Source organism: Enterococcus sp. DIV0800, from assembly GCF_050559735.1.
In the GTDB taxonomy this organism is placed as follows: Bacteria; Bacillota; Bacilli; order Lactobacillales; family Enterococcaceae; genus Enterococcus_A; species Enterococcus_A devriesei.
The window spans coordinates 346,029-403,699 of the sequence record NZ_CP187899.1; the positions used below are offsets into that span (position 1 = coordinate 346,029).

Consider the following 57,671-nt stretch of genomic DNA (forward strand, 5'->3'; position numbering starts at 1 on the left):
TTTAAGTATTCTATAGAAAAAAGCAGTGCTCGTTTTACACGGGCATTGCTTTTTCTGGTTCCATTGATAAAGTTAAACGGAAAATACTGCCTTTTCCAAAGTCACTCTCTACTTCTAAATGGCCATTTAATTGTTCCGCCAAATTTTTGCTGATATATAGTCCTAAACCAGAGCCTCCTGTTTCGGGATTACGGGATTTTTCTACCCGATAAAGACGGTCGAAGATTTTGGTTTGATCTTCTGGACGAATTCCGCTGCCCTCATCCGTGACAGAAAAAATGACTCGGTCAGCTACAGCGGTGATTTTCAAATAAATCGTTGTCTGCTCCCCAGAATACTTACTGGCATTTTCAATTAAATTGGTCAAGATTCGGTTTAATTTTCCCTCATCCGTGATCAACGTCGTTACCTTTGCATCAATTTCTAGCTTAAGTTGCTGCTTTTTCTTTTTTAATATGTATTCAAAGCTAGCTAAAAGGGTCAACAAAAACTGGTCCAACCAAATTTTCTGCTCCTTATTCTGAGGGCCTTTTGGGGAATTTTTTTCCATGATCGAGACTTCCATCAATTGCTTAGTCAAGGCGGTCAAACGTTCAATTTGATACGCCATCTGATTTAAGGTTTGATCAATTTCTGATTTGGCGATGATGCCATCTTGGATCGCTTCGATTTGATTTTTGATAGCGGTAATCGGTGTTTTGATGTCATGGCCTAACTGTGCCACTAGATTACTCTTATCCTGTTCACTTTTTTCTAAGGCGGTAAAACTGTCGGCTAGCGCGGTGACCATTTCATTGAAATCCTCCGCCAGCGTCTGTAATTCCTTAGGGGCGTGCTGCAAATGAATCTTGGTGAATTGATTTTCTTTGATGACTTTGGTTTGCTTACTTAATTTATTTAACGAATGGAAGGTATTTCGCAATAAGAAAAGCCCCAACGCCGCACCTAAAATATTCGCCAAAATGGTAATCGCAATGATCAAGTAACCATCTTGGTCGGTCAGATACATCTTACGGATACTAAACCAAACAATCACGATGACCACTAAGCTGGAAGACAGAAAGGACAGAATCATCATATCTCTTAACTTCATGCTTACTCCTCCATTTTATAGCCTAAGCCCCAGACCGTTTGGATATGCGGGTAAGGCAATCCATCGGCGGTCGTCGCTAATTTATCTCTTAAACTATGAATATGAACATTTAAGGTATTGGCATCATCAAAATATTCCGATTGCCAAATTTTTTCATACAACTCAGACTTTGGAAATACTTTACCTATATCGCGTAAGAATAATAACAGCAATTGAAACTCCTTAATAGATAAATCTAAGGAATGATCGTATAGTGTCGCTTGAAATTTATCTTCATCTATTTTAAACGGCCCTGCTTCAATCGGATTTTCTTTACGCTCTTCTTGACTGCCGACCCGACGCAAAATATTCTTCACTCTTAAGGTCAATTCTCTCGGACTAAAAGGTTTTGTGATAAAATCATCCGCCCCCAAAGTCAAAGAAAAGATTTTGTCTTTCTCTTGATCTTTAGCACTGACAAAAATAAAGGGCGTATCATCAGCCTTTTCCAGTACCTTTTCAATGAAGTCATAACCGTCCATCTCAGGCATCATGATATCGGTAATAATCAAGTCTAATGTTTCCTTTTCAAAGAACGCTAACGCCTCTTTACCATTATTAGCAGCGAAAACTTTGTAGCCTTCTCGTGCTAAATAACGGGAAACGATTTCTAGGATCGCTTTTTCATCGTCTACAACTAATATTTTTTGCATTGCTTACACCTCACGCCCTATACTAATCCAGACGTTCAAAAAAAGCACTCAATTAACTCATAATTTAGCTTAAAATAAGTCTTAACTGATCCTTAACTAACTTCCTAAAAATACTTAACTGAAAAGATCTAGCAAATAAAAAACGACTCATTTCCAATTCAATTATCCAAGATTATTTTGTTTGTTTTTGATCAAAAATAACTATAATCACTCGTTTGCCGAATTTTTTTATTTGATTTTTCACTAGTTAGGTTTTACTTAAGAAACAGCTGCTTTGTTTTTTTATGTTCTCTGACGTACATTTATACCCGTTAAGAGCAACCAATCAAAAAAAAGGAGTCTTTACTATGAACGCAAGAAAATTTGGAACCGTGGCAGTCGTAACTGCCTTGAGCAGCATCGCATTAGGAGGATTAATTAATACGAACTCAACCACCGCTCACGCTGCCGCAAACTTTACTGCAGGCGCCAAAGAAACCCGCAATCCAATGGGCGCAGCGCTTGGCAGCACGATGGCAAAGAAATACAATATCTCAATGCCTGAAGCAAATAAAGGTTATTTTTCAGGTGGTTCAACCTACATCGGACCTCGGGTTGGAACCAGTGCCGCTGGCGCTACCTCAACGATTCAAGTAAAAGTTTCGAAAACTTCAAAAGGAACGACCTTTGAATTAGAACCTGCCAAAGCTGGCGAACAACCTGAAAAAGCAACGTTACGTTTAGATGGTGTACCAAACATCGCCTTCAGTGGTACTAAGAAGGAAGATATAAAAAAAAGCAATGTGACCTTAATGGCTGACAGTTATAAAGTCGAAAAAGGTACCAGCGCTGAAAAAATGGCCTTTGACGGCAATCAAGATGGGCTAGTCGAAATCAATGACAAAACAATGAGCGATAAAAGCATGGGCTGGTCACTATTTGCAGCCATTACCCCACTGACCGATAAAGCTGGCGACACATTAGATGCAACTTTGAATCTAAAATTGATGGGCGATAACGGCGTCGCTGGCACTTCTACTAGTCTAAGTAGCATGAACGGTGAAGCTAAATCTGTCTTAATGGCTGCTAAAGACACGGGCTTAGATACGACAAAAGTTATGGTGGATCAAAAAGGAACAACCTTGACCATCAATAAAAATGAAAATATTCAAGCAGGTGTTTACCAAGCCAATGTTGTTTGGACATTAGCCAACAATGCAAACGCGCAAGCAAACATGGCCAACGCTAACGCCAACCGTGGTGCAAGTAATAATCAATAATCAATTAACGAAACAAAAAAACTTGATGCGCTCCAAAAAAAGTCTGTCTCAAAAGCGAGACAGACTTTTTTTATTATCGATCGCTTAAAATCTTACGGAAAACAGGCGTATCGTTACTTTTACCATAATCAAAATCACTGCTTAACGCTTTTAGCTGCGCCATGTCTTCAGTTGAAATCACGAAATCAACTTCGGCATTCGCCTGCATGTGTTCTCGGTTCTCCGTTTTCGGTAGCGGCAAAAGGTTTAATTGCAGACAGTAGCGAATGGCTAATTGAGGGATCGAGACGTTGTATTTCTCCGCTAAAGTCGTAATCGTCTGACTCTTCAGCATTGCTCCGTGAGCAATCGGCGAATAGGCCTCCACTAATACGTCGTGCTTTTGCGAATACTCGATCACCTCAAAAGGCGTTTGGCCAATGTGGGCTAAGACTTGATTGACCATTGGCGGAATCGTTGAATGAGTGAAAAGATTTTCAAGATCTACCACTTCAAAATTAGAAACACCGATCGCCCGCAACTTGCCTGCTTGGTACGCTTCTTCTAATGCCCGCCACGCGGCAATATTTCCTTCAAAATAATGATTCGTCCCTTGAAAATCCGCCCACGGCTTCGGACTATGAATAATCATCAAATCAAGATATTCTAAGTTCATTTTTTCCAGCGATTCATCGATCGCGTTGACTGCCTGCTGATAATCTTTTATCTCCGCCGCCAACTTGGTCGTAATGAACAGTTCTTCCCGCGGAATCTTCGTCGCCTGAAGTGCCGCTCCTACACCTGCTTCATTGCCATAAGCCTGGGCCGTATCAATATGGCGATAACCTAGCTCGATGGCTTCCAACACTTTTTCAGTCGCTTGCTTGTTCTCAATCATCCAAGTACCGTAACCGATCTTAGGAATTTTTACGCCGTTTTTCAATGTATAATTTTCTTTTAACATGATTCATCCTCACTTTCGTTTCTTTCAACTGTTACTTGCGCTGTGCCTAACTGGTCAGACAATTCTTTGGTCAACTCTAACCGGCCGATTCGGGTGTAGCGATACTCCGTTTCAAAGCTGTGATAAAAAATCACCAGTGTTTGATTGACGTACAATAAAACATCCCCTGCTTCAACTTTGCCTACTGACTCTTCAGCTGTCGGAAGCGGTGTTGGCAACCGGTAGTATTTTTCATTTTGATGCAGGTCTTCCATGCTAAATTTCGTTGGTAAAATCCGCTGTAATTCTTGCGATGATGCATTTCCCTCTAAAAGGATGCGATGCTTGTAACCATTTAATAATAAAGCTATTTCTTTCATTTTTACCTGTGGATTTTCCGATGAATGGTGAGTACAAGCTGTCAAATTAAAACTAATACCACACAAAGCAATTAATAAAAAGGACGCTACTCGTTTCATTTAATGAACCTCAAATCGTAAACCTACTATTATAGTACTTGTCCCAACGCATTTTCTTTCACGCTTGATTTAATTTCTTTAATCACCTTGGCGGGAGAGCCTGCGACGATTACATTGTCCGGAACATCTTTGGTCACAGTAGAATCGGCGGCCACGATTGCGTTTTGGCCTATCGTCACACCGGGTAAAACCGTGACATTGGCACCTAACCACGCATTTTCTTTAATTTTTACTGTCGCAACCGACAGTCCTCGGCGCTTTTGAGGATCTGCCAAATGATTCACGGAAATAATTCGACACATGGGACCAATCAAAACGTGGTCTTCAATCACGATCCCGCCTAAATCGACAAAGGTGACATTCTGATTGATAAAAATATCCTTACCAAAGGAAATATGCTTGCCAAAATCTGTGTAGAACGGCTGTGCAATTTTAACTGAGGCATCAATTTTTCTGTCTGTGATTTTAGCTAAATAAGTTAACACCTCTTTATTGGTATGGTATTTCCCGTTCATTTCCATCACCAACTCTTCGTTGTCGCCTTTTAATTCATGGATCTGATCGAAAAGTGCGGAGCCGGGTAAAATCTCACGGTCTTGAAGTTGAGCTATTAATTCCTGTTTACTCATCTTTAGTCCCTCCTTCATTGCTGTCTTTAGTATACTTGGTTATACTAACAATGAATAATACTTATATAGAATAGATAGATATCGTTTTTTGTTATAGGAGGAAACTTTATGGATTTACGTGTTCTAAATTATTTTTTGACGGTGGCACAAGAAAAAACCATCAGTAAAGCCGCAACTGTGCTACATCTTTCCCAGCCCACACTGTCAAAACAATTAAAAGACTTGGAAGAAGAATTAGGTGTGCAGCTGTTTACTCGAGGCAATCGTGAAATCACGCTAACTGAAGATGGCGTTTATTTGCAAAATCGAGGAAAGGAAATTTTTTCATTAGTGGACACCACCACCGCTAACTTACAAAAAAATGAAGTAATTGGCGGTGATATCATGATCGGTGGCGGTGAGACGTTAGCCTTTCAATTCCTTTCCACGATCCTAAATGACTTGATGCAAGATTACGCCGATCTCAACGTCCATCTTTACAGCGGCAACGCGGATGACGTAAAGGCTAAAATCGACAAAGGGCTGTTAGATTTCGGGCTAGTGATCGATCCGGTAGATAAATTAAAATACGAATACTTTCCTTTGCCGATTTCTGATCACTGGGGTGTTCTAATCAATGAAACCCATCCCTTAGCGAATCGTAAAACCATTACACCCGCGGCCTTAAAAGATCAGCCCCTTTTGATTTCCAATCAATCCTTAGTAAACAATCAGCTGTCTGAATGGTTAGGAGGAAACCTAAGTAATTTCAACATAATCGGCAGTTATAATCTACTCTACAACGCTTCTTTGCTAGTCAAAGAAGGAACCAGCGTTGCTCTATGTATTGACGGAATTGTTAATACTAAAGACAGCGGCCTACTGTTTCTTCCTCTTGAACCGATGCTGACTTCTCGAATCAGTGTCATTTGGAAGAGAAAACAGATATTTTCTAATGCGGCCAAGCTATTCTTAGAACATCTGTTGGCAACAACCAAATAAGCAATTCCCTCTATCTCATTAACCACTGTCCGGGAAGGGCTTTCAAATTCAAGACAAATTCTTCGTACTTTTGATTACTTCGCTGTACAATAAATGTATTAAATTCAAAGGAGTGTCACCTATGACAAGTTATGAAAAACGAACCGATGATCATTTACTTTCTCCAGAGAATACCGTATTGACGGTAATTGATTATCAACCAACCCAAATCAATTCCATCAATTCCATGAACCGTTCTGAGCTGATCCGCAACACTGAGATCGTGATTGAGCTAGCCAAACTCTACAATATCCCGATCGTGCTCTCTACAGTAAATGTCGAAAAAGGTTGGAACACCGATACTATCCCCGTCTTGAAAAAAGCAGTCGGCGAAGACGCACCTTCTTATGATCGCAGCTCCATCAATGCTTGGGAAGATAAAGAATACAACGAAGCGATTAAAGCAACTGGACGGAAGAAAATTTTGATCCTGGCTTTATGGACTGAAGCCTGCTTAACCTTCCCAACTTTGGATGCATTAAAAGAAGGCTACGAAGTTTATCCCATCGTCGATGCTGTTGGTGGTACTTCAACTATTGCTCACGAAACGGCCTTACGTCGGGTCGAACAAGCCGGCGCGCAATTAACTTCAATCGCCCAACTCGCTTGCGAATTACAACGCGATTGGAACCGCGAAGAAACTGTCCCAGGCTTTGACGAATTATTGACCAAGTTTGGCGCGTTTTCAAATTTGAGATAATTAAAAAATCCTCTTACTATCAATTAGTAGGAGGATTTTTTTAGTCAATTCAATTTTGAAACGTTTGTAGCCTATCAATCACCCTCTCGGACTGAACAGTTATCCAAACAAGAGCAGCAATCATCTGAAATGAAATAGCTCGTCGATTTATTTTCATTATTATAAAAAAAACTGACAAATCTCCCTTCATTCAGGAAAATCCATCAGCTTATTTACTTATTCAACCACTAGCCATTGATCAACACAGTGGCTTGGTCAACAGGTGTTGCTGTCTCTTTCAAGACAGCGTTTAATTCCTCGATATTTTTGCGGCCTTGTGTATTCATCCATTCGATGGTGGCTTCTTGGCCTTTGGTGATGAAGCTCTCGACACCATCAGCCCACGTTGCCCGTCCACAAAGAACACCGTTAAAGGTTGAGCCGGCGTTTTTAGCGAAACGTAGGGTTTCTTGGAACAAATCTGCTTTAACTCCAGCACTCAAGAAAATAAATGGCAGATTGGTTGCTTCAGCTTGTTCTTTGAAGTAGTTGGCAGCTTCGGCTTTGGTGCAGACCGTTTCCCCTGTGCCATAGCCTTCCACGTAATTCATATTGACTGGCACTTCAACTTTCAGTACATCCACTCCGTAACGAGGGTCAGAAAATTCTTTCATCATATCAATAACTTTATGGGGCTTGATTTTCGCGTATTCTTTTGAAGTCGCGTCGGAAATATTGGCATCATAGGAAACTAATTCTAAGAAGAATGGCAGTTCTTCGGCTTGACATTCAGAGCCGATGCGTTCAATAAAGGCGTGCTTTTGATCATTGATTTCTTTGGCTTCGTCAATGTCGTAATAAAGTAGGAATTTGCAAGCATCGGCGCCCGCTTCTTTCAAGCGTTTAACCGACCAGATCGATAATAAATCGGGTAAACGACCTGGTGTTGACGCATCATAACCCGTTTTTTCGTAAGCCAATAACAGTCCGGCATTGTCCGCCCGAACATTAGCGGCTGGTAAGCCATACTCTGGGTCCAATAGGATTGATGAGGCATACTGGGTAAGTTGAGCGGACACGATTTTTTTGAACTCAATAATTTCGGCTTCAGTCGCGTCAGATCCTTTAAAATTCGTAATCATTTTCTTCAATGCGCCCCGTTGGTCGATCGCCAAAGCTCCGATTACACCATCTTCGTTACATAATTGCTTCATATACTTGTTTTTTTCTGTAGACATTTCCATATTAACCGCCCCTTATTCATTTTAGGTATTGTTTTAGACACTCGTTACGTTGATTTGTTCGACGAGATTTTGATAATTAGCCAATTGGACAAAGCCGGTCGTTGCTTCCTGCGCATTCAGCATGCCCATGGCGTTTCCATACTTTAAGATTTCTTCTGGTGAAAGACCTTTGGCAATAGCATCGGTCAAGCCCGCCACAGTCGCATCGCCAGAACCAACCGGATTAACGACTTCGATCTTAGGAATTGTCACTTGATAAAAAGTCTCGTTGTATTTGGCAAAAGCACCACCAGCGCCTAGTGAAACCACGATCCATTCGATTCCCGCAAATAACGGATCTGACAAAGCTTCCTTTAATTCAACTGGATCTTTACCGATTGGTTTCCCCAATAGATCAGACAACTCTTCATTGTTCGGCTTGATCAGCAAAGGCTTAGCCTTACCTTGCAAGACCTGCCGTAAGGCTGTACCAGAGCAATCTAAGACGACTGGCTTCGGTTGGCAAAGCTGGATCATTTGACTATAAAAATCCGTGGGCAAGCCTTCAGGCAGGCTGCCGGAAAAGGATAAAATCTCTGCAGTTGCTGCTAGTTTTTTAAAATGCTGCAAGAACGCCGCGGCTTCTGTGGGCTCAACGACTGGGCCGCTTTCCAAGATTTCCGTTTGTTGACCTTCATGTAAGACGGCAATACAATTGCGAGTCTCGCCTTTAATAGAAGAAAAAGCATGTTTGATCTCGGTCTGATCCAAGTCCTGTTTAATCGCTTCACCTAGTACGCCGCCGATCAAACCACTGGCAGTCACATCCGCCTCCAATTGTTTCAAGACACGGGTCACATTCAAGCCTTTACCACCAGCCGTTTTGCGAACATTTTTGACTCGATTGACCGTATCCAATGTAAAGTTTTCTAGGGGATACGAGATATCAATTGATGGGTTCATAGTAATCGTTACAATCATTGTCTGTACTCCTTTAGAATGATCGCTTAATCGTGGTATTCACCACGATCCCATTTTTCGATGAACTCGTCGAAGAAATGAGGATCAGACTGATCTGCACTAGCTTTTTCCACATGGTCAATTTTAGCGATCAATTTTTTGTTGGGTTCGGTTTCTTTATATTCTGCTTTAATGAAAGCTTCGAGAATGTCACAAATCAGAAATTCTCCAGTGATTCGTGCGCCAAAGCCGATCACGTTGGCATCCAATTCTTCTTTAGCATAGATTGCGGTGGTCATATCCCGCACCAACGCACTGCGGACGCCAGGAACTTTATTGACCGCATTGTTGATGCCGACACCGGTTCCACATAGACACACACCTAAATCGGCTTCGCCGCTGGTTACTGCTTCACCGACTTTTTTACCATAAATCGGATAATGAGTCCGCGTAAAATCGTAGGTTCCCATGTCTAAAACCTCATAGCCTTTCGCTTTCAAGAAATCTGATACTGCCATTTTTGTATCTGTGACAATGTGGTCACAGCCGATTGCGATTTTCATTTCATTCATCCTCTCTTATTTTGCTTACGCCATTTTATTTAACATATCGACACGTACTTGATGACGGCCGCCATCATAGTTTGCTTGTAAGAATTCCCGGACGATATTCAGCGCTAATTCGTCCCCAACAATTTTTGAACCTAACGTAATCATGCGAGAATTATTATGCTCTCTCGTCATATACGCACTACGTTCATCAGAAACTTCCGCCGCTACCATCCCTTTAACTTTGACTGCTGTAATAAAGCTGCCGGCACCATAACCATCAAAAGCCACTCCTAAACTGCCTTCATTTTCATTCAAGTCATTCGCAATCGCTAAAGTCGATTCCACAAAATCCTCAGAAGCGGTTTCACTTTTATCGACAACAGTAAATCCCTTATCGATCAAATCTTCCTTGATTATTTCCTTTAGTCTCATGCCGTCACTGTCTGAACCAATTACTACACGCATTTTTTGTTTCCTCCTATATTCTTTTTTCTTATTAATACCTCATCCTCTTAAACTTATTGGATGACGTTGGTATATTGCTGATAAAAACTCTTCAGCTCGGCTGAAAGAGTAGCATCCGTAAACAAACTGTCGATTTTTCTCAGATCATAGAAGGTATAAAAATCACTATGATCGAATTTATTTGCGTCAGAAACCAAACATTTTTCTGCCGCATTGTCTAAGACGATTTTCTGTAAAGTGCCCTCTTCAATGCTGAAATTAGAGACTTCAGGACCCTTCAGTCCATTCACTCCGACAAAGGCTTTCTTGATGCCGATTTTCTGCACCGCCTCGTTAGCGATTGATCCGACAAAGGCCCCCGTCTTTTCGCGATACAAGCCGCCGATCAAGTAAAGCTCATGTTTTTTTGTCTCGCTCAATAGGTTAAACACCGGCAGACTATTGGTGACGATTCGTAAAGAAGACTGTTTGATATATTGGGTCATCAACTCGATAGTCGTTCCCGATCCAAGAAAGATCGTATCGTCTTCTTCATTAATATGAGCTGCCGCGTTCTTCGCAATGTATTCCTTCTCAATCGTATGCAGCTTTTTCTTTTCAGAATGAGAAAGCTCATTTGCTTCTATAGTAGAAAAAGAAGAACTGATTTCTTTTTGAGGACTCATTTTTTGTGCCCCACCATGGACTCGCAGGAGTTTTTTCTTACGAGCAAGCTCTTCTAAATCACGGCGAATCGTCATGTCCGAAACCGCTAATGTCTCTTGAATGAATTTGACCGTAATCGTTCCATAGCGATCACACATCGCTAAAATCGATTGTTGTCGTTCAGTTTTCAGCATAAGTTGTACCTCCACGACACTATGATAAAACATTATCAAACATTTATCAACAGTTTTATGTTTATTATTTTTCGTTTTTGTGTTGGCAAAGTTTATGTAAGCGATTATACTCAACTTATCAACAACGAACGAACATTAACGAACTTAGAAAGGAGCGGTTTTGTTTGAAAAACTTTTTTTTCAAAGATACCACTTATGTTTCTGACAAGTTGACTCAGTCAGAGGTATTTGAAGAAATTTATTTAGATCTCTTAAATAAACAATTAGTAACAGAAGCTTTTTTGGAGAATCTCTTGGAACGAGAAGAAAACTATCCGACAGGTTTAGATCTATCACCTGTATCTGAAATATTGCCGGATATCGCGATCCCTCATACTGAGAGCGAATTCGTACGAACGACACGAATTGTTCCAATCAAGCTAAAAAATGAAATCCCTTTCCATAACATGATTTCACCTAGCGATCAAGTTTCGGCTCACTTCTTATTTATGATCTTGAATCAAAATGGTGAAGCACAAGCCGGAATGTTAGCAGACATTATGGACTTCATCAATTCAGTCGATCAAGAAGTACTATGTAATTTTTTCAAGTTGGAAAGTCCTGAAGCAATTTATCAGTTTTTAGAAGAACATTTTAATGTGGAGGTTTCTGCATAATCTGCAGGATAAAAAATAAATTAAAATCGAGGAGCGAATACAAATGATTAGAATTTTAGCAGCATGTGGCGCAGGAGTTAATTCAAGTCATCAAATCAAAAGTGCACTAGAAGGTGAACTAGGCAAGCGAGGCTATCAAGTCTCTTGTGACGCAGTCATGATCAAAGACATCAATGAAGAAATGCTGTCTCATTACGACATCTTTGCCCAAATTGCTAACACTGATTTAGGTTTCAACGTAAATATCCCAGTAATCGATGCGGGTGCGATTCTTTACCGTATTCCAGCTATGGCAGAACCTGTTTATCAAGAAATGGAATCAGCAATCCAATCAATCCAGTAATTAACGTTCAGCTTCACGAGTGAGACAAAATCCTCTTCGTGAAGCTGAATAAGGAGACGATTACCCAAAAAATACAATAGTGGGAAACCTACTTTCCACTCGTATCAGGAAAGGATAAGACAATGAGTACAATTATCGATATCGCCAATACAGTCTTTACCCCACTTATCAATCTTGGGGCGGCACCTTTAATGACCATCGTATTAACTGTTATCGCATTATTTTTTAAAGTAAAACCGACTCGGGCCCTAGAAGGCGGGATTAAACTAGGGATCGCCTTAACCGGTATCGGAGCAATTATTGGTATTTTAACAACCGCTTTTTCAGGTGCTATGACCGCTTTTGTTGAACGAACAGGAATTTCATTAAACATTACGGATGTCGGCTGGGCACCTTTAGCGACTATCACTTGGGGCTCACCCTATACACTTTACTTCTTATTGATCATGGTGATTGTAAACATCGTGATGTTGGCAATGAAAAAAACCAACACCTTAGACGTCGATATTTTTGATATTTGGCATTTAGCGATCGTTGGCCTATTCGCGATCTTCTGTGGCGCGAACTTATTTATCGCTACTGCACTAGTAATTTTCATCGGTGTTCTTAAAATCTGGAACTCCGACTTAATGAAACCAACCTTTAACGATTTATTGAATGCGCCAGAAAGTAACCCAATGACGACGACCCATATGAACTATATGATGAATCCCGTGATCATGGTTTTCGACAAAATTTTTGATAAACTATTCCCATGGTTAGATAAATACGATTTCGATGCTGCTAAATTGAATAGCAAGATCGGCTTCTGGGGATCAAAATTTGCTATCGGTATTTATTTAGGAATTTTCGTAGGCTTATTAGCTGGCCAAACACCAACACAGATTTTCTCACTAGCCTTTACAGCTGCTGTCTGTTTAGAATTGTTTTCTTTGATTGGTGCCTGGTTCATCGCGGCTGTAGAACCGTTATCACAAGGGATCACCGACTTTGCTAACAAACGTTTAAAAGGACGTACAATCAATATCGGTTTAGACTGGCCCTTCCTTGCCGGCCGTGCTGAAATCTGGGCAGCCGCAAACGTATTAGCGCCCATCATGTTATTAGAAGCAATCATCTTACCAGGAAATAAATTATTGCCACTTGGCGGAATCATCGCCATGGGTGTGACTCCAGCCTTGTTAGTCGTTACTCGCGGTAAATTGATCCGTATGATCGTGATCGGTGCCATCGAGTTGCCACTATTCCTATGGTCAGGTACATTGATCGCACCATTCGTTACTCAAACAGCCAAAGCCGTCGGGGCCTTCCCTTCAGGACTAAGCGCATCAGCTCAAATCTCTCATACTACTATGGAAGGACCAATCGAAAAATTCTTAGGTTACTTAGTTGGTAACGCGTCACAAGGACAAATCGAATTCGTTCTTTACGCCGGCTTAGCATTGGCTGCTTACCTATTAATCTTCATCTGGTATGCACGCCAAATGAAGAAACGTAACGCCGCTTATGCTGCAGAAAAAGAACAAAAGGCTGCACCATCAGTTGCTAACGGCAACGTTGCTTACGCTGAAGCAAAATAAAACAAACAAAGCGACGATCAAAAATTTTATCGTCGCTTTTATTTTCATTTGTATTAAATTCAAAAATCACACCACATATTTCTCTTCTTTTTCAATCTTTTCATAATGTCCCGCTTCATCTCTATCCGTAATAACTGCCGTCACATCCGCCAAATTATAATAGACCGAGAAATCCTTTTTTCCAATCTTCGAACTATCGATCAATAAAAAGCGTTCTATAGAATTATTCAAGGCAATCTGTTGGGTTTGCCCTTCCTCAAAGGTAGAGGTCATGATTTTCTGCTCATTCAAGGCATTACAGCTAAAGAATGCCTTGTGAAAATTCATGTCCTGCAAGGATTTGTTGGTGATTTCTCCTACAAAACACTGCGTCGTCTCCCGCATTTCGCCGCCTAGTAAATAAATTTTCCGATCGTCTTTGTGCTTGTTTAGCTCTTCAAAAACCGGCCAGCAATTCGTAACGATTCGTAGCCCTTCACCGCGAATAATTTTCGCTAATAATTCCATTGTTGTTCCTGGACCTAAAAAAATCGTATCCCCATCATGAATCAGCTCACTCGCCTTTTCCACGATCCGCTGTTTCTCTTCCTGCAAAAGAATTTGTTTTTCCGTATGTGAAAGTTCTTCATGACGATAAAAATCATTCAGCTTCGCCCCACCGTGGACCCTTTCTAAAAGCCCCTGCCGCTCTAATTCATCTAAGTCGCGCCGCACCGTCATATCTGATACCGATAGCTTTTCCATAATATCACTCACGCGAATGGTTCCATTTATTTCTAACAAAGACATGATTGCTTGAAATCGATCCGTTTTTAACATTTCATCGCCTCTCTTCAATGATAGAGTATCAAATTTTGTTGAAATGTTCTAGCTTTAGTTTCGTTATTCGGTCTTTAATCAACAAAAACAAAAAAACTTGAACAAGAAAATCTACGAGATTTTCTTGTTCAAGTAACTTAGTTAACTTTAATCACCGCCGGCAAAAATTTCTTCCCGGTTATAAAGCGGCGTATGGTCTTTTAAATCTTCGATCGTACCGATTTGTTTTCCTTTTGAATAGTAGCCGTCTAGCAGACCCAATGATTGGAAAACCGTTTGTTTATAGGCAATTTCAGCATTCCATTCTGTTGTATCAAGAATCTGTAATGCCTTATGAATCGCTTCGATTCCTGTTTCACCAGGAGCACTGATCAAGACCCCATGACTATTTAATAGTAACATATTTGGAATTGCTAACTGCTCTTTTTCCATATAAGTAGAAACCAATTCAGCTAATTCCGTCGAACAATTTGGTTCAAAATCAAGCACTGGCACATAGCCAATTTTTTGAGTCGCTTCCGTTAAGTTGGGCATATCCAATCCAGAAGTTGCCCAAAACATCGCGTTTGGGGCATGGGCATGTAGCACCGCTTTAATTTCTGGGTTTGTATCATAAACTGCTTCGTGCAAATTAATTTCCCGTGTTAATTGTCCTACTCCATCGATCACTTTGCGAGTGTGTGGTTCTACTACTAAAATCTGCGCTGGCGAGACCTCACCTAGATAAGCCTCTGACATCATTGTAGGGGTCATAATAATATATTCTTTTCCATAATCATCTGTTGTTTTAAAAGAAAAGTTTCCTCCCGCAACATTCGTATTCTTTCGTGCGAAGATCAACTTCACAATTCGTGCTAAATCTTCTCTTTCTCTCTCAAAAATCATCCGTCCGTCTGACATAGTCGAGACCACCTTTTCTATTTTTTGAAAATTCTTTTACTAGTAATCGCAGTTTGAGCCGCATTTCTGACTTCCATCGCTTCTTTGTACTTTCGCTTTCTGCGGTCATCGTATTCTTTAAATAAGATCGGATTGCCATACTTGTATACACAGATTGCCAAAATAATGGCGATAAAATTAAAGATCAGCTGCTGGGTCATGAAGGCTAAGAGAAAACTAATAATCGCAAGAAAGAGAACCAATAGCCATTTCGTTTTTTCTTTATTTTCTTTATTGTTAGTCATTCGTTTTCCCTACCCTTCAATGGTTTGAATTAACCAGCGACTTTCACGCCACTGACTTTTTTATCTACTGTTGCTTCGTATCTTTGGCTTGGAACCTTGGCTTTATTCATGTATTTGTACAACCAAACAAACATGGCAATAAAGGCGATCGCACCAACGATTCCTAAAATATTTCCTTTAAAAGCTTCAGCAAATAAAATTCGAAACTCTGGCCCTTCAATTGATGACCACGTGATTTGCTGGCCCTTTTTAATTCCTTCTACCGCTCCGGTTTTATCTGCTAAACCAGTTAAAATCGGAGTTAAATAAGTTGCTGCGTATAGATAGATTGGCATTGAAATAACGCCCATGATCAGCATTCTGACAAGATTACCACCAGTTAATAACAGCCCACCGACTGCGATAGAATAGTTAATAATCCCAGCTAGTGGTAAAACTGCGTTGCCTGGCAAAATAATTGCGTAGCCAATAAAGACGGGTACTAAAAGAATCGCTGTTACCCAAATTTCTGAACGACCAGCTAATACGGGCCAGTCCAAACCAATATAGACTTCGCGATCTTTGAAACGTTTCTTCATCATTTCAGACATCGCATCTGCTAATGGGGAAAGTGATTGCATGAACATTTTAGAGATCATTGGGAACAATGCCATCGCTGTAGCGATTTGAATAGCCAAGTTCAATGAACCTGATACACCGTATGCCGCAGCTAATCCTAAGCCCAGTCCGATGATGAAGCCCATTACTGAGTTTTCTGAGAAAATCCCGATTTTTTTCTTTAAAGCTTTAGTATCCGCCTGTTTGTTAAAGAAAGGAATTTTATCCATAATGATATTGATTGGCAACAAAAGGACTGCTGAAATATTCATTAAGTGAGTAACCGTTACCAATGGAATACCTGTTAAATCTTCAATATGGCGTTGGAACATATCCCCCATCTTCAATTCTAAAATCACTTGCGCGATTGCTGTAGCAAAACCAGCTAATAAACTGCCGCTGATAAAATACACTAGATATGCCGTCAAAGCTTTGCCCCAAACGTTCCACATATCAACGTTGAGCGTCTTCGTCCAGTTCAAAATCAACATGACGAAGTTAACTCCTAAGACAACTGCGAAAAAGACAAATGCGTAAGACCATGACCAAGTAATGCTCGCCGCTCCAGTCCAGCCCAAATCCAGCGCTGGAAGATTCAACCCGGTATTTTTAGCTAACGCTTCTGAAGCCGGGCTAACTGCGTTGGACATGAAACCGATGACCATCGACATTCCGGTAAAGGCGATCCCTAAAGTAATCGCTGACATAAATGCTTTCTTTAATTTCATTCCAGCAACTAAGCCTAAAATCAAGATAATCAATGGGACAAAGATCGCCGAACCCAACCCTAAGATGTAATTAATAATGTCTTGAAATATTTGCACTTTTTCCACTTCTTTCTATAGTAAGTTTTTTTATTCGACTAACGCTTTGATATCATCATAAATCTGCTCTGAGCCCATCCCCGTCAAGAAAGGAATTCCTGGGAAAACCTTAACACCAAGTTCATCAGCTTTTTCTAAGACTTCATCATCTGGCTGCGCAACATATACATAAATACCAGTTGAGGGTAATTCGGTTTGAATCGATTTATAATCCACCGCATCAACCGGGAAATCAATTCCGTCATCTTCTAACAAACTAGCGATCTTACTCGCGATTGTTTGGCTTGTTGCTACGCCGCTTCCACATGCTACAATCAGTCTTCTTTTCATCATAAATTCCTCCTAAACTTCTCTCTTAAATATTGTTAGTAAACAATTGATAGATTTTATTGATATCTTTTTCGTTAATAAATTCAGTGACAAACTCTTCTTTCATGAATAATTCCATAAACGCTTGCAGTAAACCAACTTGACCTTTCGGATCTTTAATACCCAAGAAAAATAAATTTTTCACCTTCATTTCTTGACTATCGCCCATTTGCTTAACTTTCACCTCATCTTTAAGGCGAGCAATGTATACAAATGGCTTCTCAACATACTCTGGATCAGAATGCGGTAGTGCAATATTGACATGCTGGGTGATCAATCCGGTAGGAAATTTTTCTTCCCTAGTGATAATCCCGTTTAAGTAACCCTCGTTTACAAAGCCGAGCTCCGTTAAGTGTTTAGCAACCTGTTGAAAAACTTCGACCTCATTTTCTCCCTTTAACTCAAGGCTAATCAGTTCTTGATCGAACATCTCCTTGTAATCCATCATTTCGCTCCTTTCTAATAAACGTTGAAACGTTTTGTTAATCTTTGTTAAGATTTGTTTTACAATGTAAATATAAACCGTTGATTTTCATTTGTCAACGCTTTCTTTTATTTTTTTATCAAAAATGCACATTTAATTTCAAGCATATCCCAATTTATTTAACAAACATTAACATAACTTAACAGTTTTCACTTGCTTTTTTTCTTTTCTAATGCTATTAATTGTATATAAGAATTCTAGCTTGACTGATTATTTTGTAAGAGCTTACTTATTAAGGAGTGTTTTCTATGTTGAAAAAGGAGCGGCAAGAAAAAATTTTAGCTTTGCTGCATAAGAACGATTACTTATCAATTCCAGAAATATCGACAAACTTAAATGTTTCAGATATGACGATCAGAAGAGATATCAATGAACTGGCGGAGCAATCATTATTAGTAAAAATTTATGGCGGGGCTCAAAAGCTAGAGAAGATTGAACAAGAATTATCGACCCAAGAAAAAATCGATACGAATGTGACCGAAAAACAATTTATCGGTAAAGTAATGAATAGCATTATTTCAGATAATGATACGATTTATATTGGAGCTGGAACAACTATGCTCCACGCCCTGCCCGAAATCAAAAAAGCAAACTTATTTGTCATCACAAATAGTTTGCTGGCCTTTAATTATTTAATTCATAACACGGATTATCGTGTCTTACTGACCGGCGGAGAGTTTTCTCGAACAACGGAGGAATTTTATGGTGAAATCGCTGAAAAAAGCTTCGATAACATCAACATTGATCGAGCATTTGCTGCTACTAATGGTGTTTTTGACAATAATGTAACCACTGCTAATCCTATTGAAGGTTCGATTCAACGTGTTGCTTTTAAACACGCTAGGAAGAAATATGTCGTGGCTGATAGTTCAAAATTCAATCGGTCCGATGTCTATACCTTCTATTCGTTGTCAGATATCGATTGTTTGATTACAGATGATAAGTTAACCGATACAACTCGTGATTATTACAATACCTTTACTAAGATTTTGAAGGAGGAGCAGGCATGATTTTGACAATTACTCTAAACCCATCGATGGATTATAATTACTTAGTTTCTTCGCTTACGCTAGATCAAGTCAATCGTGTAGAAAATCCTCATACTTCCATTGGCGGTAAAGGGATTAATGCTGGTCGAGTCATTGCACAGTCAGGTGAGAAAGTCATCTTAACTGGCATCCTTGGCGGCCCAGTTGGTCAAAATATCCTAGATACCTTGATAGGAGAAGATCGATATCAACTAGAGTTTTTAACCGTTGATGGCAACTCTCGTAACGCAATCACTATCATGCACGATGATGATATTCATACAGAGTTAGTAGAGCGTGGTCTTTATTTATCAAAAAAAGATGAAGTAAGGTTCTTCCAACATCTTGCTCTGCTCTTAAACAAATACCCCATCAATGTGATTTGTGTTTCCGGTTCCGTCAATTCCGACGATCCCAATTTTCACGGCAAATTATTGCAGTTTCTACGGGAACATTTAGGCAATGAATTCCCGATATTGATGGATATCTCCGGTGAACAATTGGAAAATTGTTTAGCAAATCCTGCTATTCGACCTAGCTTTATTAAACCTAATACGCACGAATTAAGTGAATTGATTGGAAAAGAGATCGATTCACTAGAAGAAATCATCACCATCTTAGAAACGGATCTTTTTGCCGAAATTGAGACGATCATGATTTCCTGCGGTGGTGACGGCGCCATCGTCAAACATAATGAAACCATTTACAACGTTCGGATTCCTGAGGTTCCAATCGTTAATACGACAGGTTGCGGGGATTCTACGGTTGGTGGTATGGCTTATGCCATTAGTCAGAACTTTTCAATTGAAGATGCCATTAAATATGCTATGGCCTGTGGTATTTCCAACGCTCAATTCGAAACAAACGGTACGATTGATAAGGAACAATTAAAGACTTTTATTCCTGACATTCGTTTGGAAAAAATTGCGGCTGTAAGTTCAAAAAATTAAATACGAACATTATAAAAAGACTAGGCAGACCCATGAATCTTGGAATCTGCCTAGTCTTTTAATTATTTGCGTTTGGTCTATCTACAAACTATGCTCCGTCCGCTCAATAATATCATCTTGGGTCGCCTTCGATAATACATTGAAGAACGCCGAATAACCAGCCACACGAACAATTAAATCGCGATGCTTTTCGGGGTGTTCTTGCGCATCGATCAAGGTTTCTCTTGAGACAACATTGTATTGGATATGATACCCATGCAGCTTATTGAAGAAAGCCCGCAGCAGCATGATCAATTTTTGTTTGTCTTCTTCTTTGGCAAGTGTTTGAGGGTTAACCTTTTGATTCAGTAGCACACCGCCAAGAATATCTTCGGTCCGCAACTTCGACACGGATTTCAAGACAGCTGTTGGGCCGTTTTTATCCATGTTATGAGAAGGTGAACAGCCTTCTGCCAGCGGTACCCACGCATTTCGGCCGTCCGGCGTGGCCATGGTGGCTTTCCCTTGGCCGACATTCGCTGAGATCGATGAAGTTCCGGAATAGCGGATTCCACCGATTGGCCCCCGTCCATAGCGCGTATTAGGGTATTTGGCGATCTCATCGATGTAGCTGTCATAGGCTGCTGTAATTAATTGATCGACACGATCGTCATCGTTTCCGTATTTCGGTACATCATTTAAGATCATTTGCTGGATTTCTTGACCGCGCTCACTTGCATAATCTGTCATCAAGGCTTCCCACAATTCATTTGGCGTGACTTTTTCTTCATCAAAGACCAGCTGCTTAATGGCCGCTAATGAATCCGCCATATTGGCAATTCCAACTTGCAATCCAGAAATAAAATCATAGACCGCGCCGCCTTCTTTCAAGGTCTTGCCGCGACCGATACAGTCTTCGGTTAATGCCGAGCATAAAATATCAGGTACATCCCGTTCTAATCCTAAATCAATCGCATTTTCTACGATCACACTCATGCGCGTCAGCTCACGCACCGTTTTGTCCCAAGCCGTTTGAAGTTCCTCATAGGAATGCATCTCTTTGAAATGTCCATAGCCTTGAACAAACCGTTTCCCTGAAACAGGATCGATCCCGTCGTTCATAGCGATCATCAAAATTTTCGGGAAATTCATATAGCTCATACCAGTACAACGATAGCCCCATTTCCCTGGAACCGCCGTTTCCACACAACCGATCGCACTATAATCATACGCATCCGCTTCCGTCACCCCTACCTTCATAAAGGAGGGAATAATGATCTCATCATTGTTGAAAGCTGGCATGCCAAAACCTAGCTTCATCACTTCGATACACTCACTCATGAAACGATTGTCTAACCCCGCGTGATAACGCACGGTCAAATTCGGTTGCGGCAATTTGGTTTGGGCAACACTACGTAAAACTAAGTACGATAACGGATTAACTGCATCTTTTTTATCGCGGGTTTGCCCGCCGATCGTAACATTTTGATAAAGCGGGCTACCGGCACTACTGAACGTATGGGCTTGGCTACGGACCTTATTGACTGTTAAAGTTTTGATCCAAAGGTTCGTCAAAAGCTCCACCGCTTGATCTTCCGTAATCGCCCCTTTTTCCAAATCTGTTTTTAAATAAGGATAAATGTATTGGTCGAAACGCCCATAAGATAAGGAATGACCATTTGATTCGATTTGTAAAAGTAATTGAATGAACCATGTCGCTTGAACCGCTTCTTGAAACGTTTCCGCTGGTTCATAAGGAACCTTTCCACAGATCCGGCTAATTTCTAATAATTCTGCGCGCCGTTTAGGATTCGCAGTTTCCGCCTTTTCTTTGGCTAACGCTGAGAAGCGTTCCGCAAAAGTCTTCACTGCGTCAATCATAATCAAAACTGCTTTGTAAAACTGATACTTATCCAAACTTTCTGGAATCGTCAAATCTAATGCGGCTTTTTCCTTTTTCGTTCGTTCTTCATAACCCTTCAACCCCACTCGCAGCATTTGTCCATAATCTACCGCCAAATGAGCATCGCCAGAGTTCAGTTTACCTTCCATCCCGAAAAAGCCGGTCTCCATAAAGACACTGACTTCATCTGGTAACAGTGCCCAGCCCTTCGCACGCAAGTTATTGTTTTCCCAAAACGGTGCGATGGAACGCAAATCTTCTTTCGTTTTTTCCGTAATATAGAAAACATCGCCATCACGCTTTTCAAACAGATCCAATTCATTCAGCACAAATTCCATCGTATATTCAGGAAAAATTGGCGCATCCCGATTAGAAGAAGCCTGATTGCCTACGATTAACGTCTCTTCTTCAATAAAGATCGTCATTTTTTCTAAAATATTCTGCAACATCAGCGCCCGTTTCACTGTACTCGGCTGATTTTGATGCTGTTGATAGGCCTCCGTCGCAAGCAACGCCCGCTCAGCATCAATGTACGGTTTTTTCGTCAGAACAGATTCCCGAAAACGATTCATACGATTCGTTAACTGACCAAAATACGGCGCATTCAGTTCTTTGGTTTGGATACTCATGATTAGCCCCCCCTTTTTTCATTCGTAACTTATTTAATCTTCTTTCGTAAATATAGTAGCATGTGAATAGAAATACAGTCAAGCGGATTTAAAACGATTCCAAAACAAAAAAAGATACTGCACCAATGTGCAATATCTTAAAAAATCTGAGCGCTTATTACGTTTACTAACAACCCCCGTGAACGAGAAATTAATTTTTTTACAGCTATCTCCAAGGATTCCACCAACTTTATACTGTATACACATCAATCTCCTGCTTTTTCATAAATTCCAACGCTGCTTGATCAATTCGCTGATCGGTAAACACCTTACTGATCTCACTAAAAGCAAACTCGGAAACAACACCGTTTTGGGAAAACTTGCTAGAATCGGTCAAAACAATCGTTTGATTGGCAGCCGTCGCTAACGTTCGAGTAGTATCGCAACGTGTAATATCGCTACCGGTAAAGCCGCGGCGTTGGTCAAACCCGTCAATGCCGACAAATAATTTATCGACGTAAAATTCACTAATCACTTGCTTGACCAACGGCCCCACGTTAACTTGTGATTCTTTTTGATATTCCCCACCGATCAAGATCACCTTGACCGATTCAGCCTTGCGGATGTAAGACGCGATAAAGCAGGAATTCGTAATGATGGTGATGTCGTTACGATTAAAAGCCAACTCTTCTGCTAAAAGGGCGCAAGTCGAGCCGGACTCGATCATAATCACCTCGCCGTCATTGACGATTTTACTAGCTTCCAACGCGATTTTATGTTTTAGATCATAGTTTTGCGCCAAGCGGTAATTGATGTCGTCCATATTGTTTAACAACGCATAACCATGCTGGCGATGCAAAAGACCACGGGCTTCTAATTTGTCTAAATCTTTGCGAATCGTTACTTTCGAAACATTCAACAACTCCGAAAGCTCATTCACTTCGATTTTCTTTTTTTGACTGACGATTGCCAAAATCTCTTCTTCTCTTGACATACGCTCTTCTCCATTCACTTCTGTCATTGGCTTTAGCCTATCATAATTTTCTCTTTCGAACAACTTTCTGCTTATTTTATGTTTCGAACGTAACAAATTATATTTACGTTAATAAATATTTGTGATACACTCAACTTGACTAAAAGGAGGACTTCTTATGATTGATCAGGCATGCATTTTCAATATCCAAAAATTTAGTATTCACGACGGGCCTGGTATTCGGACCGTGGTCTTTTTCAAAGGTTGCCCTTTACGTTGCTACTGGTGTTCCAATCCCGAGTCCCAAGCCGGAAAGCCGGAAAAAATGTGGGACGCTCAAAAGAAGGCGCCGACGATCGTGGGTGAGTATAAAACAATCGACGAGATCATCGAAGAAGTTATGAAAGATGAAGTCTTTTACGAAGAATCTGGTGGCGGCGTCACTCTTTCCGGTGGCGAAGTCTTGTATCAAGCAGAATTTGCCACCGAATTGCTGCGGCAATTAAAAGCAAAAGGGATTCATACTGCCAGTGAAACCACTGGCTTTGCTAAAGCAGAAGTGTTCAAAAACTATCTCGAGCAAGTGGACCTACTTTATTTTGATGTGAAACATCACGATGAAGAGCAACATAAAGCCGGAACCGGCGTCTCACTAAAGCCAATCCTGAAAAATCTCGCGTTAGCTATTAAACAACAACAGCAGTTAATCGTCCGGGTTCCAGTGATCCCTAACTTCAATGACGGGCCAGCAAACGCCACTGCTTTTGCAAAATTATTTAACCAAATGGAAATCACAGCTGTCGAACTGCTGCCTTTTCACCAGTTCGGCGAAAAAAAATATACCTTTCTAGAACGCAGCTATCCCATGCAAGATGTTCCACAACTTCATTCTGAAGAGTTGGATTATTTTAAGGAGATCTTGGAGGCCCATCAGATTCAGTGTCATGTTCAATAAAAAAGTACAGTTTTAGTCCTAGATCCTCCTGAATACAACAGCAAAAAGCTGAACCATTCGTAAATGGGTTCAGCTTTTTATCATCATATTTCTTCTAATTAACGAAGCAAATCGATTCCTGGATTTTTTAATACCGTGAGAACCTGTTCTTTGGTCGTCAAAGGAACATCTCCGTGAATCGTATGGGCTAAAACGGCATTCATTGTTGCGAACTCTACCGTCTCAACTATTGGCCAACTTTCAGCATAGCCAGCTAAAATACCAGCAGCATAAGCATCGCCAGCACCAATCCGATCCAAGATAGTTAGTTCATGTCTCTGACTAACCACCTGTTCCGTACGATTATAAAGAAAGCCCTGCAGTTGTTTTTGATTCTTTTCGCTTGTTCTTTTTGTCCCAGCGAAGCATTCTACTTGATAATTTTCCATAAACTCTCGGATCAATGCCTCCTCACTCGCGACCTTCTCCATCTGTAACAATTCAGTCAAATCCCTCGTACTGCCAAAAACGATATCACAATAAGGTAAGATCATTTCATATTGCTTTTTCATGAAGGCAAATTTATTCGGCTCAGTATTCAAACTAGGACGAAAGTTAAAATCAAAACAGACTTTTTTCCCCGCTTGAGCAGCTTTTTTTGCCAGTTCATGAGCGGCATTTCGTGTGTCATTTGTGAGACTTAAAGAGATTCCACAAATATGAATCAGGTCACTACCCTCAACGACTGCCTCAAAATCGTAAGCTGTCGAGTCACTTACTCCAAATGAACTATGATGACGATTTTGATAAGTGACTTGAGTGGGGCGTTGACCAAAGCCATTTTCTGCGAAATAGCTGCCAATATGCTGGTGGGCAAAGTGTAGTAAATTTGGTCGGATCCCATATTTCATAAGCGCTGATTTGGCTACTTGACCTAAGCGATTATCTGGAAGCACCGTCACTAAAAAAGTTTCATAATTGAATTGGGCCAAGTTAGCCATGATGTTGACTCCAGTCCCCGTATAGTCCATCCGCAATTCGTTTGTTTGATCTAATAAGAAAGATTCAGGCGGGGTTAATCGCAGCATAACTTCGCCGAAAGCCGCAAATCTCATAGCAGTTCTCCTTCGTAAAACATTTTTATTTCTAAAATATAACAGTTAGCTCAAAACACGCTTACACATTGTTAGCAATGCTTCGACATCTTCGGGACGTGTATCCCCTGTCTCTGAATCAATGATTGAGCTATAAACATGCGGGATAATCTTTTTAACACCAGCATCCACGGCAATTTGGAGAATTTCTTCAAAGTTTTCTAAATCGATTCCGCCGGTTGGTTCTAAATAAAAATCATAGTTTGCACAAGCTTCTGCCACTGCTTTAAATTCTTCTTTATGGGCTAAACCCTTCATAGGAAAATATTTGATTGAACTTCCACCCATGTCTTGTAATAATTTAATCGCCGTCTCGATTGGAACGATTCCCGCAGCTCCCTGTGAACTAAAAGGGCCCGTTGCGATATTTACATAGCCGGCTTTACCTGTCGGAGATACTAAGCCGTTGATAACTGTCTCCGTTTGACCTAACAGTGCTCTTGAGGTGCCTACTCCAGTGAATACTTGGTTTACGTGCTGTGGTTGCAACTCTCCTGAGATGCGCGAGACCATCTGACTTTGGTTTGGATCTCCCGCACCTAAGCCAACGGACAACGCATTATTGGTAGCGGCTTGATAGCTTTTCATATCGGTGATTGCCGCTTCATCGCTGGCATAATTTTTTGATAATACCCCTAAAACAACATGGCCTTCCGCTGCTTCATAACAAGCTTTAGCGTTTTCGACGGAGTTGGCTAAAACATTTAAACAAATTCGATCTTCTAAGTAGTTAGGTAATAATGACATTCTCTTACTCCTTTTATTTCATAATTTCTTGTAATCGTTTTTCGATCATACGCATTTCTTGCTCATTGACCGACCGAACATCAAATTCGATAATGCCATTATTGGCTTGGTACTCTCTCGTATACACAGCCGGAGACTCCGTCTTCAGTTTGGCGATCACCTCTTTTGCTGTTTGATTGCCAGAAACTTTCACACTTCCACGATAAATGTCTCTGCCCGCACCGTCTTGGACGATCGAAGCAGTCAAGCCATTGATTTGATTGACTGCTTCAATAAAGGGCTCTAACCGCAACTTCATGGCTGTACCTGATTCGCTGCCATTTTTCAAATAATCCTCAATCGCTTGAGTGAAGCCAAGAATATTATCTTTGCCGATCTTCATGGCTCTGCCAATCCCTTTACCTTGCAAGCGAACCCATTCGATTTCTTTTTTCTTACCGATCACTAAACCAGCGCTAGGGCCTTCAATCGCTTTTGCACCTGAATAGATGACTAGGTCTGCCCCGGCTTTACTATAGAAGAATAAGTCTTCCTCTGCAGCTGCATCAACGATCAGGGGTACGTGATTTCTCTTCGCTACCGCCGCGGCTTCCTCAACTGACAGCATACTTTTTTGTACAGTGTGGTGACTCTTAATATATAAAATCGCTGCAGTCTCATCAGTAATCATCATCTCTAAATGATCCCCTGAGCACATATTGGCGTAACCGGCTTCTTTCACTCGACCGCCACCTTGCTCTACCATTACTTCCACAGGTGTTCCATAGTCTACATTATGTCCTTTTGGTAAAACAATTTCACGCTTTGTTATTCTTTCAGTATAAGGATGATAGGCGTGGTAACGATCTCCTTGCCCAATGACTGCTGCAATACTTTGAGCAATTCCAGCTGATGCAGAAGAAACGATCTGTGCGTCCTCAACCTTCAAAAGCTGAGCGATATAAGCGCCTGTTTTTTCGCTCAAATCAGCCATTTCAAAAAAGTGCTCACCACCGAAACGCTGCGCTTGTAAGACTGCTTCCGAGACTTTTGATACACCTAAGATAGTCATGCGACCAGATGCGTTGATTACTTCTTTCAATCCTAACTTTTCAAAATTAATTGTCATAGATTTGACCCCCAATAATCGTTTTCACAGGCATAATGACTTCCTTTGCTGAACGGATATTCCCATTAGAATCAACTAATTCTCTGTTCGAGTTGTCAAAAGTAAAGACCGTGATGTCCGCATCATAACCTACAGCTAATTTCCCTTTATTTTTTAAATGGAAGCTTCTTGCCGGTACTTCTGTCACCTGCTTGAGTATCTCATCCCAAGAATACCCTACTACAAACAGTTTTTCCATCGTAGTTGCTAGGTCATAAACCGGGCCATTTTGACGATTACGTACATAAATATCTGAACTGATAGAATGACTTTTCATCCCTTCATTCAATGCTTGCTGGGCCACCGAGAAATTGAAGCTATCCGTTCCATGACCAATATCAAAAATAATCCCCTTATTATACGCATCCCAAACAAACGATTTTATCCGTTTAGTATTACGATCAAAGATGCCATTCTCTTTTCCATTGAAGCAATGCGTCAGTACGTCTCCTTTGTCCATCAATGCTAAAATCGCTGATAATTCTGGCGGCGCAGAACCGACATGTACCATTAAGGGCAATTCGCTATACTCACTTTGAAATTCTTTGGCTAATTTTAATGGTTCAATTCCGCTGGAACCGACCACTGTTTTACTCATTCGGGCTTTTAAACCAACGATAAAATCGGGATATTCTTCAAGTGCTTTTTGGACAGCTTCACGCTGTACCTTCGTTAAATCTGCCAACTCATCTTGTTTAACGATTCCCCATTTGGAAATATTTAATAGTGCAAAGACATTTGTTTTGGTTTTTTTAGTCAATCGGCAAAAATCGCCAATATTTTCGGCTCCCGTCGTTCCAGCGTCAACCACCGTTGTGACCCCGCGTTTTACCCCGACTTCATCAGGATAATCGTAATAAAGAGTCATTTTTTCATAGCAGTGTACATGGTCATCAATCCAGCCAGGAGAAACATATTGATCCTCTGTTAAAATAAGTTCCCCTTGACATTGATCCATGATTTTATCAGCAACTTCAACTATTTTCCCATCAGAAATTCCTAATTCAAATTTCTGTCCGTCAATCAATTTGGCATTTCGTACAATTAAATCCAACATTTTCGTTCCTACTTTTCTGTAAATTTGAATTTTGACCATGGATGAATAAAAGGTAACAGAATTTTTTCATCTTCAATGATCTGCCCTACTTTATTCTTTCTCGAATCCTTATGCGGCTGCAAAACAACCTGCAGCTCGTTTTTATATTTTCCGAAAGTGTCATTGCCGATCACGATATCCCCCGGTTGAAATTCGATGGAGTTATCATGAGGCGGATTGGTCTCTTGCCCATATTTTTTCCGAACAAATGTCGAACGGACCATTTGATCAGTAATATCTCCGCGACGATAATGTTGCTCAGTCAAAACAATCTGTTTTTCTACTTCATTGACGTCGGGAACAAACTCCACAGTAAACGCTGTTTGATAACGATCCACTTCTCCCATCGCCTTTAACTCGGACTCAGACGCATAGGCATTACCGATGATCACATCATCAATCAATTTGGTTGCAAATAGATGCTTCGTCGCTGTCTCTACCGGCAGATGACGATGCATTTCCAGCGTTGGTAAGCCATCGTTAATGTCCCAAGGACCAATATTTCCAGCTTGCGAAGTAATAAAGGCGGCCGTTCTGATTCCATGATTTTTGAAGCGCTCACTGCATTTTACAAAGAAATCATACGGCAATGCCGTGCCTTCCTGCGGATAAAAATTATGACAGCCATACAAAAAAGGCGTATTGGCTTCATAAGTTAGGATATTATCTAGATAGGCTACATCATTACTCATATTCAATTCAATCGCCACACCAAAGGGATTATAAGTCAGCATCGCTTCCTTATTCCCGTCAAATCCCAAATCTAAGCGAATACCATCAGCTCCCAATTCGTGGAAGAAACGCATGTCATCATAAGAGATTTCTAACTCTTCAAAAATATTAGGAGCCACATCTAAAATTGTTTCATAACCAAGTTCTTTCGCAAAGAAAATTAACTCCTTATATTTCTTTTTAACAACTTCCTTGCCATCTGTGACCTCCAACATACTCATAAAAATTCTGTCAAATCCATACTTATGAGCCAATTCAATATAGGCCTTATCTTGATCAAGCTCACTGTGATCTGGATAAACTGAAATTCCTAATACACGTTTCATACGCTTTTCCCTCGTTCCATTTCATCAAATTTTGAGCGGTATTTATAAGCAATCAAAGAAGCTGAACAGACTGTAATCGTCATCACCAAGAAAGAAGCGATATGTAAAAGAATACCCAATACGATTGCTAGAAAAATAGCTCCTAATGATCCTAATAAAATATATCTAAGTTTCATGTTTTGAAGCGTTTCAGGCAATTTCCCTTTTTCTAAATAGATATGACTTGCAAAAAATAGAATGATTACATAAATCAGATTCATACTATCACCGAAGAGGATAGCCAGTTGACTATCCTCTAAATCCCTTCTACGTAAATTTTGATTTCTTTTTAATTCGAAGTTGCACCTTGTAACTGTTCAGCTTTGGCCTTTTTCGCTTTCTCTTCAGCTTCGACTTCAGCTGCTTCACGAGCCAATTGTTGTTTTTCAAAAACCTTGAAGAAGGGATAATAAATTGCCATAGATATCAAAAAGTTAATGATAACTAAGATAGCCGCACCGATACTCCAATCCGTACTCATCCAAGCCGCAATCGGTGCTGGAATGGTAAATCCATAACGCGCTACCATCATTGGGATTATTCCTGATACCGTCAAAAAGTACGAAAGTGTTGTAGTAACTAGCGGAGCAATAATAAAGGGAATCCCTAGCAACGGGTTCATTACGATTGGTGCGCCGAAAATCATTGGTTCATTAATATTGAATAATCCAGGTAAGAAGGACAAGCGGCCTAGGCTCTTTAGATATTTTGATTTTGAAAACATAAAGAAAACAACTAATGCTAATGTCGTTCCAGCACCACCAATCCAGATAAACCATTGTAAAAATTGCTCTGTAAAAATATTTGGCATCGCATGAGCGCTTGCGCCATCAGCGAAAGCTTCCATATTTTCAGCAATCGACAATTCCCAGAATGGACGGATAACCGGCCCCATAATCGCAGGCCCATGAATTCCCAGTACCCAGAAGAAACAAATCAGGAATACAGTCAACAATCCACCAAACAGACTATTACCAGCCAAAACATCTTTAAACGGCATCAATAAATTACTTAAAAAACCGTTGATATCAAAGCCGATCATATGACGAACTATCCAGAAGAACAACAGGATAACACCACCGGGAATCAATGCCATAAATGAATTGGTCACTTCTGGTGGAACCCCCTCAGGCATTTTGATCGTAATGTTCTTTTCAATAAAGATTCGATAAATCTCAACAGAAATAATTGCTGTCACAATCGCACCAAACAATGATGCTGCGCCTAAATTAGCAATATTAATATAACGTCCAGCATCAATCACGCCATCGACATTATCAAAGACTCTTAATGGAGGTGCCGCGGTGACTAAGAAAGACATCACCGATAAAATACCAGCCGTTAAAGAATCTACTTTATAGCTATTCGCTAATTGAGAGGCAATACCAAAGGTTGCGTACAGCGCTAGGATACCGACCGTATAACGAAATGGAATATCTAAAATTGGCAAATAAGGTTCAATTATTGCAGCAATCGACGGAATCGGGAAATTTAAGAAAATAGTAAAAAAGGAGCCGACAATCGTCAGCGGCATTGTTGCTACGATTCCCTTTCTGATTGCCATCATATGTCGCTGTGTTCCGATTTTATTCGCGAAAGGCATCAATTTTTGTTCAAGTGAATTTACAAGTCTGTCCATTTTTTAACCTCCGTTTATAACATTATAATGTTTACAAATGAATACTATCATACAACGCTACAGCTGTAAACGCTTTTTTTGATTCCGTTTTTTTTATTTTTTTTTCAAATTTGATTAAATACGTTAGAATCCTTGACTTCGTGGCTATTTTCTCTATAAATAAAAAGCTGCGGTAAATTCACCACAGCTTTTTGTTAGGTCTCATATTCAATTTGATAGGCATGATCCGATGTATTGTATAATGCTTCCGAGTATTCAATCACTTTTTGATCATAATCATAGGATTTTCGAATTCTTTTCAAAGCTAGCGTTTCTTTTGTTTTTAAAAGGTCCTGCTCCTCATCGTTTAATGCAATTGCTATAAAATCATCTATAAATCGATCAATGTCTAACCCATTTTGGTAAAGAATCCGATAGAGTGAATCTTGTTCAAGATCCGCTTTAGTAACTTTGTCCAAACCAACGGGCAAATAATGATTGAAATAAATATAAGGTTTTCCATCTAGCAAGTACATTCGCTGAAAACAAATCGCTTCCTCACCAAAGTATTCAAACACTGGATCTTCTTTTTTTAACTTGATCTTTTTCACATCTAGAATAATCTTTTCGACATTTCGCTGTGAATTTTCAAGTATCTGAGTGAAGCTAATTGCTTTTGATAGTTTATTGTATGGACGCTCACTAAGAACGGTCGTCCCTTTTCCTCTCTTTTTCTCCACATATTCATCAGCCGCTAACAGTTCGATGGCCTTTCTAACTGTGATCTTACTTACCTTGAAAAGTTTTTCGAGTTCAGTCTCTGATGGTAACATCGTTCCTACCGGGTATTTACCGGAAAAGATATCCTCTTTTATTTTTTCAGCGACTTCCAGATATAACACACGCGTTTTTTTCATATCTACCACCTTTCCATCGTTTATTATTCTTCATTTAGAATAGCATTAAGACTAGCGTTTGAAAAGCCAGATTCAACTTCATCACCAAATATAATGAAGCCTTTTCAGTTCGGAAGATTTTCTAGGAAATTTACCAAATAGATTGACCATCACCCTAATTCAAATAAAATTAATCGCTATCACCATTGCCTTTCCCCCTCAACTTATGTACTGTTTAAGTAATAAATAAAAGCAAGGAGGTCCCTATGACATTCAAGCATATCGTTGTCTTCACTGTGAAAGAATTCAACAAAAACACCGAAAAAGATGGCTATCTGCCTCAAAATGGTGTTGTTATCAATGCCTTTGTGAATTCCACTGGTTTTAATTCTGTCGCTGTCGGTTATGAAAAATAGTTATTGGCTAAAAAAAGAGTGGTTAACGATTCCTTCTTCGTTAACCACTCTTTTTTTATAATTCTTCGATCGGCAAGTTCATGCCTTTCCAGCCTTCCATCGCACCAGCCAGTTCGTAAGCTTCAAAGCCGGCTGATAACAGAATCAACAGAGCTTCTTTGCCTAACGTTGTTCCACCAGTCCAGTCGTAGACAACATAGGTCTTATTTTTATCCAATTCAGCTAAATGATCTGCTAAATCTTTAGCCGGCATCGCGATTGCACCTTTGATTTGGTCTTTTTTTACTTGTGCTGGAGCGTTGCGGACATCTAATACGACGTAAGGGGAATCTTCCTTATCCATATTTTGTAAAACAACAAAGTGGTTGATATATAGGCTCAAGTAGGTTTTTAATAGCTCAATTTTCTTTTCGTTCATTTTTATTACTCCATTTCTTTCGTTAATTTGGTGGTGCCTTGTTTAATTTTATTTAATAGGTAGAAAAACTGGTCGATCTCTTCTTCGGACAATTCCTCCGTCAGTGTATTAACAAATTCAAAATTATCCGGTAAAAAAGCTTCCAGAACTTCTTTTCCTTGATCCGTCATTTGGATTTGAACCGCCCGTTTATCTATTAGTGACGGGATTTTTTTGACCCACTGCTCTTTTTCCATACTGTTTAACAGCTTGGTGATTGTTGCTCGTGAAGCCCCGAGTTTTTCTGCTAATTCAGATGGCAGCAGACTGTTTTCTTCCGCTGAATTCAGAAACATCAAAATAATAAACTTTGATTCAGACAGACCGTACTGCGCTAAGACTTGATCATAAGCCTTCTGCATCTCACGATAGGTCCACTGCAGATCCAAAAACAGTAGTGCCTGTTCTGAATTTGAAGATTTCGCATATTGATCAACAGTCACCTGCATCCGCTGATTGTTGGGTCGATCTTTGAACGTAAATCTTTCCATGATTTTCTCCTTTAAATATAATTAGCTGGCTAACTATATTTAGTATAAACTTATTTTGCTAAAAGTCAACTTGTTTTGCTCAGATCTTTTTTACAAAAAAAAGTGAAGGCTCTCGTCCATACGCGCGTCAAGAACCTTCACTTTATTATTTTTCTAATAGATAATAATTTAACCGAAACTTTCGATTTCCCCTCACAAATAAATTCCGCTGCTGGGTCGTTGGATAATAAGCTGCGGTCATCGTTTTTAAGCCGTGATTGAAAAATAGTTCGCAGGTGGAATGATCCACAAATAATCTCAAATGAAGAGGGCTATTTTCTTTCAAAACCGTCTCGCGTGTTTCACCAAAGGCAGGATTTAGTGGTTCGGCGGTTTTTCGGCGATCAAGTCGGACTTTACCAGTTGTTGTATCATATGTTAATAACAGAGATTGTTCGCCTTTTTCATCCGCGAATAGTTGAACAACTCCTTGCGTATTTTTCGGGATAACCATTTCTAACTCGTAGCAATTTGTAGTTTCTTTGGTCACGGCTTCATTGGACTCGACTATCAGCTGCTCATGGCTTTTTCTCAATTTTTTTGTCTCAGCGACTGGGTATTGCAGCAACTGTCCGTCGATTATTTTTAGTTCTTTGACTAAGCTTAAACAATGGGCCCAGCCATCTTCAAAGGTTGGATAACTCATTTCCGGCAAGCCGACCCAACCAATGCTCAAGCAGCGTCCGTCTGGCGCCGTGAAGGCTTGGGTGGCGTAAAGATCAAATCCTTCATCTAGTAATTGCTGCGGAGTGGGATTTTCCAGGCAGTTCGTTTCTTTCTTGTAAGCATCCGCCAAAATATAGGTGTTAGGATAGACATTTTGATAAGGCAACGTCTTCTGGTCTAACCCTTGAGGACAAAGTAAAAGCAGTAGCTTGTCCTCAATAAATAATAGATTCGGACATTCAACCATAAAACCAAGGTCTTGCGAAATAGCGAGTGTTCCTAGATTCCTCCATTCCTTCAAATCATAACTTTCGTAAACGAGGATCGTTCCTTTTTCCCCAGTCGTTTGTGCTCCAATGATCATTAGATAAGTTTCTTTGTAGCGGATAATTTGTGGATCACGAAAATGGGCAGTGATTTCCTCAGGCATTTGCTTGATCAAAGGTTCTTCGATTTTTGCGATTACACCATCAGTTTCCATCCAAGCTCCTAATTGATAACTGTGACGTTCCCAAGCCTGGTCCCGTACATTTCCGGTATAAGCTAGAAATAATTTTTCTCCCACTGGTAGTCCACTGCCAGAATAAACACCCTGAGCATCATAAACAGAATCTGGTGTTAGCGCCAATCCCTTTTCTTCCCAATGAATCAAATCCGACGAGCTAACATGATACCAAGATTTCAAACCATGCACCGCTCCAAAGGGAAACGCTTGATAAAACAAATGCCATTCACCGTTGAAAAAGCTAAAACCATTAGGATCATTCAACAGACCGGTAATTGGTTGAACATGATAATCCAACCGCCAATTAGAATCCTGAACGGTATTTTTTAAATGTTCAAGATATTCCGCTGGCCAGTCCTGATAGAAACGGTAGCGTTGTTCTTGGTTCCACTCCATTTTCTCCACCTACGATCCAAGAATTGGTAAAACGTAATCTTGATTGTATTCCAGCCCTGCGATTGCTTCTTTTGAATCGGTGATGATCACCATAACCGTCGCATCTTTACCTTTTTCTGCAATCATTTTTAAATTGATCGTACCGATTGCTTGTCCTTGTTTAATTTTTTCGCCGACTTTGATCTTCAGGTCAAAAGGCGCACCATTTAATTCCACGGTGTCTATTCCAAGGTGAAGCAATAATTCCATCCCATTGTCAGCCACGATTCCAACCGCGTGCTTCGTTGGCGCGATCATTTTTACCATACCTGAGACCGGTGCTTTGATTGTTTCGGTGCTTGGTAATACCGCAAAGCCTTCCCCCATCATTTTACTGGCAAAAACCGGATCGTTGACCTCTGAAATCGGAATGATCTCCCCTTCAATTGGTGAATATACTTTTACATTTTTTGTGTGTCCTTCCGTTGGAAGAAAGGTTTCGACTTTGGTATCATTTTTTTTGGTAACAAACAGATTCGTCAAAATGAAGGCTAAGACAAAGGTAGCGACTCCGACTGAAACGTACGTAATGACTTGATAAGGCTGATAAATGTACATTAATGGTGATAACAACACGGCCAATCCGTAGCTATTTGCTTGAATGCCTAATAATGACAGAACCATGCCGCCGACTGCAGAGCTTCCTAACATGACTAAGATCGCTTTCATTCCTGTCCGCATCACCACACCGAATAACGCCGGTTCACTGACCCCTAGCATTTGGGTGACAGTCGCAGAGATCCCAGCCGTTTTAATTGAAGCACTCTTCGTTCGCAAAGCAATCGCTAAACAAACTGCCGCATTGGCAAAACCATACATCGCACACACCGTGATCAATGGATTGAAGCCCGTCGTGGCAATCAAAGACGTTTCAATCATGATAAACATATGATGCATCCCGGTCATTACTGCGATAGGATAAAGGAATCCGATGATCAAACCACCGATACCAAATGGTAAATGCAGGAACATTTCGATTACTTTGACCGCTTGGCCTTCAAACGTATGGACGATAGGACCTAAAACAAACAACGCTACAAAGACAGAAACTAAGATCACAACAAAAGGTGTGAAGATCAGATCCATCGCATTCGGCATTACTTTACGTAATTTTTTCTCTAACGTGGCACCGATCATACCGGTGATCAGCGCCGTTAAGATCGAGCCTTGATAGCCAACTAAAGGAATCACTCCGAAAGCCATAATTGGTTCAGCCGTTCCCCCTGCTACCGCGTAGGCATTCGGCAAGGACGGCGAGACCAGCATCAGACCGATTAGGAAACCAATGATTGGCAATCCCCCCATTTTTTTAAAAGCTGACCAGCAAATAAAGGCCGTTAGAAACCCAAAAGCCGTATCCGTTAAAACAGTCACAGAGGCACTCAACCATGCTGGAATACTATTTGGCGTTAAGCCCATCGTGTGCAAAACGGTTTCATTGAATAAGACACCTTTTAATCCTAAGAAAAGTCCCGTAGCACCTAAAATAGGAATGATCGGAACAAAGATATCCGCGATATTTCGGACAGCCCGCTGCAATGGTGAAGAATCATCTTCGGCCATTTGATCTTTGGAAACTTCATTAAAAGAATAGAGCGACTGCAGGCCCGCATAGACCTTATTCACAATGCCGGTACCTAAAATAATTTGGTATTGCCCCGCATTGTAAAAGACGCCTTTGACTTCTTCCACTTCTTCCACTTGAGTATCATCGATCGCTTTTCGGTCTTTGACTTGCAGCCGTAAACGTGTGGCGCAGTGAGTAGCGGAGACAATATTGTCTTCCCCTACCACTGCTACGATCTTTTCTGCGATCTCCGAATAGTTTGTTTTAGTCATGATTTTCACCCTTTCTGATTACAACTGCTTGGTACGGTTGTAATACCTGCGTTCCATCCGTCAGTTCTACCGTAGGATAATTATTTAACAAGATTTCCCCTGAAGCTTGGACCTTGTGCTTTTGATTGCTTAAATTCACAAAAATCTGAAGCGTCTTTTCTCCTACTCGCTCATAACCAATCACTGCATCCGCGGTTTCTAATGGTACGAAATCGCCGTAAATCAATGTGTCGCGATAGATTGAATGATTCCGCAATTGGATCATTTTTTTGTAGAAAGTCAAAATAGAATCCGCTTGATTGATTTGATCAGCCGCATTGACTTGTTTTTGATCTCCCGTCAGTTTTAACCAGGTAGTCGCTTCACTAAAGCCGGCCTTGTCCGAGGCATCCCATTGGAAAGGGGTACGATTATTGTCTCTCGAACGCTGATTAACAAAATTCAATGCTTCTTTCTCAGAAAAGCCTTCCAATAAAGAACGCTGATAGTTATCGATACTGGAAACATCATTGAAATCTTCAATTGTTGTTCGTTGGAAGTTTTTCATGCCGATTTCTTGGCCTTGGTAAATAAACGGCGTTCCTCTTAAGAAGAAAAATAAGGCTCCTAGTGCTTTTGCGCCTATCTCATTTTGATAGCGTTCATCAGTGATATATTTCGATAAGGACCGAGGCTGATCGTGATTTTCTAAAAAATTCGCCCCCCAGCCGCTGTTTTGAATCGCTGTTTGACTCTTGAACAATAATTCTTTTAAATCTTGTGGCTGCCAATTCGTTCGGCGGAACCACTCGCTTCCGTTCTCTACATCCACGTCCGCATAATGAAAATCAAAAATCATATTGAAATAGCCGTCCGACCCAATGTATTGATCGTATTGTTCATAAGGAACGCCTGGCGCCTCCCCGACACTGACACATTCATATTTTTGGAATGTTTCCCGATTCAATTCAGCTAAAAAGTTTTCAATCCCTGGGCGATTGCGGGTCTTTTCTTTGACACTACCAAGCCCATCACTACCATCCACGGCAATATCACTGTAGTCCTGATCTTTTTTAATAAAAGTGATGGAATCGATCCGAAAACCGGCAATTCCCTTTGACAGCCACCAATTGATCATTTCATAAATGTCTCGTCGCAATGCCGGATTTTCCCAATTCAGATCCGGCTGCCGTTTGTCAAACGTGTGAAAGTAATACAGGTTCTCCTCATTCGGCACTGGTTCCCAGACACTGCCGCCAAAGATCGAACGCCAATTATTGGGTGGATTCCCCTCTTTGCCTGATTTAAAAATATAATAATCACGATAAGGACTCTTGGCATCGGCTAACGCCGCTTGAAACCAAGCATGTTCATCCGAGGAATGGTTGACTACCAGATCAAGGATCAATTTGATTCCTCGCGCTTTGGCTGCTTCAATCAGCTCATTCAAGTCTGCCATTGTGCCAAATTCTTTTTGTATACCTTTATAATCAGCTATATCGTACCCATTATCAACCATTGGCGAGGTGAAAATCGGACAGATCCATAGCATCGTGACCCCTAGTTCAGCTAAATAATCCAGCTTTTCCGTGATTCCTTTGATATCGCCGATACCGTCATTATTACTGTCATAGAAACTTTTCGGATAAATTTGATAAACTACCTCTTCTTTCCAAAACTTTTTGTCTTCATCAACCAAGTTCTTTTCTTTTAAAAGCATCTCCATAATTTAAATCTCCTTTTGTGGTATCGATACCACATTTGTTTTAAAGAAAATCCGCTTATGCAGATTTTCGAATAATCAATTCTAAAACTAATTCTGTCTGATCTAACTGATAGCTATTCCCTTCCATTTTCGCAATCAGCAGGTTGGTCGATTCTCTGCCTAATGCTTCGATTGGCTGAGCGATCGTCGTCAACGGTACCGCCAAAATCCCAGTAAAGGGCTGATTATCAAAACCTAAAATCGCTAAATCTTCTGGAACTTGCTTTCCCTGTGAGAGATAGGTTTCTAAAATACCGCTAGCCACTTCATCACTACTAGTGAACACTGCGTCAGGTCGAAGCTCTGCCGGCAGCGACAGCATCTTCTCGGCAACTTGCCGGCCATCTTCAATTGAATGAATCTGTTTGAAAATCCAATCGATCTTCATTGACAAGTTATGGCGATTTAAAGCTCGTTCAAATCCTTCGGTCCGAGAATTCCCATGACCGCCGCGAGTCAATGTTCCACCTGTACAGTAGGCGATTTTTTTATAGCCCTGATTGATCAAATATTCCGTCGCCTGATAGCTTGCCGCCTCTTGATTGGTAAATACTTGCGGTAGCTTTGCATCAGGGATCTGTTCGTTGCATAATACGATCGGACCATACTCTTGATAGGCTTCAATAACTTTGGCATCGCCTTCGATCGAACACATGATTAGTCCAGAAATCACTTGCTGTTTCAACATTTCCAACATATTAGTCTCCGCCTGTTTATCATCATAGGTCTGCATGACTAAAACATTATAGCCATGATGCCGGGCATTTTTTTCGATGGAATCCACCAAATGAGAAAAAAATGGATTCGCGATGCGAGAGACTAAGATCCCAATCATCGTCCCCTTTTTCGAACGCAGCTGGGTGGCTACGGAACTTGGGGTGTAATCCAATTCAGCCATTGCGGCTTGAATCCGTTTCCGTTTATCTTCAGAAATATAGGGATGGTGATTCAAATATCTTGAGACTGTCGAGACAGACAGTCCGGCTTTTTTCGCCACGTCTTTGATTGTTGCCAATTCTTCACCGCCTTATGGTATCGATTTCATAAATAGCATACAATGCTCTGATCTATTTGTCAATCTATTTTATGAAAAAAGCGAATCAAGCAATACCGCTTGATTCGCCAACTATTTCTATGAGTTAATTTACCCTTCATAATCAACCGTCGCTAGTGTCTCTTCTTTCGTCAACTGTTTGATCCCCGTGTAATACCAAATGCCAGTCAATACTACCGAAACCCCATCAGCAAACGGTGCCGCATGTAGCAAACCGTCCATGCCCCATTGTCGCGAAAAAATCAAAATAGCCGGGATCAATAAAATGATTTGCCGTGTCAAGGTCAAGAAGATCGCAGAACGAGTCCGTCCAGTGGCTTGGAAAAAGTTCGAAGCGACGATTTGAAAACCAATCACTGGTAAAAATAAAAACCACGACCGTAAGGCTTTGCTACCAAAAGCAACCAACTCTGGTTCACGGTTAAACAGACTGACTAACAGCTCTGGCGCCACTCTGGTGATGATCCAACCAATAGCCACAATCGTCGTGGCGGTTAAGATCGCTAACTTCTGTGCTTCTTTGACCCGCTGATATTTTTTAGCGCCAAAGTTGAAACTAACGATTGGCTGCGCCCCTTGGACCAGGCCGGTGATAGGCATCAAGAGAATTGTTTGCACACTATTGACAATCCCCATTCCAGAGACAGCGATATCTCCGCCATAAGCCAATAAATTCATATTCAACACCACATTCAGCAAGCTATTTCCTAGCTGCAATAAGAAATTAGGCAAGCCTAGCGCCGTGATCCGCGTCGCAATATGGAGCCGGATCCGCATATTTTTCAGCTGAATCTGATGATGACTGCGCCGGCTAAAAAAATAAGCAAGAATCCAAGCCATCGAAATAAATTGAGACAAAATCGTCGCGGCCGCCGCCCCTGACATGCCCATTTTAAAGACATAAATGAAGATCGGATCAAGAATAATATTGACGCCGGCACCCATAAACATCGTGATCATCGCCAATTTTGGTTGACCGTCTGCCCGTAAAAAATTATTCAAACCTAGACTAACGATTTGAAAAACAGCACCAAAGAAAATGATGCGCATATATTCTGTCGCAAAAGGCAACACCGTTTCACTGGCACCAAACAACTGTAAAACCGGTCCTAAAAAAAGCTGCCCTAAAATCATAAACAGCACTCCGCTGAAAAGTAGCAAAGAAAAGGCATTTCCTAAAGCCAATTCTGCCTCTTGCGGCTTCTTCTCTCCCAGTTTCATGGAAAAAAGTGTCGCTCCTCCGACACCAAATAATAATCCGATGGAAAGCAGAATGATCATAATAGGAAAACCGATAGTGATGCCTGCTAGTCCGTTCGCGCCTAAATCAGGCGCATTGCCGATATAAATACGGTCCACCACATTGTACAATGCGTTGACCATCATGCCGATAATTGCTGGAATCGAAAACTTGATTAATAAATTTGAAACTTTCTCGGTTCCTAAAGGATTTGTTTCTTCCATCTTATTCTCCTCACTTGTGTTCAGACTTTTTTACTAACTTCTCAGCTAAAACTTTTAACGATCGATCGTTGAGTCTTTCTCCTTGTTTTTTTCAAACTCATCCACTTTGTCTACCAACTCTTCTAAGATGGAAAAAATGGCTTGTTGTTTTTCTTCATCAAAGTCCCCCAACAAAATCCTATTCCATTCAAGCAAACTATTTTTGATGCCTTCTCTGATGGCCACCCCTTCGTCTGTCAAAAAGACGCGGTTACAGCGCTTGTCTACTTGATCCTTTTCTTTTCTTACAAACCCTTTTTGCACCAAAGCTTGAATCGTCCGAGTCATCAAGGCCTTGTCCACTTGCAAATAATGAGCAATCTCTTCTTGAGTCACTCCCGGATTTTCATAGAGGAACATCAAAACCGGCTGCTCCGCGGATGTAATGTGATAAGGTTTCAACGCAGTATTCAAATAGATCTGATTCTTGCGATACAAAATCGAGATCAATCTTCCAGGGACTTTATCCATAGTTACCTCCAACTATTAATTGACTTGTCAACTATTATTTTAAGAGCAGCTCGTTGATAAGTCAACTATTATTTTACAAAAAAAGGATCTAACGAATTCGTTAGATCCCTTTACTTTTCGCTGTTTAAAAGACTCAGCAACTCAAACCCGGTATTAACCTTTGAATAGATCGAACAAACCACAAAAAGTTTTTTTCCGCCAAACGCAACTTTTGCGAAGCGGCGGGAAGAAGCTGGAATATGATGATGTCCATGAACCACACCGAGAATATTGTATTCCGCAAAAAGTTCTTCGATTCCCGGTTCTTGACAAATATTTTCCTTATTATACGCTTCGCTCATTGGCGACAGTAAGCTCAGCTCATTAAACAATGGCGCGTGAGAGACGATCACTGTTGGCATTTCTCGATCCTCTCCCAGCAACTCGTTCAATGTTTTCAAAATAAAACGTTGAACAGCTGCTCTTTTTTGGACTAAAGCCACGGGAATCGTCAGCCCAATATAACGAACGCCATCATGGATCAGACTTTCATTGTTCAATACGTGCATTTTCGCAAAACGTTGCGTCAACTCTTCTTTCACTACTCCATAAAAAGAATCATCGCCAATCGGCAATAGATATGAGGCTTCAGCTGGATCAGTCGTTAAAGCTTTAAACCATTCATAGTGGAAAAATGAGCGCCATTTTTTCCACTCATTCGTCGTGGTATCCGCGCTTTCTGGCAACACATCCAGTAATTCGTGCATTCCCATAACATAGATTCCGGCAATCTTTTGATCCTCTACTTTAGAATCTGAAACATCTCCCGCTAAAATATTAAAGTTTCGATTGACGAAAGGCAACTGCCCCTCTGTCGCATGAATATCCGAAAGTACATTGATCAAGTTCCGGTTTTCGGTAGAATGGACGTTTCCAAAAGATTTCGCCAATTCATCTGGATGGACGCTATGGGCAATATAATTCTCGCGCAAATAGGTGAGCTCTTTGCCATATTCCGAGCGCAATAATGGCCGAGTGTTTATCAGCGGCTGATTCGTCAGCCGCAATGCATTTTCGATGCCTTGCTGCACTTCCTGCGGCAATAAAGCTAGAGCTGGCTCAATATTCGAATGAATCGACAAATTATTTTCTAATAATAAAGGATCTGGTTCAGTCGAATCCAACAGTTGTACATTTCCTCCATCGATCATCAAGGGCAGCGCATTGGTCGCCTGTACAACAAAATTCAAATATTCCGAAAGATAACCGGAGATACCGGTTTTAAGATTCTCGCTAAATAAAAACTTTCCGGCTAAATTGGCTGACAGCGGGCCCGTCTCGTCGTGCTGCATCAAACGCCCGGTTACTTGGATCTCTAGTAAAGGATTTTGTAGGATCGCATTGTAGGCTTGTTTCACTTCAAAAGAGTTTTCGCTTACCTTTTGACCTGAGACTTGAAAAATACTTTTGACCAAGTATTTTTCGATCGTTGATTGGTGCAATTCGATATATTGGCGAACTCCCTCTGGCCGTAACAAGTATTGAATTCCCGCTCGCTGAATATAATTTCGCGCGGTATCATAAGGGATCGCCGAATATACCAAATCCCCCTTCGTTGAGATACTCAAGGAGTTGTCTCGTGTATTATAGGTCAGTTGAAAATAATCATTTTTAAAGACCGTCTTATTGACCGGGCGGCGCTTGTTCTCTGGGAACAGCTCGATGCGAGAGGCTAAAGCTGGTGGCATGCGGACTTCATTGGCTTGAGGTAAAAAGCCTGCTCGTCTGCTGAGTTTCTTTTCATCGTCTGTCAATCAAGCACCTCCTTTTTCGTAGTTTCTATTTGCGAAAATTATACCGCAAAAATTGATCAGATAGACGTTTCTGATAGAAAAATTTTGTGCGTTAAGCTTTCTCTAAGCTTTGCCTTGTACACTGCAATTGTGGATGAACTTGGTGTTTGAACTCACGAGTGGGACTTAAAACGACGGTTTGTTTCATTTACACATGAGGTGCAGGTTCGATTCCTGTCGTCCACATTTTAATCGATTACAGCTGAGAGGCTCCTTGCTTTTTTTTCAGTAGTAATATTTGATTTTATCATCCTTCTCTCCATCTACTTTCTCTTCACCTTACGATGTCACCATTTATCTTCCATCGTACAATTGCTACCTGGAAACACAAACTCCTCGTAAAAACATCTATTAACTTTTTTGCAATAGTAGTACCTATTGTAATTTCTACTTGATAGCGTCGATTAGTGGAACTATGTTTTAAAGACTTTAAACAAGACGAACCAGTTTGCTATATTTTTTATGCTACTATTATCCTATAAGATAAACTTAAGGAGATTACTATGAAAAATAATGCTGTTATCTTACTCTTTCTATTATCATTAATCACTCTATCGGCTTGTAGTAATAAAAATGAAACTACTGTGAGCACAACAACTAAAAATAGAAAAAGATTACTCTTCAAAAACTACTGAAGCACATCAATCCAGCAAGGATCAATCCTCCTCAAATTCAACTTTGTCATCTCAAACTATAGGAAATGAAGAAACTCAAAAATCTGATGAATCTGAAAACACTACTATTGAACAACTCCCTGTTAGTAGTCTCTCCGAAGTTTAAAAAAAATGCTAAAGCAGATATTTATAATCGATTAGTCTCTGCTAGAGATGCCGCCGTCGAACACCAAAAACAAACGATTGCGCAAGGTGGAACTGCTAATGACGTTCAAAGCCCTCTTTCGGCTCTAATTTTTGAAAGCAATATTCTTGAAACAGAATATCCTCAATATATTGATTACATTAGAACTACTATTAAGGAGCTAGGATACTAACGTTTATGTTTCCGTGATAGGTTGAGTTAAACGCTTTTTTTGAATTTATTAGAACTTAAGACTGATACATTTTGAAATCATTTGTGTTAACTTACTTATAGAAAGGAGATTAACACATGAAACGTCTAATTAGTTTACTAGTTTTTCTTGTTATTGTCGGTGGTTCAAGTTGGTACTTATATCAACAAAATTTTGGATCTCGTGATCTTTACACAAAAGTTATTCATGATGGTCGGCGAGTTAGTGAAGGTAAAGATAAATACGGCGAAGTTATTCATTACAAGTACAAACTTCCTAGTTTTGATGAAAAAAATGTTAAACATACAATTACTTTTAAATCTGTTGGGAATAAGAAGATAAGGAAAAATGCTTATTTACTCATTCATTACAACAATAAAAAAGGGGTCTTAGGTTGGGAAGAGATTAAATCTACTGATATCCCTAAACCTATTTTGAATTCTTTAATTAGATAATCTTTTCAAACAAAGTGGCTTACAACCACTTCTTTTTTTATAGATACTATTTCTATTTAATTCGCGTGGTTAGCGGAACTAAATATATGATTCCACTAAGTCCATGACTTTCTTCACTATTTCAAATTCGATAGCTTCTGATTCTTCAAAGCCATGTACTATTTCCGGGAATAAGTTGTCATAAACAACCCAGATAATAATTTGACGTTTATTGCCAAAATTAATTTATTAAATGATCTGATTCAACCGTTAAAGTGCTTCCAGAATTAATATCATACAAATCAAAACTGAACTGTATTAACTTCTTAATCATTCGCCGTCCTCCAAATCATTTAGTATTGTTTGATATTCTTCATCGATGCCATCTTTATCTAAATCATTAAACAATGAAACCATCGATTTGATTATTTGATCATGTAAATCATCACTTATAGGCTCATCCAGATTGCCATGAAACATAGGGATTCCAAATGTGCCATGTTCCTCTTGAAGAATCCTATAAACGTCTTTTCGTGTTTTAGTCATGTTGAAACCTCCTTAACTTCGTACCTTCATAGAGAAACCATTTACAATTTCTCGCTTTTTCAATATAGTTAAATAACGAGGAGGAATCACTATGCGAATTGACAATTTACTCAAATCAAACTCATTATTATATGTGGGAATAGTTTTCATCATACTTAATGCAATTTTTCTGAATTTCAATTTTTTCATTAATATTTTGGGATTGGCTCTTATTCTTTTTTCTACGGATATCACAAAAATAATTAATAATTTTCTAAAAGACAATCGCTAGTTGATTGTCTTTTCCATATTATAAAAAGTAGTTGATAGCCTTCGATTACTTAATCAGCGATTCTAATATCAACCCTTTTTTTATACCTATTCCTTTTTGTAAGTGTTTGAGCATATAATAGAATTGCCCTGGAGGAAATAGGTGTAGTACTTGGACAGTCGATTATGACTGTCCTTTTTTTCGTCTTTCTTGATGAAACTTATATTAATTGAAAGATTTCCCTATCATCTTTGGCAAATTTCTTCTTGTTCATTTTCTATAGATACTGCATACTTAACTAGGGGTGATTAAGTTGAAAATGCGTCGTATCTTACCTATCATAGCTATTTGGTGGATTGCAGTAGCCAGCTGTGGAATGATCACTGGGATCACTATTTCGAACAACATAAAAGACAAAACAAAAAGTAAAGATTCTTAGCTTTATCTGTCCTTAAAAAATAGAAATGAACATCAATAAACTCCTCGCTTTTATATCTACTAATTTTTATGTGTTATACTTTTAGTACGAATTGTTTACATTTTCATTTGCTTACTTCAGTTTCCGCTGAAGTAAGCTTTTTCATTGTTATCACGTTTTTTCTTCTATACCGTCTGATTGCGTAACCATTTCTGATTTAAAAATAGTACCAATTGATCAGTATCTTTTTAAGAAAGAGATATTGTACTTTCTCTTCTGTAGAACCTGAAAATACTGATAATATAATTAATGGCATTTCTTTTATCATTCATTATCTGTAATTTTCCATTCCAAATAATGGATATCTTTTACCTTAAAACATGACTAATCCAATTAGCAACATAAGTTTCGATAAAAGCTGCTATAACAATTAGTGGGATGACGTACTTAACATAACATATTAGTAAAAGCTTCAATTCATCAAACAGCCGAGTTTCTGTGTTCTTGGATATTTTATATCTGATCCATTGGTTAAAATTATCAAGAGCTACCATCCAAACGCAAAATGTTAGCAGCTCAACTAGCATATGTGGCAGAGATGAAATCAAAATCACACATCCTTTTACTAACGAGTACCTAAACACTATACCAAATAAGATTCCAGATAATATAGCTGTGAAAATTGGCTGGACCCAATATAAAAATCGTATAGGTATGATTGATAATATCAACATACCTATTGGGACTTTAAATCCATTGTTAAAAATATAAGCAACTACCAAATTTAAACCTGATTTTTGTGATACTGAATTGGGAATATTGCTTGATACAGAATTTAAAGTATCTGATATATTGGGATTAATAATATAAGTTATTACTGCCGAGACAAAAGTAACAACTATCGTGATACTTAAATATTTAATGGACTTTAAGTCTTTATTCATTGGCTCCGCTCCTTTTGTGGATCTGTTGCAAAGTTTTCTGATGAACCTCATTTTAGAGTAAAGTGATAACAAAAGATAGCGTTGGTCATTTACTAGGCATTTTTCAAATCTTCCGACTAATAATATTTCATTTATTTTAGCTTGCTCTGCAAACTTTTTCCATTTAAAAAAGGTCATTGATAGCCCCAATTATAAGAGCTATGTTACTCCGTCCACTTACAGACTGTCTTCGTTTTTTCTGATTCTCCTTTGTTATCCCAACTACAATCATAATGATCATTGTTTCGTACATAATAGGCCATACGGCTGTTTGATGGGATAACTCTATACCATTCGATATATCATAATTTATCTGTTACTTCTTTTCTCTCAGATTTGAAGACAAGAGATTCTTCGTCTGAATCTAAGTTCTTTACCAATTCTGGTTCAAAAATATCTTCATACATATAGAGATTGTGTAAATAATTTATCTTAAGTATTCTGGATACTGGAAAGAGGAGGACATTTCAGACCAATTATCCATCCAATTTTTGGTAACGATCGGATTTTTTTCGCAAAATCGTTTAAATTTTCTAAAGACAGCTCTTTGGTAGAAGTTTTTTTGCTAAGAGATATACTCGAATATGTATGGAACATATACTCCTTTTTGGTTCTGTAAAAAAGGATAGTTCTAAAAAAACAACTTCTTGTCTCAGAAAAAGTTCAAACTTTAATTCCCAACAGAACTTCCATTTCAATGCAGACTGAAAAATCGAAGATAATTCCATCTTTTCGAGTTTTCTAGCATATTCCTCTAAGGAACTCTGGACCTTGAATCGTGGGTGAAGCCGTGTAAAGGCTTTGGTAAAGTTTACTCCGACACTCGATTGTTAGATGGTCTTTTTCAATCAGATTATTAAGGTATTTTAGCGGTTTACTAGGGATCTGTCAGTGACAATAACCTTTTCTTCCTTATATTTTATATAAGCTATCTGATAGTTGCTGTATTCTAATTAAGGATATTTTATTCATTTTTGGTCCTCGAGACTCTAAAATTAGTTTGCCCAACCGGTTTAATAATAGAAAAAATAACAATTCACCTTGCTAACCCGTAATTAAAATCAAAACCACCCGTGTGAACGGGTGGTTTGTTCTGCGGCTGGAAGCCTCTATTACCGGTCACAGCCTAAAAGGCTTTCTGAAAGGTCTCCCTCTTGCACCACTTTTACTCGCTGATTCTAAAAGAATCTCTCACTACTTCTTCTTATTTTTCTTTCCTGTAAACGGATCATGCTCTTCGAACAATGTTAGCTGATCTGCTACATAATCTTCCTGTACTTGATTACGAATATATTCAGCTATTTGCTCCTTGTTTCTTCCTACCGTATCCACATAATATCCTTTACACCAAAATCTTCGGTTTCCATATCGGTATTTCAACTCTGCATGACGATCAAAAATCATTAAGCTACTCTTTCCCTTTAAGTACCCGATGAATTGTGACACACTCAACTTTGGTGGAATACTTACAAGAAGGTGGATATGATCTTTACAGGCATTGGCTTCTATAATCTCCACTTTTTTTCTTTCACATAGTTATCGAAGAATCTACCCAATACTTTGCTTATATTTTCCATAAATTATTTGTCTCCGATATTTTGGGGCAAATACGATGTGATACTTACATCTCCATTTTGTATGTGCTAAACTTTCAGTATCCTTTTTCATAAGGGCTCCTCCTAAATTTGATTGTGATGCGGTCGGGAAACCAACATCAGTTTATCAATTTTGGGAGGTCTTTTTAATACCACGCTGGAAGCTCTCCGGAACCACTCGCAGAGCAAGTGGTTTTCAGAACATACAATCAAAACCACCCGTGTGAACGGGTGGTTTGTTCTGCGGCTGGAAGCCTCTATTACCGGTCACAGCCTAAAAGGCTTTCTGAAAGGTCTCCCTCTTGCACCACTTTTACTCGCTGATTCTAAAAGAATCTCTCACTACTTCTTCTTATTTTTCTTTCCTGTAAACGGATCATGCTCTTCGAACAATGTTAGCTGATCTGCTACATAATCTTCCTGTACTTGATTACGAATATATTCAGCTATTTGCTCCTTGTTTCTTCCTACCGTATCCACATAATATCCTTTACACCAAAATCTTCGGTTTCCATATCGGTATTTCAACTCTGCATGACGATCAAAAATCATTAAGCTACTCTTTCCCTTTAAGTACCCGATGAATTGTGACACACTCAACTTTGGTGGAATACTTACAAGAAGGTGGATATGATCTTTACAGGCATTGGCTTCTATAATCTCCACTTTTTTTCTTTCACATAGTTATCGAAGAATCTACCCAATACTTTGCTTATATTTTCCATAAATTATTTGTCTCCGATATTTTGGGGCAAATACGATGTGATACTTACATCTCCATTTTGTATGTGCTAAACTTTCAGTATCCTTTTTCATAAGGGCTCCTCCTAAATTTGATTGTGATGCGGTCGGGAAACCAACATCAGTTTATCAATTTTGGGAGGTCTTTTTAATACCACGCTGGAAGCTCTCCGGAACCACTCGCAGAGCAAGTGGTTTTCAGAACATACAAAAAAACATCTCTAGATTTTATTAAATAAAATCTAGAGATGTAAACTAACAAATTAAAGATTATGGTAAAAATTGTGTCAATTGAAGAAATTTTTTCCTAATTTTTTGTATCTTTCAATTTGGAATGAAATATTATTTAAGTTTTTATTGCATCAACATAATTAATCAATTTATTACCTCTTTCCAGATGCTATATAAAACTAATTTCTTTAAGGTGAGAGCGTGATTCAAATCCCAAATACTCATCACCTTTTGACATTAGTTTCTGACATTACATAAAATTTCATTCTTCGATAGAACCGTTGTTCTTTTGGAATTAATTCGGAAACTTGGGTATTATCGTAACCTGTAAATAGTTGTTCTCCTCTGAGTGCAATAGGTTTTTTTATCAAAGCTGGATGTTTTGCCATTAGAGCAACTAATTCATTTACTGTGAATGACTCAATATCTTTTTCAGTAAAGTTAAATAGAATTTTGAGTGATCGATAACTCAGAATATCTTCAAAGCCATTTTTGGTAAAAGTTACGAGGCCTAAAATTTCCTCAGCTGACAAAGGGTCTTTATCGATAAAACGTTTTTCATAATCAAAATCCTGCCTTTCCAACCAATTTAGCAATTTTTTACAGGATGAGTGACTTTTCTGTACAAAAACTTTTAACAATATAAACGCTCCTTAATATAGTTTTTTAAAGGAAATTTCTAATAACTTCTATTTAGCATGTTTTCCCCTTTTTTTACGATCCCTGTTCCAGTAGAACAAGCCCATAAGTCCAAGCAGTGTTGAGCCTAATGCTGTAAACCAACTATTGCTCTCACTACCTGTCTTTGGTAACTCTTTACCTATTGTTTCTCCGCCTGTGCTAGATAGCTTCTTAATTGCTGTTCCTTTACTTTTCGATAGGATACTATTGTTTCCCAGATTATTGCTCTTAGTTGCTTTATGAGCACCCGTAGCAGCGTTTTCATCTGAATTTGTCAGTGTCATTGTAGCCTTACCATCATTGGTTATTGGTGCTTCATTTTCTTCCCATTTTGCATACAAAGTAATCGCTTCTGTCACTGCTGTTGTAAAATCATAAGCTGTATTCAGGCTTTCATCCGTGTACCAACCTTTAAAGGTTGATCCTTCTTTTATTGGTGCCTCCGGTTCCACAGCAGTTTTTCCTTTTTCGACGGATTGACTATCTATTGAAGATCCACCATTACTTTCAAAATCAACTGGGTAGTTTTCTGCTACAGGTGCTTCATTTTTTTCCCATTTCGCATACAAGATGATTGCTTCTGTCACTGCTGTTGTAAAGTCATAAACTGTATTCAGACTTTCATCCGTGTACCAACCTTTAAAAGTTGATCCTTCCTTTACAGGAGCGGTCGGTTCCATGGCTATTTTCCCTTTTTCGACATTTTGTGTCTCTACGAAAGTGCCACCATTACTTTCAAAATCAACTGGGTATTTTTCTGTTACAGGTGCTTCATTTTCTTCCCATTTTGCATACACGACTTTATCTTCAGAAAGTGGAATTCCAAAGTCAAAAAGTTCTGTCAGTGTATTGTCTATGTACCAGCCTTTAAAAGTAAAACCTTCTCTTACCGGATCTATCGGAGCAGTGACCTTCGTTCCGATCTCTAATACTTGTCCCTCAACTAAAGATCCCCCATTACTATCATACATGATAGTGATGTCATCTACTTGATTAAGAGTTGTATAAAAGGTCCAATCAGTATCATTCCCATCGTTATCTATACCAGCTACATAAACGCTCTTTACTTCGTTTTTAGGAATCACTAATATCTTTGTTACAGGATCGTATTCTGGTTGATCATTCCTCTCAAATACTTTGATAAGTTCTGAGGATAGTACTTTTGTTAAGTCTACCGATTTACTACCATCTGTATTAATAGTATAAAAGCCATCTAAGTCAATAACTACGTTTCCTGTATGACGACGTACTAAATCACATCCAATAAAGCTTGTCATACCAGCAGAAATATAAACCGTTTCTTGCTGGATAGAATGATAAGCGACCACAAGATTAGGACAATTCCTGAAATCAAGCGTTTTCAAATTACGATTGCCCGAATATTTTATTGTAACTAAATTCGTTAGACCAGATACATCTATATTAGTTATATTTTTATTATTATAAACATCCAATCTTTCCAAACTAGTAAAATATTTAATTCCTTCCATATTTTGAACATTTGCCGGAGTAGATAAAACTATAATTTTACTGATTTCATCATCTGATAGGAACCCATCTGAATTAGTATCATATTGCGAAATGAACCTTCTAAAATTTGCATCAGGGAAATTTGTTGCTTCTAGCGCAACACCTGCTATATTTCCTTGTTGTGTGAGATCATCAGCAATCGGAGCGGAAGCTGCAACAGCTTGCTGTGGGTCTGGTTCAGCAGAATCTTTGTTTTTTATCTTCTCTATTTTTGATTCACTGGTTTCTGTTACTTCTTCATTTTCAGGTAATTCTTTGTCTGCGTCTTCTTGTTCAAAATTCTTTGTTTCTCTCGACGCAAGAGAATTCTCTTTAGTTTGGGAAACAGTTTCTTTCAACCCTTGAACCTCTTCTCTCATTTGTACAGTATCAATTGGACTATTCTCAAATTGTTCAGGCTCTGTTACATTGTCTTCTGTCGCTTGGACAGATTGATCAGATACATCTTCTTGTGTAATTACTGAAGTCCCCAATTCACCAAGGGGTTCTTGGGTAACAGGTTTTTCTTGATCCAATATAAATGAATCTATAGACTCTTCGCTTGTTTCTACTTCTTCAATTTGCTCTGAAGATGAGACCCTCTGCTCCTTTTCATTTTCACCTTCCTCTGTTGGTTGAACAGGCTGCTCAATTGCTTCCTGCGTTGTAATTTCTGAAGCTTCTGCATCCATTTGCATTACAAGTCCTAAACTTGTCACAGCAAATAACGTAGCAGCACTACCTAATACTTTCTTTTTCATTTTTTCTCCCCTACCCTTTACCATTCTTGTTTAAACTTACCAACTATTTAAAGACTCCTGAGAAAATTTCAAAAAAACATATAACTAGAGTTATTATAATGCATAATTGTATGTCTTTCCACTTAATAATGGTTTTTAATGTTAATTACGGAGTAAAAATATAAAATAAATAAAATTAATAATAAATTAATGATAATAAATATGAAAAAAACTTGTTTTACAAGGTTATTGATACTATTCTAATATATTGGGAATAGGTCATAAAGGTTATATGGGCGCCACCACTCACACATATAATGAGTATTGCTCTGAGAGTTGAACACAAATATATTAAATAAGGTAACGTACGATACATATTCCGTAGATACTCACATTGATTTCATGATCACTAAATCAAATTCTATCGATGTGATATTTTTTATATCTTTTACTCAACTTATTTGTCCTAAGTCTCTTTTTAGTAATTCTATACTAAAAACTGTTAATATAACAATAAAATAAATTTCTGTAACTATATTGAACATAAATTCAGCAAAAGTTATAATTGTATTTAAAAAGGAGGTTAAAAATGTATAAAGTTAAAATACATTTCGAAGGAACTTACCATTTAGATGTTATTTATAACTTTAAGGTGATTCCTCGAACAAATGATTTTATTCAAATAAACAGCCACAACGTCACAACCAATGGAACTTATTTAGTTACTAAAGTTCTTTTACACGTTTTGAAAAACGACTTTCGAGATAGCGGTTTTGATGCAACTATTTTTGTAACTAAGTCAGCATAAAGTAGGATCATACAATATGATGATGGACTAATTGTTCGATATAAAAGATTAAAAAGGAAGATTTATGGAAAAAAGTAATCAGGATTTTTTACCAGTTACCAAAAGAAATGGGCAATTGTTTTCGCATTTGTTCTGTCTTTAGTTATATCTATTAGTTTAAATTCAAATTTTTTACAGTCAAATATGAAAAGAACATGGATAGTTAGTAGCGATAGCTCAATTATATATGGGTTCAAATCAATACCTAAAGAAGTGATTGTAGCACCTAGTCAGATAGCAATAGATAGTAATATAAAAATCCATATTACCTATGGGTCAAAATCGAGTCGTCCTTCAATTGTTCGCAAGCCTTTTGATAAAGATCACATACTCTACTTATTTTATGATAAACAAGATTCTTCAAATCATTATATGCTTATTCACAACCGAAAAAATCCTGATGAAATGATACTTATGATGAAAAAATCTGAGGATGTTAATGGAGAGGAATTAAATTTATTTATATTGAAAAGAAAGGAAGATAATTAATTGAATGAACAACAGTTAAAATTACAATATAGAAAAAGACCTTTTATAACTTTGTTAATGTTTTTATTAGCTCTTTTTTTTGGTCATTCCATAATTTCCTTCGATTTTGATAATAATAGATGGATATACATTATACTAGTGGCTTCGTTTTGTTTTTTTCTATTTGGCTGCATATATCAACTCGTTTTGTGGAATAAAAAGTATCATTTTTTTATTGATAAGAAAAATCGAAAAATATATATAGAGAATGGCCTAAGAAAAGATAAAGTGATTAGTTTGGATGATATTTTAGGAATGTCATATGATTCGACTACTATAAATTCAACTACAACATACACTTTACAATTTAAAGTAATGCCTCATGTATGGGGGAAATATTATAATAAAAACTCACATAATGTTATACAGTCTGAAAATGATTATAAGTGTATGTTTATTTCTATAGGAATTATTAATCAAAATAAAAAAGACATACAGAAATTAATATTATTTTTAAGTGAATGCGGATTAAAATCAATGGATTTCCAAAAAACGACTTTTGGAAAGGCAAACGGTATTATAAAGAAGCATAGCATTGATATTCAATCTAAAGAGTATAAACGAATATTACACAGACAATGGCTAAGTTATTTCTTTAAATGGTTGCTAGTACTCTATCTCGTTTTCTATTTTATTTTTCAGTTACTGGGAAGAACTAATGGAATCTATTGGTAAGCTACAAGCTAGCTTATTTTAAGATAGTTTGATTTGATTAAAAAAATTTTAGAATTAGAACCTCTTTTGTGTCAAAACGCTTTATACTGGCTTTAGCAGCATGTCAGAAACTAATGCCAAAAAGTGGTGAATAATTTGGATGAAAAATCAGTTTCTCCCCTTCCCTGTGAAAATAATTTCCTCTACCAAAAGAAAATTGTTTTTACAGGTACCTTACAAACGATGACCAGAGAAAAAGCACACCATTTAGTCACCATTCTAAATGGCGAAGTTCATCATGCCGTAAAAAAAAGTCAGATATTCTTGTTGTCGGCGTTCACCACCAAACTATTTTTGAGATAGACGCTCTTTCAAAAAAAGAAGCCTTAGCCCAAAAATACCAGTCAGAAGGATATCCTATTTCTATCCAATCTGAAAAAGAGTTTTTTTTTCACTCGCTGTCGAACAATTGGAAAAAGTCAGAAACAATCTATACTAAAAAGGGACTTTTTGAAATGCAATATGGTTACGCTCGGGTCCCTCTCCTTTCTCAAAGCACCCATAAGCAAATGCAACAATTACAAGAATTTGGTATTCCAAAGAAAAATATTTTTTCAGATAAATTTACTGGTACAAAAGTAATCATCCAGCATTCACTATCATGTTGAATAAAGTGAGATCAGGCGATATGATCGTTGTCACTAAACTAGATCGATTTGTTAGGAACACTCCTGAAGCTTTGGAAATCATTGAACCGTTACTGGATGATGATATTACAAGTGAACTACTCACCACTTTGCTAAACCTGACGGTTCTTAACGTTTGAAGTGGGAGCTTCTTGGGAATAGAGCATACTTGATAGTGTATTTCTTTACTATCAGCGGTGTCTCTTATTTACCAAGCTATCCCCGTAGTTCCTATGGTTCTTAGTTTTATCTAGGCTAATCGTTTTATTCGTAGACCTTCGGTAAGAATGTTTATACTAGCATTTATATCTCGTTCATGTTGGGTATAACAAACAGGACAAGTCCATTTTCGAAGTGAATTTGTTGTTATCAATTTTTTGACCGTCCGAGAAAATAGCAAAATCAGTTACACTGAGGTCAATTCCAATAGCAGAATCGATCTTAAGGAGTTCACTTATTTCTTCTTTAAAAAAACACCCACATAACATATTAATCTTTATTCAATGTTTCTAATTTCCCTCTTATACATTTTAATTTTTTGCTTGTAAAACTATGTCTTTTTTGGAGCAGAGCATGTAATTCATCAATACTTATTTGTAATTCTTTTGATAATTCAATGCAACTCTTTTTACTTGCCAATAGATCTAGTCTAATTTGGCTACTAACTTTAATCATATTATTTTCTAGAAATGAAATTCCTAAATTAAAAAAAACTAAAACTATAATATTACTTAAAAGATAGATTTCTTTTGATGGATAAATAAAATAATTCGCCAAAACGATAAAAGCAGAACTTGTTCCATATAATAGTCCTTTAAAATATACTTGTTTAGCCATAAAAGTTCCTCCTAATTTTCCTAGATTTAGTAGCGGTTACTTATCAGCGAATAATGTAAGGTATCCTAACAATTACAGTTTATTTTACTATATTTTGATTCAGTTTAAGTATAAAGTTCAGTAAACAATCAAAAAAGCAGTATTTAGTACCTTAAAAACTGCTAATTATAAACTTTTCACTACAATAATTAAATTCAACATAGTAATACCTAAACTAAGTGCGCAACTGAACGTCTTCAGGTCGATGATACGGCTTCCGACCGTCAAAGACTTCCCACTTCAGCTTTTTTAACAACTCACCAGTATTTTTTCATTTTATCGCGTTTTCCACGACCTTGTCCTATATATATATATTTCAATTTTCTACATGATTTAATTAAAGGTAAATAAAATCAAGATACGTTCTATGGTTACTACAGTGTTACAAGTAAGGTTCAACGAAAGATCAAAAAGTTTATCAAAAAACTTAAACTACGGATCTGTCTTGTCTTTTCAAAATAGTACTTTAATTCCTCGCAAAAATTCAGAGAACGTTTATATCTATTTCTCCATAAGTGACAATCATTTCGTTTTTGACTTCAATTGAAGAAAACTTCTTTGGAGTTGATTAACTAAGTTAGATAATTCACTTAGTGATGATATCACTGATTTCAATGAAAAAAATCTATCTTTCTTCTCGGATGAATTCTTACCAGCACGTTGATAGGTCATTGCTACTTTAGGAATACTTTCTGTAAGCTGTTGTAATGGTGTTTTTAAAACTATTTTATTCCCTTGAATGGCAAGCTCATTTTTTTCATTCTTCTTTACTACACCGTAAAAATCCTGTTTTAGTTTTATCACTTTACCATCAATAGTATGCTGACCACTGGGCAAAATACGTTGATAGGAGTATTCATTAAATGTTTTTTCTAAAATTGCATTGCCAAAAGTATGTCTATAATATTCTCCATCTTGATTAGACCAGTCTCCAACTCCAAGGATTACTTCAATCAATCGTGTTTGTCCACGTTTAGCTGTTGCTATATAGTTAAACGCGCTGTTGGGACCGGATCCTGTTTTTAAACCATCCTCCCCTTCCAGTCCATACTTGGCGCCAGGAAGAGAATAATTGTAGGTTTCGAAGCTCTCAGCATAGGGAGTTCGCTCCATCGTTGTAACCTTTGGATTTTTTGTAAAATTCAGTACTTCAGGATATTCCTTCAACAAATGAAAGACCATGGTGGCTAAATCTCGAGCTGTCGAACGGTTACTCTCGTTCGCATTAAATCCCTGTGGCTGATATAAACCGGCGAAACTTACTGCAGAAGCACCACTGCAATTATGGAAGTATGTCTGTTTCATCCCAATTTTCTGGGCTTTTTCGTTCATGCTTTGAATGAAAGCTCCTGCATCATTTTTTGAAACAGCATTGGCCAACATCACAGTTGCAACATTAGATGAAGGAACAGTTACCATTTTTAATAATTCTCTTACAGGATAAGCGACTCCTGCAACAATTTTACTATTGCTAAGAGCATAAATTTCACTAATTGCTTGATCTTTTTCAGTAGCTGTAATTGTAGTATCTAAGTTCAGTTTGCCTTCTTTTATTGCATCAAAAACTAAAAAGACAGTCATCATTTTTGAAATACTTGCGGGATCCCTTGGAATGTCAGGGTCCTCTTGCCAAAGAATTTGCCCGTTAGTTCCATCAACAATAATAGACGATTTTGGTTTATTGACTTCCAATG

At 38.7% G+C, this 57,671-nt stretch carries 58 protein-coding genes and 5 pseudogenes (2 of these 63 cut by a window edge); 17 read left to right on the plus strand and 46 right to left on the minus strand.

Annotated features, from left to right (window positions below; translation table 11 throughout):
- A protein-coding gene (locus IGI54_RS13550; protein WP_313631475.1) for a histidine phosphatase family protein crosses the window boundary here: on the plus strand, positions 1-16 show its 3' portion. It extends 578 nt beyond the left edge of the window; only the last 16 of its 594 coding nucleotides appear in the window; its start codon lies beyond the left edge, outside the window; the stop codon is at positions 14-16.
- An 18-nt stretch (positions 17-34) separates the two neighbouring features.
- On the opposite strand, the gene IGI54_RS13555 is transcribed toward IGI54_RS13550, so the two are convergent.
- Together IGI54_RS13555 and IGI54_RS13560 are read right to left on the minus strand one after the other, a co-directional pair.
- Complete coding sequence (locus tag IGI54_RS13555; RefSeq protein ID WP_430621969.1) at positions 35-1,093, minus strand: sensor histidine kinase; 1,059 nt, start codon at positions 1,091-1,093, stop codon at positions 35-37.
- Positions 1,094-1,095: 2 nt separating this feature from the next.
- Entirely contained in the window at positions 1,096-1,785 is a 690-nt protein-coding gene (locus IGI54_RS13560; protein WP_430621970.1) for a response regulator transcription factor, read from the minus strand.
- Between the two features lie 347 nt (positions 1,786-2,132).
- On the opposite strand from IGI54_RS13560, the gene IGI54_RS13565 reads away from it, so the two are divergent.
- Positions 2,133-3,044 (plus strand): WxL domain-containing protein, encoded by a 912-nt coding sequence (locus IGI54_RS13565; RefSeq protein ID WP_430621971.1) that lies wholly within the window; start codon positions 2,133-2,135, stop codon positions 3,042-3,044.
- Positions 3,045-3,117: 73 nt separating this feature from the next.
- Here IGI54_RS13565 and IGI54_RS13570 read toward each other — a convergent pair whose 3' ends face one another.
- The 3 genes from IGI54_RS13570 to IGI54_RS13580 are packed head-to-tail and all read right to left on the minus strand — an operon-like array spanning position 3,118 to position 5,074.
- Positions 3,118-3,987, minus strand: coding sequence for an aldo/keto reductase (locus tag IGI54_RS13570; RefSeq protein ID WP_430621972.1), 870 nt, complete (start codon positions 3,985-3,987; stop codon positions 3,118-3,120).
- Positions 3,981-4,445: a cyclophilin-like fold protein gene (locus IGI54_RS13575; RefSeq protein WP_430621973.1), complete on the minus strand. Its 465-nt coding sequence runs from the start codon at positions 4,443-4,445 to the stop codon at positions 3,981-3,983. The genes IGI54_RS13570 and IGI54_RS13575 overlap by 7 nt, the downstream gene beginning before the upstream one ends.
- Positions 4,446-4,474: 29 nt before the next feature.
- The gene (locus IGI54_RS13580) at positions 4,475-5,074 is read right to left on the minus strand and encodes a DapH/DapD/GlmU-related protein (protein ID WP_430621974.1); all 600 of its coding nucleotides are present in this window, start codon (positions 5,072-5,074) and stop codon (positions 4,475-4,477) included.
- Between the two features lie 108 nt (positions 5,075-5,182).
- Here IGI54_RS13580 and IGI54_RS13585 point away from each other — a divergent pair, with 108 nt between their 5' ends.
- Entirely contained in the window at positions 5,183-6,055 is an 873-nt protein-coding gene (locus IGI54_RS13585) for a LysR family transcriptional regulator (RefSeq protein WP_430621975.1), read from the plus strand.
- A 121-nt stretch (positions 6,056-6,176) separates the two neighbouring features.
- Positions 6,177-6,794, plus strand: coding sequence for a hydrolase (locus tag IGI54_RS13590; protein ID WP_071862470.1), 618 nt, complete (start codon positions 6,177-6,179; stop codon positions 6,792-6,794).
- Positions 6,795-7,021: 227 nt separating this feature from the next.
- On the opposite strand, the gene lacD is transcribed toward IGI54_RS13590, so the two are convergent.
- Genes lacD through IGI54_RS13615 form a run of 5 tightly spaced genes read right to left on the minus strand, consistent with a single transcriptional unit; the run spans position 7,022 to position 10,811 of the window.
- Positions 7,022-8,011, minus strand: a complete 990-nt coding sequence (gene lacD / locus IGI54_RS13595; RefSeq protein ID WP_430621993.1) for a tagatose-bisphosphate aldolase — start codon at positions 8,009-8,011, stop codon at positions 7,022-7,024.
- Positions 8,012-8,050: 39 nt separating this feature from the next.
- Positions 8,051-8,977, minus strand: coding sequence for a tagatose-6-phosphate kinase (gene lacC, locus IGI54_RS13600; protein WP_430621976.1), 927 nt, complete (start codon positions 8,975-8,977; stop codon positions 8,051-8,053).
- Between the two features lie 26 nt (positions 8,978-9,003).
- Positions 9,004-9,519 (minus strand): galactose-6-phosphate isomerase subunit LacB, encoded by a 516-nt coding sequence (lacB, locus tag IGI54_RS13605; RefSeq protein WP_430621977.1) that lies wholly within the window; start codon positions 9,517-9,519, stop codon positions 9,004-9,006.
- A 24-nt stretch (positions 9,520-9,543) separates the two neighbouring features.
- Positions 9,544-9,972, minus strand: coding sequence for a galactose-6-phosphate isomerase subunit LacA (gene lacA, locus IGI54_RS13610; RefSeq protein ID WP_216429940.1), 429 nt, complete (start codon positions 9,970-9,972; stop codon positions 9,544-9,546).
- 53 nt (positions 9,973-10,025) lie between these two features.
- The gene (locus tag IGI54_RS13615) at positions 10,026-10,811 is read right to left on the minus strand and encodes a DeoR/GlpR family DNA-binding transcription regulator (RefSeq protein WP_430621978.1); all 786 of its coding nucleotides are present in this window, start codon (positions 10,809-10,811) and stop codon (positions 10,026-10,028) included.
- 164 nt (positions 10,812-10,975) lie between these two features.
- Here IGI54_RS13615 and IGI54_RS13620 point away from each other — a divergent pair, with 164 nt between their 5' ends.
- The 3 genes from IGI54_RS13620 to IGI54_RS13630 all read left to right on the plus strand — a co-directional run bounded on the left by IGI54_RS13620 (position 10,976) and on the right by IGI54_RS13630 (position 13,390).
- Positions 10,976-11,467: a PTS sugar transporter subunit IIA gene (locus tag IGI54_RS13620; RefSeq protein WP_430621979.1), complete on the plus strand. Its 492-nt coding sequence runs from the start codon at positions 10,976-10,978 to the stop codon at positions 11,465-11,467.
- A gap of 43 nt (positions 11,468-11,510) precedes the next feature.
- On the plus strand, positions 11,511-11,810 hold the full coding sequence (locus tag IGI54_RS13625) for a PTS sugar transporter subunit IIB (RefSeq protein ID WP_071862464.1): 300 nt from the start codon (positions 11,511-11,513) through the stop codon (positions 11,808-11,810).
- Positions 11,811-11,932: 122 nt separating this feature from the next.
- A complete protein-coding gene (locus IGI54_RS13630) occupies positions 11,933-13,390 on the plus strand; it encodes a PTS galactitol transporter subunit IIC (RefSeq protein WP_430621980.1) in 1,458 nt (485 codons plus the stop codon).
- A 66-nt stretch (positions 13,391-13,456) separates the two neighbouring features.
- On the opposite strand, the gene IGI54_RS13635 is transcribed toward IGI54_RS13630, so the two are convergent.
- The 6 genes from IGI54_RS13635 to IGI54_RS13660 form a co-directional block, all read right to left on the minus strand.
- Entirely contained in the window at positions 13,457-14,209 is a 753-nt protein-coding gene (locus IGI54_RS13635) for a DeoR/GlpR family DNA-binding transcription regulator (protein WP_216429935.1), read from the minus strand.
- Between the two features lie 147 nt (positions 14,210-14,356).
- The gene (locus tag IGI54_RS13640) at positions 14,357-15,109 is read right to left on the minus strand and encodes a class II aldolase/adducin family protein (protein WP_071862461.1); all 753 of its coding nucleotides are present in this window, start codon (positions 15,107-15,109) and stop codon (positions 14,357-14,359) included.
- Positions 15,110-15,126: 17 nt separating this feature from the next.
- Positions 15,127-15,393 (minus strand): hypothetical protein, encoded by a 267-nt coding sequence (locus tag IGI54_RS13645; protein WP_071862460.1) that lies wholly within the window; start codon positions 15,391-15,393, stop codon positions 15,127-15,129.
- A 29-nt stretch (positions 15,394-15,422) separates the two neighbouring features.
- Positions 15,423-16,814 carry a PTS galactitol transporter subunit IIC gene (locus IGI54_RS13650; protein ID WP_071862459.1) on the minus strand — a complete coding sequence of 464 codons (1,392 nt, stop codon included), beginning with the start codon at positions 16,812-16,814 and terminating at the stop codon, positions 15,423-15,425.
- Positions 16,815-16,844: 30 nt separating this feature from the next.
- Complete coding sequence (locus IGI54_RS13655) at positions 16,845-17,144, minus strand: PTS sugar transporter subunit IIB (protein WP_071862458.1); 300 nt, start codon at positions 17,142-17,144, stop codon at positions 16,845-16,847.
- Positions 17,145-17,169: 25 nt separating this feature from the next.
- Positions 17,170-17,628 carry a PTS sugar transporter subunit IIA gene (locus IGI54_RS13660; RefSeq protein WP_216429931.1) on the minus strand — a complete coding sequence of 153 codons (459 nt, stop codon included), beginning with the start codon at positions 17,626-17,628 and terminating at the stop codon, positions 17,170-17,172.
- A 287-nt stretch (positions 17,629-17,915) separates the two neighbouring features.
- Here IGI54_RS13660 and IGI54_RS13665 point away from each other — a divergent pair, with 287 nt between their 5' ends.
- Both IGI54_RS13665 and IGI54_RS13670 read left to right on the plus strand, forming a co-directional pair.
- Complete coding sequence (locus tag IGI54_RS13665; protein WP_071862456.1) at positions 17,916-18,677, plus strand: DeoR/GlpR family DNA-binding transcription regulator; 762 nt, start codon at positions 17,916-17,918, stop codon at positions 18,675-18,677.
- Complete coding sequence (locus IGI54_RS13670) at positions 18,674-19,645, plus strand: 1-phosphofructokinase family hexose kinase (protein ID WP_430621981.1); 972 nt, start codon at positions 18,674-18,676, stop codon at positions 19,643-19,645. Before IGI54_RS13665 ends, IGI54_RS13670 begins: the two co-directional genes overlap by 4 nt.
- A gap of 81 nt (positions 19,646-19,726) precedes the next feature.
- Here IGI54_RS13670 and IGI54_RS13675 read toward each other — a convergent pair whose 3' ends face one another.
- Together IGI54_RS13675 and IGI54_RS13680 are read right to left on the minus strand one after the other, a co-directional pair.
- Entirely contained in the window at positions 19,727-22,156 is a 2,430-nt protein-coding gene (locus IGI54_RS13675; protein WP_430621982.1) for a glycyl radical protein, read from the minus strand.
- 229 nt (positions 22,157-22,385) lie between these two features.
- Positions 22,386-23,129 carry a DeoR/GlpR family DNA-binding transcription regulator gene (locus tag IGI54_RS13680; protein WP_430621983.1) on the minus strand — a complete coding sequence of 248 codons (744 nt, stop codon included), beginning with the start codon at positions 23,127-23,129 and terminating at the stop codon, positions 22,386-22,388.
- A 157-nt stretch (positions 23,130-23,286) separates the two neighbouring features.
- Here IGI54_RS13680 and IGI54_RS13685 point away from each other — a divergent pair, with 157 nt between their 5' ends.
- Positions 23,287-24,063 (plus strand): glycyl-radical enzyme activating protein, encoded by a 777-nt coding sequence (locus tag IGI54_RS13685; protein ID WP_430621502.1) that lies wholly within the window; start codon positions 23,287-23,289, stop codon positions 24,061-24,063.
- A 98-nt stretch (positions 24,064-24,161) separates the two neighbouring features.
- On the opposite strand, the gene IGI54_RS13690 is transcribed toward IGI54_RS13685, so the two are convergent.
- The 8 genes from IGI54_RS13690 to IGI54_RS13725 form a co-directional block, all read right to left on the minus strand.
- On the minus strand, positions 24,162-25,157 hold the full coding sequence (locus tag IGI54_RS13690) for a sugar kinase (protein WP_430621503.1): 996 nt from the start codon (positions 25,155-25,157) through the stop codon (positions 24,162-24,164).
- 45 nt (positions 25,158-25,202) lie between these two features.
- Positions 25,203-25,943 carry a 2-dehydro-3-deoxy-phosphogluconate aldolase gene (gene dagF / locus IGI54_RS13695; RefSeq protein WP_430621504.1) on the minus strand — a complete coding sequence of 247 codons (741 nt, stop codon included), beginning with the start codon at positions 25,941-25,943 and terminating at the stop codon, positions 25,203-25,205.
- Between the two features lie 13 nt (positions 25,944-25,956).
- Positions 25,957-27,051, minus strand: coding sequence for a DgaE family pyridoxal phosphate-dependent ammonia lyase (locus tag IGI54_RS13700; RefSeq protein WP_430621505.1), 1,095 nt, complete (start codon positions 27,049-27,051; stop codon positions 25,957-25,959).
- The gene (locus tag IGI54_RS13705; RefSeq protein WP_430621506.1) at positions 27,041-28,147 is read right to left on the minus strand and encodes an amidohydrolase/deacetylase family metallohydrolase; all 1,107 of its coding nucleotides are present in this window, start codon (positions 28,145-28,147) and stop codon (positions 27,041-27,043) included. Before IGI54_RS13705 ends, IGI54_RS13700 begins: the two co-directional genes overlap by 11 nt.
- Before the next feature lie 8 nt (positions 28,148-28,155).
- Entirely contained in the window at positions 28,156-29,244 is a 1,089-nt protein-coding gene (locus tag IGI54_RS13710) for a DUF871 domain-containing protein (RefSeq protein WP_430621507.1), read from the minus strand.
- On the minus strand, positions 29,241-29,504 hold the full coding sequence (locus IGI54_RS13715) for a hypothetical protein (RefSeq protein ID WP_430621508.1): 264 nt from the start codon (positions 29,502-29,504) through the stop codon (positions 29,241-29,243). Before IGI54_RS13715 ends, IGI54_RS13710 begins: the two co-directional genes overlap by 4 nt.
- A gap of 68 nt (positions 29,505-29,572) precedes the next feature.
- Positions 29,573-30,922 carry a PTS sugar transporter subunit IIC gene (locus tag IGI54_RS13720; RefSeq protein ID WP_430621509.1) on the minus strand — a complete coding sequence of 450 codons (1,350 nt, stop codon included), beginning with the start codon at positions 30,920-30,922 and terminating at the stop codon, positions 29,573-29,575.
- 194 nt (positions 30,923-31,116) lie between these two features.
- Entirely contained in the window at positions 31,117-31,818 is a 702-nt protein-coding gene (locus IGI54_RS13725; RefSeq protein WP_430621510.1) for a GntR family transcriptional regulator, read from the minus strand.
- A 245-nt stretch (positions 31,819-32,063) separates the two neighbouring features.
- On the opposite strand from IGI54_RS13725, the gene IGI54_RS13730 reads away from it, so the two are divergent.
- The gene (locus tag IGI54_RS13730; protein ID WP_169818947.1) at positions 32,064-32,213 is read left to right on the plus strand and encodes a hypothetical protein; all 150 of its coding nucleotides are present in this window, start codon (positions 32,064-32,066) and stop codon (positions 32,211-32,213) included.
- A 55-nt stretch (positions 32,214-32,268) separates the two neighbouring features.
- On the opposite strand, the gene IGI54_RS13735 is transcribed toward IGI54_RS13730, so the two are convergent.
- The 9 genes from IGI54_RS13735 to IGI54_RS13775 all read right to left on the minus strand — a co-directional run bounded on the left by IGI54_RS13735 (position 32,269) and on the right by IGI54_RS13775 (position 43,144).
- Positions 32,269-32,631 (minus strand): rhodanese-like domain-containing protein, encoded by a 363-nt coding sequence (locus IGI54_RS13735; RefSeq protein ID WP_071862444.1) that lies wholly within the window; start codon positions 32,629-32,631, stop codon positions 32,269-32,271.
- Positions 32,632-32,636: 5 nt separating this feature from the next.
- Positions 32,637-33,161 (minus strand): MarR family winged helix-turn-helix transcriptional regulator, encoded by a 525-nt coding sequence (locus IGI54_RS13740; protein WP_216429919.1) that lies wholly within the window; start codon positions 33,159-33,161, stop codon positions 32,637-32,639.
- Between the two features lie 145 nt (positions 33,162-33,306).
- Positions 33,307-34,767 (minus strand): sucrose-6-phosphate hydrolase, encoded by a 1,461-nt coding sequence (locus IGI54_RS13745; protein WP_430621511.1) that lies wholly within the window; start codon positions 34,765-34,767, stop codon positions 33,307-33,309.
- 9 nt (positions 34,768-34,776) lie between these two features.
- On the minus strand, positions 34,777-36,645 hold the full coding sequence (locus IGI54_RS13750) for a glucose PTS transporter subunit IIA (RefSeq protein WP_430621512.1): 1,869 nt from the start codon (positions 36,643-36,645) through the stop codon (positions 34,777-34,779).
- Positions 36,638-38,350: an alpha-glucosidase gene (locus tag IGI54_RS13755; protein ID WP_430621513.1), complete on the minus strand. Its 1,713-nt coding sequence runs from the start codon at positions 38,348-38,350 to the stop codon at positions 36,638-36,640. Before IGI54_RS13755 ends, IGI54_RS13750 begins: the two co-directional genes overlap by 8 nt.
- A gap of 55 nt (positions 38,351-38,405) precedes the next feature.
- A complete protein-coding gene (locus tag IGI54_RS13760) occupies positions 38,406-39,404 on the minus strand; it encodes a LacI family DNA-binding transcriptional regulator (RefSeq protein WP_430621514.1) in 999 nt (332 codons plus the stop codon).
- Between the two features lie 129 nt (positions 39,405-39,533).
- On the minus strand, positions 39,534-40,907 hold the full coding sequence (locus IGI54_RS13765) for an MATE family efflux transporter (protein WP_430621515.1): 1,374 nt from the start codon (positions 40,905-40,907) through the stop codon (positions 39,534-39,536).
- 54 nt (positions 40,908-40,961) lie between these two features.
- Positions 40,962-41,417 carry a MarR family winged helix-turn-helix transcriptional regulator gene (locus tag IGI54_RS13770; RefSeq protein WP_430621516.1) on the minus strand — a complete coding sequence of 152 codons (456 nt, stop codon included), beginning with the start codon at positions 41,415-41,417 and terminating at the stop codon, positions 40,962-40,964.
- A gap of 110 nt (positions 41,418-41,527) precedes the next feature.
- Positions 41,528-43,144 carry a metallophosphoesterase gene (locus tag IGI54_RS13775; protein ID WP_430621994.1) on the minus strand — a complete coding sequence of 539 codons (1,617 nt, stop codon included), beginning with the start codon at positions 43,142-43,144 and terminating at the stop codon, positions 41,528-41,530.
- 805 nt (positions 43,145-43,949) lie between these two features.
- On the opposite strand from IGI54_RS13775, the gene IGI54_RS13780 reads away from it, so the two are divergent.
- Together IGI54_RS13780 and IGI54_RS13785 are read left to right on the plus strand one after the other, a co-directional pair.
- Positions 43,950-44,240 (plus strand): hypothetical protein, encoded by a 291-nt coding sequence (locus IGI54_RS13780; RefSeq protein WP_430621517.1) that lies wholly within the window; start codon positions 43,950-43,952, stop codon positions 44,238-44,240.
- 116 nt (positions 44,241-44,356) lie between these two features.
- Positions 44,357-44,713 (plus strand): YxeA family protein, encoded by a 357-nt coding sequence (locus IGI54_RS13785; RefSeq protein ID WP_430621518.1) that lies wholly within the window; start codon positions 44,357-44,359, stop codon positions 44,711-44,713.
- A 78-nt stretch (positions 44,714-44,791) separates the two neighbouring features.
- Here the strand turns inward: IGI54_RS13785 and IGI54_RS13790 are convergent.
- The 7 genes and pseudogenes from IGI54_RS13790 to IGI54_RS13820 all read right to left on the minus strand — a co-directional run bounded on the left by IGI54_RS13790 (position 44,792) and on the right by IGI54_RS13820 (position 52,407).
- Positions 44,792-45,026: pseudogene (locus IGI54_RS13790) on the minus strand (hypothetical protein).
- Positions 45,023-45,238 carry a hypothetical protein gene (locus tag IGI54_RS13795; protein WP_430621519.1) on the minus strand — a complete coding sequence of 72 codons (216 nt, stop codon included), beginning with the start codon at positions 45,236-45,238 and terminating at the stop codon, positions 45,023-45,025. The pseudogene IGI54_RS13790 and the gene IGI54_RS13795 overlap by 4 nt, the downstream one beginning before the upstream one ends.
- 1,036 nt (positions 45,239-46,274) lie before the next feature.
- The gene (locus tag IGI54_RS13800) at positions 46,275-47,027 is read right to left on the minus strand and encodes a stage II sporulation protein M (protein ID WP_430621520.1); all 753 of its coding nucleotides are present in this window, start codon (positions 47,025-47,027) and stop codon (positions 46,275-46,277) included.
- Positions 47,028-48,083: 1,056 nt separating this feature from the next.
- Positions 48,084-48,557 (minus strand): annotated as a pseudogene (gene tnpA / locus IGI54_RS13805) (IS200/IS605 family transposase).
- Between the two features lie 269 nt (positions 48,558-48,826).
- A pseudogene (gene tnpA, locus IGI54_RS13810) lies at positions 48,827-49,300 on the minus strand (IS200/IS605 family transposase).
- A 380-nt stretch (positions 49,301-49,680) separates the two neighbouring features.
- The gene (locus IGI54_RS13815; RefSeq protein WP_430621521.1) at positions 49,681-50,097 is read right to left on the minus strand and encodes an ArsC/Spx/MgsR family protein; all 417 of its coding nucleotides are present in this window, start codon (positions 50,095-50,097) and stop codon (positions 49,681-49,683) included.
- A 48-nt stretch (positions 50,098-50,145) separates the two neighbouring features.
- Positions 50,146-52,407, minus strand: a complete 2,262-nt coding sequence (locus tag IGI54_RS13820) for an InlB B-repeat-containing protein (protein WP_430621522.1) — start codon at positions 52,405-52,407, stop codon at positions 50,146-50,148.
- A 568-nt stretch (positions 52,408-52,975) separates the two neighbouring features.
- Here IGI54_RS13820 and IGI54_RS13825 point away from each other — a divergent pair.
- The 4 genes and pseudogenes from IGI54_RS13825 to IGI54_RS13840 form a co-directional block, all read left to right on the plus strand.
- On the plus strand, positions 52,976-53,194 hold the full coding sequence (locus IGI54_RS13825; RefSeq protein WP_430621523.1) for a hypothetical protein: 219 nt from the start codon (positions 52,976-52,978) through the stop codon (positions 53,192-53,194).
- A gap of 183 nt (positions 53,195-53,377) precedes the next feature.
- Positions 53,378-53,722 carry a hypothetical protein gene (locus IGI54_RS13830; RefSeq protein WP_430621524.1) on the plus strand — a complete coding sequence of 115 codons (345 nt, stop codon included), beginning with the start codon at positions 53,378-53,380 and terminating at the stop codon, positions 53,720-53,722.
- Entirely contained in the window at positions 53,723-54,436 is a 714-nt protein-coding gene (locus IGI54_RS13835; RefSeq protein WP_430621525.1) for a hypothetical protein, read from the plus strand.
- A 494-nt stretch (positions 54,437-54,930) separates the two neighbouring features.
- A pseudogene (locus tag IGI54_RS13840) lies at positions 54,931-55,205 on the plus strand (recombinase family protein); the annotation flags it as partial.
- Positions 55,206-55,351: 146 nt separating this feature from the next.
- Here IGI54_RS13840 and IGI54_RS13845 read toward each other — a convergent pair.
- The 4 genes and pseudogenes from IGI54_RS13845 to IGI54_RS13860 all read right to left on the minus strand — a co-directional run.
- Positions 55,352-55,501, minus strand: coding sequence for a zinc ribbon domain-containing protein (locus IGI54_RS13845; protein ID WP_430621526.1), 150 nt, complete (start codon positions 55,499-55,501; stop codon positions 55,352-55,354).
- Positions 55,443-55,568 (minus strand): annotated as a pseudogene (locus IGI54_RS13850) (RNA-guided endonuclease TnpB family protein); the annotation flags it as partial. The pseudogene IGI54_RS13850 and the gene IGI54_RS13845, both read right to left, overlap by 59 nt.
- Positions 55,569-55,590: 22 nt before the next feature.
- Positions 55,591-55,938 carry a hypothetical protein gene (locus IGI54_RS13855; protein WP_430621527.1) on the minus strand — a complete coding sequence of 116 codons (348 nt, stop codon included), beginning with the start codon at positions 55,936-55,938 and terminating at the stop codon, positions 55,591-55,593.
- Between the two features lie 561 nt (positions 55,939-56,499).
- On the minus strand, positions 56,500-57,671 hold the 3' portion of the coding sequence (locus IGI54_RS13860) for a DUF1958 domain-containing protein (protein WP_430621528.1). The gene runs 115 nt beyond the window's last position; the window shows 1,172 of its 1,287 coding nt (coding positions 116-1,287); its start codon lies off the right edge, out of view; the stop codon is at positions 56,500-56,502.

Excerpts from the sequence above, each read along its gene's own strand:
- IGI54_RS13635 (WP_216429935.1), bottom strand. The coding sequence starts at position 14,209 with ATGTTAAAAACGGATCGATTTCAAGCAATCATGTCTTTGTTAGAAATA.
- IGI54_RS13570 (WP_430621972.1), bottom strand. The coding sequence starts at position 3,987 with ATGTTAAAAGAAAATTATACATTGAAAAACGGCGTAAAAATTCCTAAG.
- dagF (WP_430621504.1), bottom strand. The coding sequence starts at position 25,943 with ATGTCATTATTACCTAACTACTTAGAAGATCGAATTTGTTTAAATGTT.
- IGI54_RS13575 (WP_430621973.1), bottom strand. The coding sequence starts at position 4,445 with ATGAAACGAGTAGCGTCCTTTTTATTAATTGCTTTGTGTGGTATTAGT.
- IGI54_RS13730 (WP_169818947.1), top strand. The coding sequence starts at position 32,064 with ATGACATTCAAGCATATCGTTGTCTTCACTGTGAAAGAATTCAACAAA.
- IGI54_RS13645 (WP_071862460.1), bottom strand. The coding sequence starts at position 15,393 with ATGACTAACAATAAAGAAAATAAAGAAAAAACGAAATGGCTATTGGTT.
- IGI54_RS13630 (WP_430621980.1), top strand. The coding sequence starts at position 11,933 with ATGAGTACAATTATCGATATCGCCAATACAGTCTTTACCCCACTTATC.
- IGI54_RS13830 (WP_430621524.1), top strand. The coding sequence starts at position 53,378 with ATGAAAAGAACATGGATAGTTAGTAGCGATAGCTCAATTATATATGGG.
- IGI54_RS13565 (WP_430621971.1), top strand. The coding sequence starts at position 2,133 with ATGAACGCAAGAAAATTTGGAACCGTGGCAGTCGTAACTGCCTTGAGC.
- IGI54_RS13555 (WP_430621969.1), bottom strand. The coding sequence starts at position 1,093 with ATGAAGTTAAGAGATATGATGATTCTGTCCTTTCTGTCTTCCAGCTTA.
- IGI54_RS13690 (WP_430621503.1), bottom strand. The coding sequence starts at position 25,157 with ATGAGATTTGCGGCTTTCGGCGAAGTTATGCTGCGATTAACCCCGCCT.
- IGI54_RS13640 (WP_071862461.1), bottom strand. The coding sequence starts at position 15,109 with ATGTCAGACGGACGGATGATTTTTGAGAGAGAAAGAGAAGATTTAGCA.
- IGI54_RS13685 (WP_430621502.1), top strand. The coding sequence starts at position 23,287 with ATGATTGATCAGGCATGCATTTTCAATATCCAAAAATTTAGTATTCAC.
- IGI54_RS13720 (WP_430621509.1), bottom strand. The coding sequence starts at position 30,922 with ATGGACAGACTTGTAAATTCACTTGAACAAAAATTGATGCCTTTCGCG.
- IGI54_RS13780 (WP_430621517.1), top strand. The coding sequence starts at position 43,950 with ATGAAGAAACTCAAAAATCTGATGAATCTGAAAACACTACTATTGAAC.
- IGI54_RS13670 (WP_430621981.1), top strand. The coding sequence starts at position 18,674 with ATGATTTTGACAATTACTCTAAACCCATCGATGGATTATAATTACTTA.
- IGI54_RS13625 (WP_071862464.1), top strand. The coding sequence starts at position 11,511 with ATGATTAGAATTTTAGCAGCATGTGGCGCAGGAGTTAATTCAAGTCAT.
- IGI54_RS13755 (WP_430621513.1), bottom strand. The coding sequence starts at position 38,350 with ATGGAGATGCTTTTAAAAGAAAAGAACTTGGTTGATGAAGACAAAAAG.
- IGI54_RS13765 (WP_430621515.1), bottom strand. The coding sequence starts at position 40,907 with ATGGAAGAAACAAATCCTTTAGGAACCGAGAAAGTTTCAAATTTATTA.
- IGI54_RS13655 (WP_071862458.1), bottom strand. The coding sequence starts at position 17,144 with ATGAAAAGAAGACTGATTGTAGCATGTGGAAGCGGCGTAGCAACAAGC.
- lacD (WP_430621993.1), bottom strand. The coding sequence starts at position 8,011 with ATGTCTACAGAAAAAAACAAGTATATGAAGCAATTATGTAACGAAGAT.
- IGI54_RS13855 (WP_430621527.1), bottom strand. The coding sequence starts at position 55,938 with ATGGCTAAACAAGTATATTTTAAAGGACTATTATATGGAACAAGTTCT.
- IGI54_RS13615 (WP_430621978.1), bottom strand. The coding sequence starts at position 10,811 with ATGCTGAAAACTGAACGACAACAATCGATTTTAGCGATGTGTGATCGC.
- IGI54_RS13705 (WP_430621506.1), bottom strand. The coding sequence starts at position 28,147 with ATGTTGGATTTAATTGTACGAAATGCCAAATTGATTGACGGACAGAAA.
- IGI54_RS13680 (WP_430621983.1), bottom strand. The coding sequence starts at position 23,129 with ATGTCAAGAGAAGAAGAGATTTTGGCAATCGTCAGTCAAAAAAAGAAA.
- IGI54_RS13825 (WP_430621523.1), top strand. The coding sequence starts at position 52,976 with ATGTATAAAGTTAAAATACATTTCGAAGGAACTTACCATTTAGATGTT.
- IGI54_RS13745 (WP_430621511.1), bottom strand. The coding sequence starts at position 34,767 with ATGGAGTGGAACCAAGAACAACGCTACCGTTTCTATCAGGACTGGCCA.
- IGI54_RS13740 (WP_216429919.1), bottom strand. The coding sequence starts at position 33,161 with ATGGAAAGATTTACGTTCAAAGATCGACCCAACAATCAGCGGATGCAG.
- IGI54_RS13675 (WP_430621982.1), bottom strand. The coding sequence starts at position 22,156 with ATGAGTATCCAAACCAAAGAACTGAATGCGCCGTATTTTGGTCAGTTA.
- lacC (WP_430621976.1), bottom strand. The coding sequence starts at position 8,977 with ATGATTGTAACGATTACTATGAACCCATCAATTGATATCTCGTATCCC.
- IGI54_RS13770 (WP_430621516.1), bottom strand. The coding sequence starts at position 41,417 with ATGGATAAAGTCCCTGGAAGATTGATCTCGATTTTGTATCGCAAGAAT.
- IGI54_RS13710 (WP_430621507.1), bottom strand. The coding sequence starts at position 29,244 with ATGAAACGTGTATTAGGAATTTCAGTTTATCCAGATCACAGTGAGCTT.
- IGI54_RS13715 (WP_430621508.1), bottom strand. The coding sequence starts at position 29,504 with ATGAATCTGATTTATGTAATCATTCTATTTTTTGCAAGTCATATCTAT.
- IGI54_RS13700 (WP_430621505.1), bottom strand. The coding sequence starts at position 27,051 with ATGACAATTAATTTTGAAAAGTTAGGATTGAAAGAAGTAATCAACGCA.
- IGI54_RS13725 (WP_430621510.1), bottom strand. The coding sequence starts at position 31,818 with ATGAAAAAAACGCGTGTGTTATATCTGGAAGTCGCTGAAAAAATAAAA.
- IGI54_RS13665 (WP_071862456.1), top strand. The coding sequence starts at position 17,916 with ATGTTGAAAAAGGAGCGGCAAGAAAAAATTTTAGCTTTGCTGCATAAG.
- IGI54_RS13560 (WP_430621970.1), bottom strand. The coding sequence starts at position 1,785 with ATGCAAAAAATATTAGTTGTAGACGATGAAAAAGCGATCCTAGAAATC.
- IGI54_RS13795 (WP_430621519.1), bottom strand. The coding sequence starts at position 45,238 with ATGACTAAAACACGAAAAGACGTTTATAGGATTCTTCAAGAGGAACAT.
- IGI54_RS13800 (WP_430621520.1), bottom strand. The coding sequence starts at position 47,027 with ATGACCTTTTTTAAATGGAAAAAGTTTGCAGAGCAAGCTAAAATAAAT.
- IGI54_RS13590 (WP_071862470.1), top strand. The coding sequence starts at position 6,177 with ATGACAAGTTATGAAAAACGAACCGATGATCATTTACTTTCTCCAGAG.
- IGI54_RS13585 (WP_430621975.1), top strand. The coding sequence starts at position 5,183 with ATGGATTTACGTGTTCTAAATTATTTTTTGACGGTGGCACAAGAAAAA.
- lacA (WP_216429940.1), bottom strand. The coding sequence starts at position 9,972 with ATGCGTGTAGTAATTGGTTCAGACAGTGACGGCATGAGACTAAAGGAA.
- lacB (WP_430621977.1), bottom strand. The coding sequence starts at position 9,519 with ATGAAAATCGCAATCGGCTGTGACCACATTGTCACAGATACAAAAATG.
- IGI54_RS13775 (WP_430621994.1), bottom strand. The coding sequence starts at position 43,144 with ATGCCACCAGCTTTAGCCTCTCGCATCGAGCTGTTCCCAGAGAACAAG.
- IGI54_RS13750 (WP_430621512.1), bottom strand. The coding sequence starts at position 36,645 with ATGACTAAAACAAACTATTCGGAGATCGCAGAAAAGATCGTAGCAGTG.
- IGI54_RS13820 (WP_430621522.1), bottom strand. The coding sequence starts at position 52,407 with ATGAAAAAGAAAGTATTAGGTAGTGCTGCTACGTTATTTGCTGTGACA.
- IGI54_RS13785 (WP_430621518.1), top strand. The coding sequence starts at position 44,357 with ATGAAACGTCTAATTAGTTTACTAGTTTTTCTTGTTATTGTCGGTGGT.
- IGI54_RS13735 (WP_071862444.1), bottom strand. The coding sequence starts at position 32,631 with ATGAACGAAAAGAAAATTGAGCTATTAAAAACCTACTTGAGCCTATAT.
- IGI54_RS13660 (WP_216429931.1), bottom strand. The coding sequence starts at position 17,628 with ATGGATTACAAGGAGATGTTCGATCAAGAACTGATTAGCCTTGAGTTA.
- IGI54_RS13580 (WP_430621974.1), bottom strand. The coding sequence starts at position 5,074 with ATGAGTAAACAGGAATTAATAGCTCAACTTCAAGACCGTGAGATTTTA.